The organism is Chroococcidiopsis sp. CCNUC1, from assembly GCF_023546805.1.
GTDB lineage: Bacteria > Cyanobacteriota > Cyanobacteriia > Cyanobacteriales > Chroococcidiopsidaceae > Chroococcidiopsis > Chroococcidiopsis thermalis.
The window spans coordinates 2,652,366-2,710,036 of sequence record NZ_CP097480.1 but is presented as its reverse complement, the minus strand read 5'-3'; the positions used below and the strand labels follow the sequence as shown (position 1 = coordinate 2,710,036).

The window sequence follows — 57,671 nt, the reverse complement described above, 5'->3', positions numbered from 1 at the left end:
AGATCTTCACCTAAGTATAGAGATTTTTGGTGAACTCGCCCCTACACTGTATTTTCGCTCTACACTTTAAACTTCTCGACAATCCGTTTCATCGCTTCTTCCACGTTCTCGCGACTGTTGAATGCAGAGATACGGAAGTAGCCTTCACCAGCCGCACCAAATCCCGAACCAGGCGTTCCCACCACATTGCAAACTTGCAGTAGCTTATCAAAGAAATCCCAACTGGATAAACCGTGCGGGGTTTTTACCCAGACATAAGGTGCATTCACGCCGCCATACACTTCTAAACCCGCAGCCATCAGTTGAGTACGGATGATTTTGGCGTTTTCTAGATAAAAATTGACAAGAGCGTTAATTTGTGACTTCCCTGCTTCCGAATAAACTGCCTCAGCACCACGCTGCACGATGTAAGATACACCATTAAATTTAGTGGACTGACGGCGATTCCACAATTTCCACAATTCTACATCGGAACCATCAGCAGCCTTTGCCTTGAGGGTTTTGGGTACGACAGTTAAAGCGCAGCGCGTACCTGTAAAGCCAGCATTTTTAGAAAAAGAACGAAATTCGATCGCGCAATCTCTAGCCCCCTCAATTTCATAAATAGAATGGGGTAGATCGGGATCTGTGATGTATGCTTCGTAGGCAGCATCGAAGAAAATTATGGAATTGTTAGCTTTGGCGTAGTTTACCCATACTTGGAGATGTTCCCGCGTTGCTGTCGCACCTGTAGGGTTGTTAGGGAAACAGAGATAGATTAAATCGACTTTTTGAGTCGGAATCTCGGCAGTAAAGTTGTTTTCTGCCGTCACGGGAAGATAGACTAACCCCCCATACTCGCCTTTCTCATTTGCCTCTCCCGTATGTCCAGCCATCACATTCGTATCGACATACACGGGATATACAGGATCGGTAACGGCAATCGTGTTATCTTTGCCAAAAATATCGAGAATATTGCCCGTATCGCACTTAGAACCATCAGAAATAAAAATTTCTGATGCGTCAATATCGCATCCTCGCGATTGAAAATCGTGGCTAGCAATCTTTTCCCGTAACCAAGCATAACCTTGTTCGGGACCGTAGCCTTTAAAAGTAGCGCGATCGCCCATTTCTTCGACAGCTTGAATCATCGCCGCGCGACAAGCTTCTGGTAATGGTTCGGTGACATCGCCAATTCCCAACCGGATAATTTTTGCCTCGGGATTCGCCTCAGCAAATGCATTCACCCGCCGCGCAATTTCAGGAAACAGGTAGCCTGCTTTGAGTTTCAGGTAGTTATCGTTAATCTTTGCCACGATCGATCTCCATGTGTGCCGTAAATAATTTTAAGGGCTGGTGAAAAGTCAAAAGTCAAAAGTTAAAAGTCAAAAGTCAAAATAACTGTTCCCCGTTGCCTGTCTCCTGTTCCCCAGTCACTAATAACTGAGACGACACAAGCGCAGGTTGTTGAGTATTTGCGCGCCTTGTTTTTGGTAAAATTCGATGCCGCGATCGTTGTTGACGTTCACTGTCCATTCTATGCGTCCGCAATCGTTCTCGCTGGCGAGGGTTGATAAGTAGTTGAGTAATGCGGTTCCGACTCTTTGTCCGCGCATATGTGGCTGTACAAATAAATCGTCGAGCCAGATACTCGGTTTACCGAGAAAACTGGAGTAGGTGTAGAAAAATAAGGCAAATGCGATCGCGCAGTTATCGACTTCTGCCAATAATACTCTCGCTAGGGGCGATCGCCCAAATAATGTTGTCTCTAACTGCTGGGGAGTTGCTTGCAGTTCGTCTAGATATCCATCAAATGCTGCTTTTTGACGGATAAACGAAAATACTTGCTCTAAATCCTCAACCGTTGCCAATCGAATTTGAATATTGATATTACTCATCTGATGTATCCATTGCGTACTTACCTGTACTGTAAAAAAGCTTTTTTCATATGTCCAATATATATTTAGTAAAATATTTATATTTTAAATATATAAATATGGGAGTTGGTAGGGGCACACATCTGTGCGCCTTTACGGAGTCGGGAGTCGGGACAAGGAAGACACGGAGGATAACTACAACCACCAACCACCAACTACCAACTACCAATTACCAATTACCATCATGGAACTTCGCCACCTGCGCTATTTCATCGCTGTCGCGGAGGAATTAAATTTCAGTCGCGCCGCCGAACGTCTCCATATGGCTCAACCGCCACTAAGTCAGCAAATTCGCGATTTAGAAGCTGAAATTGGAGTCAGGTTATTCGATCGCACTAAACGACGTGTAGAATTGACTGTTGCGGGTCGAGTATTTTTAGAAAAAGTACGACAGTTACTTAGGCAAATCGAGCAAGCTGTGGAAGCAGCACAACGAGCGAGTCGCGGCGAAATTGGACGTTTGAGCTTGGGGTTTAATAGTTCGGCGACATATAGCGTTTTACCCACCTTATTAAAAGCCTTTCGAGAACGATGTCCAGAGGTAGTATTGGATTTACATGAATTGACAACGCCGCAACAAATCTTGCAGTTACAACAACAGCAAATTGATGCGGGTATTCTTTACTTACCAATCGATGTAGAAGAAATAGAGTTAGAAATAGTTTCCGTGTTAAAAGAAGGCATGGCGATCGCAATCCCAGAAACTCATCCTCTCGCTACATCCACTCAAATATCAATTCGAGCCTTGAGTCAAGAATTATTCGTTTTGCCACCTGCCCGTTTAGGTAGTGGACTTTACAATCAAATTAGGCAATTTTTTCAACAGACGGAGTTTAGTCCAATAGCAGTGCAAGAAGCAATACAACTACAAACTAGCATTAGTTTAGTAGCAGGTGGTGTAGGAGTGGCGCTAGTACCGTCTTCTCTACAAAATTTACAGCGAGCCGGGGTGATATATCGATCGCTTATAGAACCAACTCCTGAAATTGAAATTGCTGTAGCATGGCGAAAGGACGAGCGATCGCCTATTTTGCAGAACTTTATTGAATCCATATACGAACATTTTTCTGTAGAGATGTTACATGTGTAGAGACGTTACATGTAACGTCTCTACAGAGAACTTTTGACTTTAAACTTTTGACTTAGCAAAGGTGAGCCGCAGTGAGACAACAAACGATCGCCGAACGCGCTCATGACATTCTCCGCTCCGAGCAGTCGAGCAACCCCCTCAACTCAATTTTTGCTCCCCAGAACGTTGCTGTAATTGGAGCTAGCGAAAAACAAGGTAGCGTCGGACGTACCCTGCTATGGAATCTCATCAGCAATCCCTTTGGGGGAACTGTATTTCCCGTCAATCCCAAACGTCCTAGCGTATTGGGAATTAAAGCTTATCCCACCATTCAAGATGTTCCCGCGCCAGTCGATCTCGCAGTCATAGCTATCCCCGCTCCTAGCGTACCAAGGGCGATCGCAGAATGTGTCGCCGCAGGAGTTAAAGGTGCGATTATTATTTCTGCTGGATTTAAAGAAGCTGGAGTAGCTGGGATCGAGTTAGAACGGCAAGTGCTGGAACAAGCACGTCGAGGCAATCTGCGAATTGTCGGTCCTAACTGCTTGGGGGTGATGAGTCCGCGTACAGGCTTAAATGCTACGTTTGCTAGCGCGATCGCCCGACCTGGTAATGTGGGTTTCATCAGCCAAAGTGGAGCGCTCTGCACGGCGATCCTCGACTGGAGCAAGCAAGAAAATGTTGGTTTTAGCGCCTTTGTCTCCATCGGTTCCATGCTCGATGTTAATTGGGGCGATTTAATTTACTATCTCGGTGACGATCCTCATACCAAAAGCATCGTCATTTACATGGAGTCTATTGGTAATGCGCGATCGTTCCTTTCGGCAGCTAGGGAAGTTGCACTGACCAAACCAATTATCGTCCTCAAAGCAGGTCGGACGGAGGCAGCAGCAAAAGCAGCGGCTTCCCATACAGGAGCGCTAGCTGGTAGCGATGTGGTATTAGATGCAGCTTTCCGGCGTTCCGGCGTGTTGCAAGTCAACCGGATCTCTGACTTATTTGATATGGCGGAGGTTTTAGCAAAACAACCCCGTCCCAAAGGTCGGCGCTTGACAATTCTGACCAATGCTGGTGGACCTGGGGTACTAACTACCGATGCCTTGATTGCTATGGGGGGAGAACTGTCAGAATTAAGCGAGGAGACTCGCACTGAATTGAATCGATTCCTGCCTACCCACTGGAGCCGCAGCAACCCAATTGACATTTTAGGAGATGCCGAACCCCAGCGTTACACTCAAGCCTTAGAGGTCGCAGCAAAAGACCCAAATAGTGATGGTTTGTTAGTAATCTTAACCCCGCAAGCCATGACTGACCCTACCAAGACGGCAGAAGCATTGAAATCTTATGTAGAGACGTTACCTGTAACGTCTCTACAAGATAAACCGATTCTGGCGAGTTGGATGGGCGGTGCAGATGTCATCGACGGGGAAAAGATTCTTAACGATGCTGGCATTCCTACTTATCAATATCCAGATACAGCCGCCCGCGTATTCAGTCTCATGTGGCGTTATAGCTACAATTTGCGGGGAATATATGAAACTCCTGCTCTACCAGTAAATTTAGCAGATAGCAACAGCTGTTCTCTGGTGACACAAATTATTGATACAGCACGACAGCAGGGACGCACGATTTTGACGGAGGTTGAATCTAAGCAAGTGCTAGCTGCTTATGGTATTCCCGTCGTTCCGACTTACATTGCCAGAAGTGAAGCAGAAGCAGTTGAATATAGCGATCGCATTGGATATCCCGTCGTCCTGAAACTCTTTTCCGAAACCATTACCCACAAAACCGATGTCGGCGGCGTGCAGTTAAATTTACCCGATGCCGATGCCGTGCGTTCTGCGTACCACAAAATTGAAAATTCTGTCAACCAATACGTCCAAAATAATCCTCCTCACTCCGGTATGGGCGCACAGCCGTGCGCCCCTACAAAACCCCACGCACCACGCACGACACACCACGCACCACTATTCTTAGGCGTTACCGTTCAACCGATGCTGAAATTGGATGGTTACGAATTGATTATTGGCAGCAGTCTCGATCCACAATTCGGTTCTACGCTGTTATTTGGCTTAGGGGGACAGTTAGTGGAGGTATTTAAAGATCGAGCGATCGCCCTACCTCCCTTAAATACCACTCTGGCACGCCGAATGATGGAACAAACCCAAATTTACAAAGCATTGCAAGGAGTCAGAGGTAGAAAAAGCATCGATCTAGAAGCACTAGAACAACTTTTAGTATTATTCAGTCAACTCGTAGTCGAACAGCGGTGGATTAAGGAGATTGATATCAATCCGTTGCTAGCTCGTCCTGATTCCCTCCTCGCTTTAGATGCGCGGATCGTTTTGCACTCACCGGAAACACCAGAAGATCGGTTGCCGAAACTGGCGATTCGTCCCTATCCCGAGCAGTACGTGAGTCAATGGACGATGAGAGATGGCACGATCGTTACTATTCGTCCGATTCGTCCCGAAGACGAACCTTTAATGGTGCAGTTTCATCAAACTCTATCGGAAGAAAGTGTCTATTTTCGTTATTTTCATTTGATTAAGTTAAGTCAGCGAATCGCACACGAAAGACTAACGCGGATATGCTTTATCGATTACGATCGCGAAATGGCATTAGTCGCGGAGTACCATCATCCACAAACCTCAACAAGAGAAATATTAGCAGTTGGTCGTCTGAGTAAATTACACGGCTTCAACGAAGCAGAATTTGCTATTTTGGTAGGCGATCGCCATCAGCGACAAGGGTTAGGTACGGAATTATTGAGTCGTCTATTACAAGTCGGACGTGACGAAAAACTCGCTCGCATTACTGGCGAAATTCTCGCCGAAAATCGAGCCATGCAAAAAGTCTGTGAAAAACTCGGTTTCCACCTGCATCGGGCTGCGGATGTCGTCAAAGTGGAATTTGAGCTGTAAATCAGTTATCAGAAGGAGTCGTAAGGGCGGGTTCACCAAAGATCTCTAACTCCGACGAAGATTTCGGGTGAACCCGCCCGTACAGGAGTCAGAAGAATTAAATGAAATTCTTGTCACGCACCACGCACCACTCAACTACCAATTACCAATTACCAATTACCAATTACCAACAACCAATTACCTATCAAGCTGCAAAACTTTATGTATTGCGTCCAATAATTCTTTCGTCGTATAGGGCTTGGGTAAAAATGCTTTGACACCGATTTCGGTTATTTCAGCCATCAGGCTATTCGATGCTAAACCACTCGTAACAATCGCCTTGATTTTAGGATTGAGTTTTTGTAGGGTGCGAGTTGCAGTTAACCCATCCATCAACGGCATCATCACATCCATCAGTACGAGATCGATCTCATACTTACGAGCGGCATAGAGAGCGATCGCCTCAATCCCATCTTTGGCAATCAGAGTCCTGTAATTGTACTCTTCCAAGGAGGTTTGAGTCACCTGTTGGATCGATAGTTCGTCTTCCACAATCAGAATTAACTCGTTGTTACCAGTCAAAAGCGCGAGTTCTGCTGCTGGCTGAGTTTCTGCATCTTCGATCGCAGGTAAGTAGACTTTAAATTGCGACCCTCTTCCCACCTCGCTGTACACCTTGACAAAACCACCGTGGTTTTTCACAATGCCTAACGCAGTGGATAAACCCAGTCCTGTCCCTTTGCCTACTTCTTTAGTCGTGAAAAAGGGGTCAAAAATTCGCTCTAACAGTTCAGATGGAATTCCCGTTCCTGTATCCGAAATCGCGATCGCCACGTAAGAACCCGGGCTAGCTTCTGGATTCATCCGAGTACAGGCTTCATCAACGAGTTTATTTTCAGCTGCAAGCCCGAGAGTTCCACCATTGGGCATGGCATCGCGGGCATTAACGCAGAGATTCATGAATACCTGATGCAGTTGGGTAGCATCGGCAGCAACCGTCCAAAGATTAGCAGTGGGAAAGTCTGTATAAATTTCAATGGTTTTGGGGAAGGTTTGGCGGGCAACGTGCATGACTTCTGACAATATATGTCTGAGTTGCAATGGCACTCGCTTGCCTTCCACCCCACGAGCAAAGACTAAAATTTGCTTAACCAAATCTGCCCCGCGTTTGGCACTGTCTTCGATCAGCTGGAGTAGGTGTCGATCCTGCTCGTCTAGGGGAGTTTTAGAGATAGCAGTTGAGCGGTTGCCAGAATCGGAGTGAGAATATTGTTGAAGTCGTGGGCAATGCCACTTGCCAGAGTCCCCAGACTTTCCAAACGTTGGGCGTGGCGCAGGGCTGCTTCTGTCAGCTTGCGAGTAGTAATATCTTCCGCAATGCCTACCACGCGGTAAGATGCACCAGAGTCATTTTGAATTGGAAAACCGCGATCGCGAATCCATCGGATCGAGCCATCGGGACGGATAATTCGATACTCTTCATCGTAATGACCTGCTAAAGCCTGCTCGAAGAATTTCGTTTGAATGCGTTGCCGATCTTCAGGATGAATTGCCTCTAACCATTCCATAAAGTTGGCATACAAACTCTCGCAGGATCGCCCCCAGATACGTTCGTAGGCAGGGCTGACGTAGAGTTGCTGACGCGCTTTGGGGTCTGACATCCAAAACACGCTCTCGGCAATGTTTTCTGCCAATTGACGAAACCGTTCTTCGCTTTCTCTTAATGCCTGTTCTGCGTTATGTCGTTTTTGTCGTTCCTTCGCCTCGCGCAGTTCTCGCTCCACCGCAGGCATTAACCGAGCTAAATTACCCTTGGTGATGTAGTCGTGCGCTCCCGCTTTCATCGCAGCAACAGCAGTTTCTTCGCCAATCGTACCGGAGACAATGATAAACGGTAAATTACGCTGCTGGCTTTGCAATAGTTTCAGGGCATCTGGAGCGCTAAACGCAGGTAGAGTGTAATCGGCAATGACAATATCCCACGACTGGCGATCGAGCGCCGCCTGCATCTGGGCAGCAGTCTCTACCCGCTCGTAATCCACGCTATAGCCGCTCCGCCGCAGTTCCCGCAGCATTAGCAGCATATCGTCTTCCGAATCCTCGACAACTAGAATGCGTAGGTGAAGGTTCATCGCGCTTTCCTAAAGCGGTGGTGGTTCGTTCATCAATAGCCAATACATCCCTAATTGCCGAATTGCCTCGGAAAACTGAAGAAAATCCACGGGTTTGCGAATATAACTGTTGCACCCCAAGCTGTAACTATTGAGCAAATCTCGCTCTTCGCTAGAAGTCGTCAAGACGACCACGGGCAATAGTTTAGTGCGTTCATCTTCCCGTAAACGGCGTAAAACTTCAAGCCCATCGACGCGAGGTAGCTTTAGATCCAACAAAACTACGGTCGGTTTACTGCTGACATCTCGTTGTGCATATATGCCCGTGCCAAACAGGTAGTCCAGGGCTTCGACTCCATCATGGGCGACGACAATATCATTCCCGATGTGATGGCGTTTAAGGGCGCGGATTGCCAATGCTTCGTCGTCAGGATTATCTTCTACGAGAAGAATGACTTTGCGATCGCCATTCCCATTCATGCCTCGACCTCCTCTGCGAAGAGCGTGAAATAAAACGTTGCTCCCCGTGTCAATGCCCCTTCTGCCCACACCCGTCCCCCATGCCGATGCACGATTCGCTGCACTGTAGCAAGTCCAATTCCATTACCGAAAAATTCGTTCATACCATGCAATCGCTGGAACGGTCTAAATAACTTGTCAGCATAAACCATGTCAAAGCCTACGCCATCATCCCGCACAAAGAAAGCGGGAATCCCATTTTCCTGTGCGATCGCCCCAAATTCAATTTTTGCCTGCAACTGCCTAGAGGTAAATTTCCAAGCATTATTCAATAAATTATCTAATAAAACTTCCAGCAGACGGGGATCTCCTTGGACAACTAAACCAGGTTGAACTGCAAACTCCACCTGCCGATCTGGATGAGCCATCTGTAAATCCGTGCAGATACGACTGGCTAATCGGCTCAGAGCGACTGATTCCCTGCTCATCTCGCTGCGAGTAACTCGCGATAGGGTGAGGAGATCGTCAATCAACTGCCCCATCCGCTGGGTAGCGGAGCGGATGCGGTGCAGATAGTCTTGTCCGGTACTATCTAATTGGTCAAGGCAGTCTTCCAGCAATGCCTGGCTAAAGCCGTCAATACTGCGTAAGGGCGCGCGCAAATCGTGGGAGACTGAATAGCTAAAGGCTTCCAATTCCTTATTCACCGCCTTCAGTTCGACGATCGCTTGCTGCAATTCCTGATTCAACTCTTGAGCGCGTTGTTCGGCTTGCTGTCGTTCGACAATCTCTGCCCGTAATTCTGCAAGTAGTTCGGCGTGCTGGAGAGCCACCCCTAGATGATTGGCAATCTGATGGACAAATTCGATCTCGGTTTCCTGCCACTGACGCGGGGCGCGACATTGATGAATGCAGAGCAATCCCCAGAGATTTTGTCCCTGTAGGAGTGGCACGACCAAGTTAGCCCGAACTTGAAATCGGGCGAGGATCTCAATGTGGCAGTCACTCAGCCCAGCGTCGTAGATGTCGGCAACTGCCTGCACCCGTCCCTGTTGGTAATGGATGGCATATCGATCGCCAAAGCAACGATCGTGGACTTTCTGCGCTATGGCTGAGCCAAAATCAGCGGCAACATCCTCAGACACAAATTCTCCGTCATTCCAATCAGAATCAGCATAGAAGCGAAACATTCCCACTCGGTCTGCTACCAAAAGTTGACGCACCTCGGTAGCCGTGGCTTGAAAAATCGCTTCAAGATCGAGGGGTTCTCGGAGTCGGGCGATCGCGTTAAACAGGGCTTTCTGCCTTTCTACCTGTAAATTCGCGCGCTCTATTTCTTGCTTTAAAGGTTGAATTTTGTCAATCAGAAGTTGTTGCATCTGCTCGAATGCCGCTTCATCCTTACAGCAAGCGCGCAATCTTGTCAACAATTCTGAGTTCATGAATCACAGTCTGGCGACGCTTCCTGACATTAAGTATATACTGCCGCATTGAACCAGTAACTAGTGAAAAGAATGGGGTGTGGGGTGTAAGAACAAGTCAACTGACAACTTTGTACAGACGTTACATGTAACGTCTGTACGCTGACTGATAACTGTTTGTTAAACTTTCTCTTTAGCTGGTGTGGCAACGCCATATCTGACTAAAAATGTTTCCAGTTGCCGCAAGAATCCAAAATCTGCTTCTGGTAGAGGCGCATTTTGGCTCGTGCGGGGATTTTGTTCTAGGCAAGCAAAAGCCTGTCGGAATTCATAAGGAGTTGTAGCGATCGGTGCGTCAAGGTGACAGCTAATAATCCGCCCGAAATCCCAAGTTGCTACCTTATCTGCCCAGTCTAAAACTTGTTGTGGTGCTTGGGGAAAAATTAGAGTTTGCAAGATTGGAGCGACAAACGGACGACCGTTGCTACGGAGCATATCGAACGATCGCTGCCATCCTGCTTGCCAACGGAACGGGTATAAGCCAAAGTAAGCTTGTCGCGATCGCTCTTTGGCTTTGGCAGCATCGCTTAACATCTGCACCAGTCCTGCTGTTTCCACCGTCCCAGGACGGAAGTAAGTTGCAAACAAGCAAATCCGCTGCCATCCCTTACGGCGATTGGCGGGAGTGTCTTCCATTGCCTCGTCCCCACTATCTCTCGCATGAAACAGCAAAGGATACGGATCTAACTGCAAAAGCGCGGGTGGTTCTTCTGGGATGGAGATGATGGAATCAGTTAATAGCAGAGTGCGCGATCGCTTGTGGAGAAGTGCGACTTCTGCAAAAGACCCCTTGCCTAAGTCCAGATCCAACACGGCATAGTCGAATTCTGCCCCAAAGGGAGCCTGTTTAGAGTTTTCCGGTAGTACTTGAGTGCGTTTTCGGGGAAATCCCAACCACGACAGCGGTAAATTAAGCGGAAAACTCCACTGATTCGGAGCCACGAAAACCTGGGATTGAGGAAAACATCGAGCGAAAGGACCAACAAAAATCTTGTGTTCCAATCCCGAACTGGTAGGCAAAATAATATACTTCACATCACCATACTTTGCCACCAACTCATTCACCATGCGAATGCACTCTTTTGTTGGGGCAACGGGTGCATAGATCAACAAACCACCAGCATTAAGCTTAACAACAGTCATCCGAATCGTGACAACCGCATAGAAAAAGCCCTGAAGCTGGTCGAACGTCCAGATCGTATCCCGCACAACTTCCGTGCAAAGCGTCCGCCGCTTGCCAAATGGATAGAGTGGTAAAGCCAGCCAGAACTGCCACGCCAAATCCTGCGGCTGGGTGCTTGAATGCATGAATCGCTCCTACAGATGTATCCTCAATTACTATTTTGCTGTTTTTTTGTCATTCGTCATTTGTCATTCGTCATTTGTCATTTGTCGCTGCTCCCTACTCGTGCGCTCCCTGCTCCCTGATAACTGCTCAGTGGTGCAAAAAGAAGGAGTAAAACAGATACAGAATTGTAGCTATAAACAAAACGTGGTTGATCCAGTCGTCAAGAGTCCAGTTGCGAAACATGGTTTGGTAATGGGTAATTGGTAATGGGTAAGTCAGTAGTTGTAGGGGCGGGTTTAGCAACAGGTTCATGGCTTGTGGCAAGAACGCTTCGTCCAAAACCCGCCCGTACAGGAGTCAGAAATCACAATTAATTAACCAACAATGACGAATGACAAATGACAAATCATCTAGCCAATGGTTGCGGCTGTCTGTCTTCTTTAGGCTGAATCTGTTTTGGTTTACTTGGTTTCAAGAAATTTTCTTCCATATTCTTAATGACAACGTACAGCACCGGGACTAAGAACAGACTCAATAGCGTCGAAAATAGGTAGCCGCCGAATAGTGCCGTTCCTAAAGACCAGCGACTCATGGCTCCTGCACCCGCCGCTATGACCAAAGGCCAAAAACCAACTAAACCAGAAATTGCTGTCATCAGAATCGGTCGCAAGCGTTCCTCTGCGGCTCGAATTGCTGCTTTGGTGTAGCTCATACCTAGTTCTGCTGACTGGTTGGCAAATTCTACGATCAGAATTGCGTTTTTACTGGCTAAGCCGATCAGCATCACGAGAGCGACTTGAGCGTAAATGTTATTGTTGACAACAGGCCAAACCGAACCTGCTTGGAGCAAATTGGCACGGAGTAGCAACGCCCCGATCGCGCCTAAAATTGCTAAGGGTACGGTAATCATGATGATGATGGGATCGACGTAGCTTTCGTACTGCGCCGCTAACACCAAGAACACCATCACAAAAGCTAAACCAAAAATAATTGGGGCAGCACCACCAGAAGCTTTTTCTTGAAAAGCAGTTCCCGTCCAGGCGTAACCGAATCCTGGTTGCAACACTTGCTCTGCTACCTCTTCCATCGCTGTCATCGCTTGTCCGGTACTGTAACCTGGAGCGGGTGCGCCTTGAATGTTAATCGATGGATAGACGTTGTAGTGAGTAATAATTGGTGGATAGGTCATTTGCTCGACTTTCACCACATTACTCAGTGGTACGGAATTCCCATCTACAGAACGGACGTACAAACGACCGATATCGTCGGGATTAGAGCGCGATGTCTCTTCAGCTTGCACTTGCACGCGATACAGTCGTCCGCCGAGGACATATTGGTTGACATATCTCGCCCCCAAATATGTCTGCATCGTATTGAAAATATCGCTTAATTGGACGTTCAAGGCTTTAGCTTGTTCGCGATCGATGGAGATTTCCATCATCGGCGCACCAAAGGTAAATTGAGTAAATACACCCGCTAACTCTGGACGCTTTCTTGCTGCTTCGACCACTTTTTGCGTGTTGTCAATCAAAGCTTCCATTGGTAAGGCTTGGCGGTTTTGGATGTACATCTCGAAACCACCCGTACTCCCTAAACCATCCACTGGTGGTGCATTGACAGCGATTAGTCTGGCTTCGGGAACGTTTGCTTGCAATTTTTGGTTAATTTGTTGCAGTAGTCCGAAAATTGACTTGTCTGCACCGGGGCGTTCTTCCCAATCTTTGAGCTTGACGAAAAACAGCGCTTTGTTGCTAGCATTACCTTGAAAACCAAAGCCCGCATTCCCAACTACGTGTTCGACTTCTGGTAGGGGTTTGATAATCTGAGTAACTTTTTGGACGAGATTGGTGGTGTAATTTAAGGAGACACCCGAAGGAGCTTCGGCGATCGCAAAGAAATAGCCTTGATCTTCTTCGGGAATAAATCCTTGGGGTGTAGTCTGATAAAGCCAACCCGTAGCAATTAAGCCTGCTAGAAAAATTGGGATGACTATCATCCGCAGGCGGATTAGAAATTCTACTGACTTGCCATACTGTTCTTTAAACCAGTCAAACCCGCGATTAAACCAGCCAAAAAACCAGCCCAAGGGTCCGTGTACCTCCTGCTGTCGCCGCATGATGATGGCTGACATGCTAGGGGAAAAGGTGAGGGCGTTGAAGGTAGAAATAGCGATCGCAAAGGCAATAATTAAGGCAAATTGTCTGTAGACAATTCCCGTCGTGCCTGGAAAGAAGGTCACGGGAATAAATACTGCCATCAGCACCACAGATGTAGCGATAATAGCTCCAGTCAGTTCTCCCATCGCATCAATCGCCGCTTGTACTGGTCGCATTCCCTGAGATAATTTAGCGGCGATCGCTTCTACAACCACAATCCCATCGTCTACAACTAGACCTGTGGCTAAAATTACCCCGAATAGCGTTAACTGATTCAGGCTAAACCCAAACATGAAAGCAAATGCCATCGCCCCAATTAAGGACACGGGAATTGCCAGGGCGGGAATAATTGTGGTACGCCAGTCTTGGAGGAAAATAAAGATTACCAAAAAGACTAAGGCGATCGCTTCCATTAAAGTTTTGAAGGCTTCATCTAGGGAAGCTGAGACAAACAACGTATTGTCTAAACCGACCGTTGCTTTCAATCCTGGCGGAAAACTTTGCTCTAACTCCGCCATCCTTGCCTTAATTAAGTTGGCTGTATTCCAAGCATTGCTTCCAGGCAATTGATAAGCTAACAAAATCACTGAAGGAGCGCCATCAAATAGAGTCGTGGCGCTATAGTCTTGCGCTCCAACTTCAGCGCGACCGACATCTTTGAGCCGCGTTAGCGTCCCGTTTTGACCCACTTGCACGACAATATCTTCAGCCTCTTCGGGAGTCGTAAAGCGACCGATCGCGCGTAAGGCGATTTCATAGTCGTGCTTGGCTTGGGTCGGTTGCTGACCGATTCTACCCGCCCCTACTTGAATGTTTTGCTCGGAAATGGCATTAATGACATCTTGGGCTGATAAATTTCTTGCAGCCAAGGCATCGGGATTGAGCCAGATCCGCATTGCATATCTTCGTTCACCAATTATTCTTAAGTTGCCTACGCCCTCGATCCGTTTGATTTCATCGAAAATCAGGCGATCGACATAATTACTAATAAATACGTTGTCGTAGATATAGTTACCTTGCTCGTTTTTTTCTGAATAAAAGGCATAAGCAATAGTAATTGTTGGAGATTGTTTTTGAGTAACGACACCCGTGCGATTCACTTCTTCTGGTAATTCTGCTTCAGCAACGGCGACGTTGTTTTGAACGAGGACTTGAGCGGTATTTCTGTCCATCTCCGTAGGAAAGGAGACGTTAATGGTCGTGTCACCATTATTCGTTGTTTGAGAGGACATATATACAGCCCGCTCAGTACCGTTGATCTGTCGTTCTAGTACGGTGGTAACGTTTTCTTCTGTGGTTTTGGCATCGCTACCGAGATAATTTGCCGTCACGGTAACTTGTTTTAATGCCATTTCTGGAAGTTTATCCAAGGGCAACAGCGGAATGCAAATTGCTCCCAGTAAAAGAATAACCACGGTACAGACTGTCGTTAAGACTGGTCGCCTAATGAATGTATTGGCAATGCTCAGTAACATAGATCCTGAGTTCGATTAGTGTTTTGGGCAAACGATACAGACAGGAACAATCGATCGAGAAAACAGCAGGTAAGCCTTTAAATCAGTTGTCAGTTATCAGTGTAGAGACGTTACATGTAACGTCTGTTATCAGTTATCAGTTATCAGGAAAGAGTGGTGCGTGGTCACTGGTCACCGATCGCTGGTCACTGTTAAAGATCGGTAGTTCCAGTCAGATTGCGATCGCGAACGATGGAAACGAATCTATGAGGATTTATTGTGAGAATTTAATTTATAGCTATAAGCGAACAGAGTACCATTTTCCTGCCGAAAAATACTACCCCTTGACGATTTTTGGCGGGTGCATTTAACTTAGTTTAAGTAAATTCATTAAAATTAATATTTAATTGCAAAAATGATAGAATGTTCTCGCGATCGCGGGTCGGGAGTGAATTTTATTTGCTTATATCGAGCAAAATTTCTGTCTTTTGTGCAACATTTATACGATAAATATAAAAATTTACAAAAATGATTTTGTGTCGCGCAAAGGCGCATACGCGCAGCGTTCTCGTAGAGTAGACGCAAAGAAGAAGGACACGAAGGGATTTTGCGTGTGTCACAAATTTAGCAATGCGACGATCCCAAATGCTACGATGACGATACCTGAGAGGCGATTAACCCATTTCAAATTCAGCTTTGTCTTTGCTAGCGTGACGGTAGTACTCAATAGCAGCCACCACAGTGCAGAACCACAAAAAACTCCAACTACTAGGAGGATTGCTGACAGGTAGTTTTGTTTGATGCTGGCTAAGCCTAATCCAGAAAAAATAGCTGCAAAAGCTAAGATTGTAGCGGGATTTGTCAGTGTTAGCATCCATGTTGACGTATAAACTTCAGTAAGAGTGTTGCCTCTGGTGGATGCCGCAGTTTCAGATGGAATGCTGATAAATGTTTTGACTCCCAAGTAGCAAAGGAAAGCACCGCCAACTAACCGCAGCCAAAACTGTTGTTCGATTAAGAAGTTAGTGACGAAGGTAAGTCCAAATGCAGCCACACAACCATACATTGCATCTGCTGTTGCTGCGCCTAAACCAGCTACAAATCCATGTAGCCAACCGAATGCAAGTGACTGGCGGATGCAGAGGATACCAATTGGTCCTACAGGTGCGGCGATCGCCAAACCAATTGATAGTCCCCGTAGTAGTAAGCTAATTTCCATAAGATTACTCAGTCGTAAATCGTAAATCGTAAGTTGTAAGAAAGAATTAACTAGTCGCCGATCGCTGATAATTGACCCATCTCGAAAGGCTAATCGAGCAACTTAGTCACTACGGACAAACAACAACCTCAATCGTGCTTTCTTCACCAATTAAAAGAGTAGGGAGCAGGGAGCAGGAACGAGCTGGGAGCAGAGGCGCAGAGGGGTAGAGGAGCAACTACCAACTACCAACTACCAATTACCAAATGACAAATTAATACCCATGTACTATGACAGTTGACTTTTACCGTAAAATAAAGCATGTAACGCGATCGCGCTTGTTACAAAAGTGTAGCTGCGTAACTCTTCTTGCATATAATTAGGTTATGGCAAAATATACTCTCCCCCAAGCTCCAGAAGTTGTCTTAAATGTCTCTGGTAAAGATTCAGCCAAAGCTCGCGATAAAGCGATGGATCGGCTGATGGAACTAATCGATGCTGGGGAACTACCCACCGATTTAGCGGAGGGATTTAGTTCGCAGCAATTGATTGAAGTCAAAGAACAGCCGATGGATTATCTCAGTAGCGATGAGGATGCAATTACCCAAGCCGTACAGATACTTAATAACTTAGCTACCTTAAAGCTGAAGGTACAAGAATCTCGCACGGAGGCGTTGGAAATTCGTAAAGCGGTTGACGTGCTATTTACCGATAAATCTGTTAGCGATGAAGAAATCGCCCGATTAAAGGAAGGATTTAAAGTCTTGAAAACTTTTGCTCAAGCAAATGTCCGCTATCAGGAAGCAAAAGCTAAAGCAGAAGAAGCGCGAAAAGTGCTAGACGAAGCTTTAAAATCTAGCTGAAGTTTTCAGATGTTGCGCGAATAGAGTTTGCAGAACTACACAGACGGAACCTGTTGAAACAGGTTAATACTTGTTTTCAATTGGCATAAGCAGACTGAGTTTGTGTAGTTGCAGATTTTAACCTGTTAGCAACTGTTTTTGCTAGCAATTTATGGGCAGCAGTAGAGGGATGGATATCATCCCAAAATAAATATTTATCTGGGTTGGGACAAACCATATATTGGTTAAGTTCACCATTTAAACAGGTATTCATAACATTGAGAAAGCCAAATTTAGTTGGCTCGTTCATAACTCGATTAAATAGATCGTTGACATCATAATAAATAATATTGGATTCAGATTTAAGCTGTTGCTGTAAGTTTTTCAAAGCATTAGCTAGTTGAGAGTTATGCTTGTGAGTTAGTTGGCTCAGTACTTCAGATTGTTGCGTGTTGCGCGTTCCTGGTAGTTTACCTAAATCTGGCAAATTAACCACTAAAATGTTTTTTGCGCCAATTTGAACCAGTGATTTGACAGCTTCAACTGAATTATTGACTGGTCGATCTGTGTCATTTCCACCTCCCAAATAATCATTTGCTCCAACCCAGATTATATATAAAGCATTATTAGAGGTAGAGGAATGACTAGCTCGATAGCGAGCGATTTGTGCTAGCAATCCTAGTGGAACTTGCTGTGAATTGCCTGTGGTAGCGCCACCGTAAGCGAAATTAGTATCGGGATTAGCGTTTAATTTCAATTGTTGAGCGAGATATTCCGTCCAAACTAAACCATCTGCATATCTGCCGCGAAAATAAGGTGGACTGGGTGGAAATTGTCCTTGGGAAGCTTTAAACACATTTCCAGGATCGGAAAGGCTATCGCCAAAAACATAAATTTGGGCGACATTTTGCGTTCGAGCCGCATTAGATAATTGAAATAGAGCGGCAGCGATCGCACTTATCGTAGCGATTAATACAATTTTTCGGAACATAGGAGTGAGGAGTGAGGGGTGAGGAGCAGGAGCGAGGAGTGAGGGGTTAGGGGTTAGGATAATGATAACGATCGGTAACTCCCAACAACTACCAATTACCAACTACCAATTACCAACTACCCGCTACTAACAATCATGTCCGATTCTCTATCTCATTCCAATTCTCCGACGCTGCGCGATCGCTACTTGGCGTTGATAGATCAGATCGTACAAATTACCCTGAAAGGGCAAATTCGTTCTAAAGAGCAAGTTTATCAAATGCTAGCGCAACAAGTCGTTCCCGGTACGGCAGAGATTTTCGAGCGCTGTTTGGACGAACGCACGATGGAGATCGAACATGAGATCGAGACGGTAAAGGATGAATTAAAGCAAGCGAAAGCGACTCGTTCCCAAAGAGCGATCAAAACGATCGCTAGCGAATGGGAACGCGCCGCCGCTCAAAATCGAGCCGCTAGCGCGATCGCTAAAGCAGCGGAACAGATCGCCGCTTCCGAACCAGCCTACTTACTTGCCGATTTATTACAAGTTATCGATCCAAATCAAAAGCAAGCACTGACGATCGCCCAACTCAAACAATTAGCTGCGGCTTTAAAACAACAAGCAACTGAAATCGAGTCAGAAATGGCGACGGAGGTGCAACAAGTTGCGATGGGAATCGATCGCGGCTTGCAGTCTTGGCAGCATTTAGAAGGATATTTAGTTAGCTGGGTATACGATGGGGGGCAAAGCGCGATCGGATTTGAGAACGTACCAGGACAACGCGGACCTTGGGCGCTGTGGGCAAAACAGGTTAATAGTCCGATTCCACAAGCATTATTTCAAACTCTGGCTCTAGAGCGATCGCTATTAGAATGGACGACTCAGCAATATTTCCATCTCGATGATTGGGTGGAAATGGCGCTGATTTTGCAGTTTTTGCAACGGGGACTCGTTGGGTGGACGGAACAGCGAATTTATGATGCCAAGCTGGGGTCAAGTCTAGCAATTTCTTGTTTTCTCACGTTTGCAGCAGTTTGGGGTGAGTTAGCGAATGGCTTCATGCAAGCAACTAGCCTCAATTCCAGCCATCGCGAACGGCTAGCGGATGGTTGTTTTCAGATTGCACTACAAATTTTACGCGCCTTTGCTCAAAAGCAATACTTTCCCCTCTACGGTGGTGTTTTTGCTTCGTTCAATGGCGGACACCTACAATCTGCCCTCGACTATTTAGATTTACCTTTACGACAAGTCGAAGGAACTCAGGAAAAAGCGCGAATTTTGACACTTTTAGGTTATTCGCAGCAGGCTGTGGGCAATTATCACCAAGCAACCCAGTTTTACGATCGCGCTTTGGAAATTGCCCGTGCTGCGGAGGATGTACCTTGTGAAATTGCCGATTTAAATCATCTCAGCCGAATTTGCGTGGCTAAGAAACAGTATGCAGAGGCAATTGATTACAGCCAGCGGGCGCTACTTCTCAGCCGCCAAGTGGGAGACAAATTAGGTGAGGCGAATGCTTTAGCAAATTTGGGTTACAGTGAGGTGTATTCGGCTCAGGCTATAGAAAGATCGGAACCAGAAGTTTATGAAATGGCGATCGGTTATTTACAACAAGGATTGAAGCTATCTCAACAGTTAAATGACAGACAAAGCTTGTCATTATGTTGCAGTAGCCTTGGTGCAGCGCATTTAGTTTTATCTCAACCCCAAGCGGCGATCGAGTATCTTCAATCTGGATTTCAAGCCGCTCAAGCTTCCGGCGATTTGTATCTTCAAGGACTCAACTTAGTTAACTTAGCAGAAGCATATTATGGCTTACAACAGACAGAAAAAGCGATTTATGTTGGTTGTATAGGTATGTATATGTTAGAGCGTATTGCTTCTCCTGAGTGGCGACAAGCAGCAGGTTTGTTGACTATACTACAAGGGCAAATGGGACAGGATGCTTTTCAAAAAGTATTGGCACAATATCGACCGCAATTTATGACGGCGATCGGTGTAGATGGGTACGATTACATTCCGCAATTATTAGCAAATTACCGTTAATCTTATCAAGAACAAATATTATGAAACATGAAAAAATTTATTCTTTTGTGTTTAATCACTGTGAGTTTGGTGTTGGCGATCGCCAGTTGCAATCCTAACACTTCTGAGGGTAACGGTGAGATTGTCGTTGCTTCCAAAAATTTTACTGAACAAAATATTTTAGGCGAACTATTAGCGCAACAAATTGAATCTGCAACTGGACTAAAAGTCGCTCGTCGTCTAGATTTAGGAGGAACGTTTGTTTGCCATCAAGCAATGCTCGCCGGACAAGTTGATGCTTATATCGAATATACGGGAACGGCATTTACAACTATTTTAAAACAAAAGCCAATTAGCGATCCAAATGCTGTTTATCAGCAGGTAAAATCTGGCTACGAGCAGTTTCAATTAGAAGTTACCCCAGCTTTAGGATTTGAAAATACTTTTGCCATGATTATTCGCGGCGAAGATGCACGCAAGTACAATCTTCGCACTCTCTCGCAAGCTACCCAATATGCACCCCAGTGGCAAGCTGGCTTCGGCTATGAATTTATCAGCCGCGAGGATGGATTTCCAGGATTAGCAAAGACCTACGATCTGAAGTTAAATAAACCACCTCGCGTGATGGATTTGGGGTTAATTTATCGGGCAATAATTGATAAACAAGTAGATCTAGTTGCAGGGAACTCTACCGATGCGCAAATCGCCCGTTTAGATTTAACGATTCTGCAAGATGATAAGGGTTACTTTCCCCCCTATGAAGCAACTCCCATCGTGCGACAGGCAACTTTGAAAAAGTATCCCAAACTACGTCCGGCGATCGCGCAACTAGGTGGAAAAATTAATGAAGAGGAAATGCGCAATTTAAATTATCAAGTTGAAGGGGAATTTCGCGATATTAAAGAAGTCGTGCGTGAATTTTTAACTGCGAAAGGTTTAGGCAAACTGTAATGGCTATCTTCTGACAAATGACAATTAAAATTAGGACAATTACGCCCTTAATCAAACTCGGCGCGATCGCATTGTTCGTGGCTGGCGATAGCGTATTGACGCAGACACTACCCTTACCTAATAATTTAATCTCCTTCAACTCCGAAACGGGAGAACAATTATTACTACAAAGTAAAGCGCGGGAAGATTTTTGGGATTTAAGTACGCAGTACGTTACCCAAAATACTCAATCATATTGTGGGGTTGCCAGTATAGTAATGGTATTAAATGCCCTCTCAATTCCCGCTCCCATTGCTCCTGAATATACACCTTATCGAGTATTTACCCAGGCAAACTTTTTTAATAACGCATCAACTAAAAAAGTTCTTGCACCTGAAGTTGTTGCCCGTCAAGGTATGACTTTAGAACAGTTAGGTCAACTACTCGCTAGCTATGGTGTAGAAGCTAAAGTTTATCATAGTACTAATACTAATCTAGAGCAGTTTCGTCAGCTCGTAATACAGAATTTACGCCAAGAAAATAACTTTGTTTTAGCTAATTACTTACGTCGCAAAATTGGACAAGAAAGAGGCGGACATATTTCTCCTCTCGCCGCCTATAACCAACAAACAGATCGATTTTTAATTCTCGATGTTTCTCGCTATAAATATCCTCCAGTATGGGTAAAAGCAACGGATTTGTGGCAAGCGATGGATACAGAAGATCGGGTTTCAGGTAAGACGCGGGGATTTGTGTTGGTGAGTCAGAAAGTTAAAAGTTAAAAGTCAAAAGTCAAAACGTTTGAAGCGATCGCAGGTAACTAAAGAAGTCGAAAGTCAAAAATGCAAAGTCAAAATATTTGAACTGATAACTGATATAGCGATTCCCATCTAAATGCAATATATCTGTAGGGGCGTACAGCTGTGCGCCCCTACAAATACGTATACCTCATTCAATTGAGTAATTGCCATAACTGATAATTGTTGGATGCAATCCTGCGATAGAGGGCGATCGCTATGTGCGAATATTACCGACTTCGTTTTATATTGACTGATTGTTCAGTCTAAAGTAAGCTAGTAGTATCGCAACAATAAGCAAAAACAGCGCTCTCATCTGCCAGCACGGAGGCATAGGAGGTCAAAATGGATTTGCATTACGAAATTCAAGGAAAGGGCGATCCGGTCGTCCTGCTGCATAGTGGCGGAGTCGATTCGCGTGACTGGCAGTTTATCGCCCCACAGTTGACTCAAACTCATCAAGTCATTACTTACGACCAACGCGGTACTGGCAAGTCATCGCCACGGCTCGAACCTGTAAATCATGTTGAGGATTTCAGACGGCTATTAGACTCTTTGGAAATCGACAAAGCAGTTTTAGTAGGTCATTCGATTGGCGGACAAATTGCCACCGATTTTACTCTAGACAATCCAGAACGAGTCACCAAACTCGTGCTTGTCGCTCCTGGTTTGACGGGTTTTCAATTCTCACCAGAATTCGATCGGTATGTCCAAGCAATTTGGGCAGCAGTTCCAGATGTAGAGAAAATGCTCGAAGTGACTTTGAACTCTCCAGTGTATGCCGTCCATGTTGTCATGAACAGCCCGCAGCGCGATCGCTTTTACCAAATAAAACATCACAATGTTTTAAGAGCGTTTGAATGGGAAAACTTCGACCAAGTTTGGACACAACCACCCGCGATCGAACGGCTAAATGAGCTAAAATCCAAAACGCTATTCATCATCGGTACTCAAGAGAGTGAAGACTGCTACCGCATCGCTGAATTTTTCAAACGAGTTCCCGACATTCGCTTTGCTCAAATTGAAGGCGCAGACCATATACCCACGCTGACACATCCGCAAGAGGTGTATCGTCTCATCACTCAATTCCTGAGCGAGTCACAATATTAATATTAATGCCACGCACTCCAACAGAAAACGAACGCATCCGTCGCGCCACCACAGAACAGATTCTTAAAACAGCCATGACTCTGTTCTGTGAGAAGGGCTACTATTCTACGTCAATTGATGATGTTGCCAAGCAAGCTCAGATCTCAAAAGGGCTGCTCTATCACTACTTCAAAGGCAAAGAAGATTTGCTAGCGGCGCTAGTCGATCTCCGAATCAACGATGTTTTAGTGGTGATGAATGCGGCTGTAGCCAAAACAACCCCTGCCGAACAAATTCAGCATATTGTTGAAGGTGCGCTCGAAGATGTCAGCCGTCAACCGGAAGTCTTCCGATTTTACCTAAATTTATTTACCCAACCGCGCCTCGATCCAGTGGTAGCAAAATATAGCCAGAAGTTAATGGACGAGCAAGCAAGGCAATTTGAAATTCAGACGGAAATGTTTGTCCAGCTTGGAGTCGCAGAACCACGACAGCGATCGCTTTATTTTTCTTCAACGCTCCAAGGTATTATGCTAATGTTTTCGACCTATCCCAATAGCTTTCCATTAGAAAAACTTAAGGCTGAAGCGATCGCGGAGTTTTGTAATCATGGATAAATAGTCATGGATAAAGTAGAGTTGAGGCGATCGCTACTTCAAAAACGTAAATCTTTATCTCAGCAAGAATGGCGCGAAAAAAGCGATCGAATTGTCTCCCATCTGCTCGCTTCACCCTTATTTACCCCAGGCAAAACCATTCTGGCTTATTTCAGTTGTCGTCAAGAACCCGATCTAAATTCCTTATTTCACCATAATCATTACAACTGGGGCTTACCGCGCTGTGTCGGCGAAAATTTAGCTTGGCACATCTGGAAACCTGGGGATGAAATTCAAGTTGGCGCGTATGGGATTTGCGAACCCCTCTCCACAGCCCCCACCATATCACCCTCAGCAGTCGATTTAATCCTCGTTCCAGCAGTTGCTTGTGACTATCGCGGCTATCGCTTAGGCTACGGTGGCGGTTACTACGATCGCCTCCTATCTTCTCCTGAGTGGCGATCGAAACCTACCATCGGGATCGTATTTGAATTTGCCTATCTACCCCAACTTCCCACAGATCCTTGGGATATTCCGTTACATGCTGTCTGTACTGAAAAAGGACTAGGATAAGAAGTCAAAAGTCAAAAGTCAAAAGTCAAAACTATACGTCTTGCTACTTGCCTCTCACCAATTACCAATTACCAATTACCAACTACCCATTACCACTCACTACGATATTTAGCCTTTAACAATCTGCCCCAATTCGCATTGTAAGGATGAACTCGAACGGTGGGGCGATCGCCTTGAAAGACTGGGTTGCCTTCATTTACCCATTGAAATATGCTGCCTTCGAGGTTGTAAACATTTGTAAATCCTGACAGTTCGAGTTGCTGGGCAATTCTGGCGCTGCGATAGCCTATAGAGCAATATACGACCACAGGTACATCTTTATCCACAGCAATATCCTCTAAGTTAGGATGATGCGGATCGATGCGCTGGGCTTGTGGAAGGTGGCTAACCTGATATTCTGCCTCAGTGCGGGCATCGAGTAAAAGCGGCTGCGGCTGAGTGCGATCGCGCAACCACCCTGCCAACTGTCGAGTCTTCAACCACTTCACAGTCGGAAACTTGCGTTGAATCCAGCGCTTAATAATGTCAAAAACGAGCGATCGCATTATCAGTTATCAGTATCCCCCTCAGCCCCCTTGTCTCCCTTGTCTCCCTTGTCTCCCTTGTCTCTCTTGTCTCCCTTGTCTCCCTCATATTGTTTCAAAAAGTTTAAAGTTACTAGAGTCTGGGGTGGTAACTGTTGTAATATTTGGCAACGCGATCGGGAGAACTAATGTTGGATTTACATGTCATGGCGGAGTTTTCGCGCACCCACTGCGTTAGTATCTGTGCCTTTTTGGTTCCAGCAACTTTAGTTGCGACTATGGCGACGATGATTTTCACGGCACTGCGCCACCCTCAAGCGCGGGTTTGGCAAGCAGCAGGAGTCGCTGGCTTTTTTGCCTTTATTATGATCCTGCACGTCGCAACTTGGCTATCAATTGGGGTGGTGATGGCTCCTACATACATCCTACTAGGACTTGCTAGCAGCTGTTTGCTTACCAATTTGGTGATGATTGTGTTACAAAGACGCTTGGCGTTAAATATGTAACCGAAGATGAAATCGTTCTCTGTCGCGTGGGGTTTGGTGCTGCAAGTTGTAGCTTTATGTATCGCTAGCCCTGCGTTGGCTGAGGTTGTAGAGATTACTTTGCTACATCTGAACGATGTTTATGAAATCGCCCCAGTGGAAGGGGGAAAACGAGGTGGATTAGCGCGAGTTGCAACTTTGCGACAAGAATTACTGAGCCGAAATCCTCGTACCTACATCGTACTAGCTGGAGACGCTTTTAGCCCCTCGGCTTTGGGGACTGCGAAGGTGAATGGTAAACCTTTGGCTGGTCAACAAATGGTAGCGGTGATGAATGCTGTTGGTTTCGACTACGCTACCTTTGGGAACCATGAATTCGATTTAGCCAAATCCGAGTTTTTACAACGCCTAAAAGAATCTCAATTTAAGTGGATATCTAGTAATGTCAGGGATAATCGAGGTAAATCTTTCCCTGGTGTAGCAGAATCGCAAATATTAAATGTAAAAAGCGAGCGCGGTACAATCATTAGAGTCGGTCTAATTGGATTGACGATAGATAGTAATAAACAAAAGTATGTCAGCTATGCCGAGCCAATTCAAGCAGCGCGGACTCAAGTTGCAGCACTTAAAGGTCAAGTCGATCTTATTATTGCTTTAACTCATTTAAACCTGGCTCAAGACCAAAAACTCGCCGCAGAAGTTCCAGAAATCGATTTGATTTTAGGGGGACACGAACATGAAAATATTCAACAATGGCGGGGAGAAGATTTTACACCTTTATTTAAAGCCGACGCAAATGCGCGTAGCGTTTATATTCATAATTTGCGTTATGATACCGAGACAAAAAAACTAGTTGTAGATTCTCAATTACAGTCAGTTACAGAGGCAATTCCTGAAGATCCTCGCGTGGCGAAAGTAGTCAACGCATGGATAGAAAAAGCCTATCAGGGATTTAGGGCAGAGGGCTTTGCTCCAGAAGAGGCGATCGCAACTACAAATATTGCTTTAGATGGTTTAGAATCTAGCGTCCGCAATCGCGCCACTAATCTGACGGCATTAATCGCTCAAGCTATGTTGCGAGAGGTTTATCAAGCAGATTTAGCTATATTTAATAGTGGGTCAATTCGGATTGACGATTTCATTCCCCCAGGAAGAATTACTCAATACGATATTATTCGAGTTCTCCCATTTGGAGGTAAAGTCTTAGCTGTAGAAATGAAGGGAAGTTTGTTAGAAAAAGTATTAGAACAAGGACAAGCTAACAGAGGAACGGGAGGCTTCTTACAAACAGCAAATGTGAGTAAAAAAGCTGATATTGGTACTTGGATGGTGAATGGCGAACCCCTTGAAAAAGACAAGAGCTACCGCGTAGCAATTAATGATTTTTTGATGAGCGGTCAAGAACAAGGGCTAGAATTTTTGAATTTTAAGCAAAAAGATGTCAAGTTAATTTATCAAATGCGCGATTTACGTTTCGTGGCGATCGATCGGCTCAAAGATACTTTCGCTGATTCCGTCTTAAAGCGATACAAAAGTCCTTCTTTTTAAAGAGTATCTCAAAGTCCTCCTTTTCAAAGGAGATTTATCAAATCATCTTTAGTACCAAAAATCACAAATTTCAACAATTACAAATTATGAGTCAGGATCGTCTTCCACAAAACAAGTTAACTCCACCCATTGCTGCAAAAAAGCCGCAGTCGCTGATTTTACATAACGACGAACGAGTAGATAACTATTATTGGCTCAGAGAAAAGGAAAATTCTGAAGTTATTGCTTATCTGGAAGCAGAAAATTTTTATACTCAAACAATGATGCAGCATACGGAAGTTCTGCAAGAAAAACTGTATAAAGAGATGTTGGATCGCATTCAGGAAACCGATCTATCTGTTCCTTATCGCAAAGATGAATATTATTATTATTCTCGTACCGAAGCAGGAAAGGCATATCCAATTTATTGTCGCAAAAAAGGTGGTCTGGATGCTGCTGAAGAAATTTTGCTAGATCAAAATCAACTTGCAGAAGGACACGAGTTTTTCAATATTGGTGTGTTGCAAGTCAGTCCCAATCATCAGCTATTAGCTTACTCAGTTGATACCAGTGGTGCTGAAAGATACACAATGTATTTTTTAGATTTAAACACATCACAACTTTACGAGCAAAGCATAGAAGATACTTACTATTCTTTTGCTTGGGGAAATGATAACCGTACAGTTTTTTACACTAAAGTCGATGATGCTAACCGTCCGTTTCAACTTTGGCGACATTCATTAGATGTACCGATCGCTGAAGATATTTTAGTTTATGAAGAAACTGACGAAGCCTTCCATTTATCTGTAGGGAAAACGCGCTCTCAAGCTTATATCCTACTAGAATTAGGCAGCATGATTACCTCGGAAGTGCATTATCTAGCAGCAAATAATCCTACAGGTGATTTTCAACTCATCCATCCGCGTACAGATGGGATGGAGTATGATATCGAGCATCACAGCGATAATTTTTATATTACAACTAATGACGAGGCAATCAATTTTAAATTGATGAAAGCTCCCGTTAGCTCCCCAACAAAAGAGAATTGGGAAACGGTAATTCCCCATCGAGAAGATGTATTTTTATTGGGTGTGAGTGCTTTTAGCAACCATTTAGTCATTTACGAACGCCAAAGAGGATTGCCAACGGTACGAGTCCAAAAATTCGCTACGGGGGAGGAATATGAAATGACTTTCCCCGAACCAACTTATGCCGTTTATGAAGGGAATAATCCAGAATTTAATACCAAGACTTTACGCTTCAATTACACTTCTTTAATTACTCCTAATTCCGTGTTCGATTTTGATATGGAAACTCAACAACGGGAGTTGAAAAAAGAAACCCCAGTGCTAGGAGGCTACGATCGCACTCTATATCAAAGTGAATGGCTGATGGCAACAGCGGAAGATGGCGTGCAAGTACCAATTTCAATTGTTTATAAAAAGGGAATCCAAAAAAATGGGGAAAATCCTTTGTTTTTAACTGGATATGGTTCTTACGGTTATTCCTATCCCGCTGCATTTTCTTCTAATCGCTTGTCGCTACTCGATCGCGGTGTAGTATTTGCGATCGCACACATTCGTGGTGGCAGCGAAATGGGTCGAAAATGGTATGAGAATGGTAAGTTTTTGCACAAGAAAAATACATTTACGGATTTTATTGCATGTGCGGAGTATTTGATTTCTCAAGGTTGGACGAATAGCGATCGCTTAGCTATTTCTGGTGGTAGTGCGGGTGGTTTATTAATGGGTGCAGTTGTAAATCTGCGTCCTGATTTATTTAAAGCAGTTATTGCTGACGTGCCGTTTGTCGATGTTGTGACAACTATCCTCGATACTTCTTTACCACTAACTACGATCGAGTGGGATGAATGGGGAAATCCCAACGACAAAGTTTATTACGATTACATCAAATCTTATTCTCCTTATGACAACGTGGAGGCGAAAGAGTATCCAGATTTACTAATTAATGCAGGTTTGAATGATTCTCGCGTGCAATATTGGGAACCAGCGAAATGGACGGCAAAGTTGAGAGAACTCAAAACAGATCGCAATGTTCTCTTACTCAAAACGAATATGGGTGCAGGACATGGAGGTGCGTCTGGGCGTTATGAAAGCTTGAAGGAAACGGCTTTTGATTATGCGTTTTTGTTAGATAGATTGGGGTTAGGCGATTAAATATCAAAAGAGTTTTGTTGTTGCGGATCGATGCCTTTCCTAGCTCCCCATCAACCGATTTGGTTAAGGGTAATAGAGGTTAGTTAATGGCGACGATAGAACCATTAACTAACGCTGAATTTAGGGAGAGACATTTATCCCAAAATAGCAGCAACAGCGGCTTCACCCGTCTCAATTGCTCCTTCCATATATCCCTGCCAATCAGCTATATGTTCCCCTGCAAAGTGAACGTGTTTAAACTTTCTTTGCAAAATAGGACGAATATTAAACCACTGATTTTTGCCGTAAAAAGCATAGCTTCCTCTTGCAAATTCATCATTTCCCCAATAATGATTGATCTGCTTTAAAGCATACTGTTCTGTATCGCCAAAAATTGGTTTTAACGCACTTTCAACTAACGCATTTCTCCCCGCATTGGATTGCCTAGCAAAAATATCAGCTTTATCACCAATCGTATAAGAGACTAATGCACCTTTGGTAGAAACTTGATTTTTAGTAGCGTGGTAGAAGTAATGAGCGGGTCCATCAGTGATCAGATCGAAGCTTTCATCCTGCCAAAATCTACGATTGTACAAAGTGGCATATTTATTGATCCGACTATATTGTAATGCGTCGATCGCCTCTAATTTATCTGCTGGTAAAACTGGATTCCAGCGAATATCTTTCATTACCGTTGTCGGCAAAGTACAAATAACTTTATCAGCAGCGAGTTTGTCTCCATTAGCACAAGTAATTATTACCGATCGCCCCGTTTGTTCAATTGCTACAACTTGACGATTGAGTAGAATCTTATCTCGTCCAATTTTCTCGGCTAAAGTTTTGGCTAGCTTACTATTACCTCCTTTAATTTTATAGTCCATATGATAGGTTTCTTGCGATTCAACATATTCATCTAAAGCAAGAAAAGCAGAAGCAAAACGAATACTTTCACCAAAATCTGTACTTTTAATTAATTCGATAAAGTCTAAGTCTTTATCTTTAATACCGTTGTCAACTAAATAACGCCACAAGTCAATCTTATCCAATTTCATCTTATTGGCTTCACTTAGATTTGAGTAAGCCTGTAGCAAATTATCTAATTTATTATTGCAAGCATCGGAAAAATCCCATTCATTTTGACGAAAATATTTACCTTGATATAACAAATGGGTATTGAACTGATTATTGTGCAATTCCAATCCTAATTCTTGACAAAGAGAAATGACTCGCTGATGAGAAGCACCAATCCACTCTGCACCCAGTTCCACTGCTAAATTTTCATTTTCATCAATCGTCTGAGAATAAACGCGCCCGCCCAGGCGAGAACGTGCTTCTAAAACAGTTAAATCGATACCTTTGTGAGATAAAAGATATCCTGCTGCGAGTCCTGATAACCCAGCACCAATAATGATAACTTTTGGTTTGTAATTAATTGGAAATAAACTAAAAACTTTGGCGGCTGCTACAGCTTGAATTGGAGTAATAATTGCTTGTTCGATGAAGTTTCTGCGGGTCAGCATAACTTTTCATCTTATGGTAAATGGTAATTGGTCAATCATTTATCAGTAGCTTGTAGGGCATCGCCAACTACAAACTAAAACTGATTGAGACACCAGAACTAGTCGTGTGGGCAGCGCCCACTACGAACTAAAACTGATTCAAACACCCGATATTTTCAGGCTTAACTCAAGTCCGAAAAAATAGGCGCAATAAATATTTATGTCTGTGCAGATTTCACCATATAGCAATCCTATTTGATTCATGAGCGGAGCAGGCTTCTAGCCTGCCGCAGGCTGGAAGCCTACTTTACCAATCATTTAGAACTGCTATATAAGAATATGGCACTACTAAACCCTTATAACTGCGTTCCAAAAGAAAACTAGCAGTTACCAGAAGAGAAGCTGAAATCGACGAGAAAAGATTTAAAACCTACGTTCAGTGCCAGCTATAACTTTAGACAGAAATACTCTAAATTTGTTCGCTGCGATCGCGGCAACTGAAGCAACAGCTACTATCGTCACTAGTTATCAGTCACTCATGACTAATGACCAATTATAGCCATCAGAGTAAATCCTATAAAGCGTTTCAGAAAAAATAGCTATATATCAGGTATTCCTGCTTGATAATACATAAAACTTGCCTTGTTTTTGTGCTTTGCAGCTAAAGGCTAGGAAATTCGCGCAATTTTTAGATAACCTGCCAATAATGACTCAGTTTACCTTTAGCTTGTTTTGTCGCTTTCAGTTCTTAAGTCATAATATTTTCTTGCGATTAGCAATAATAACAGTATAGCATTTAGGTTGTTTAGTCAACACTAAACAACTCGTAAAAATAGAAAATTGCTACGAGAGCTAGCGCTCAAACTAAGTTACAGCAGTACTTTCAACTGAATAAACTACTTTTTTTTCCTAGTAAAAATATCAGTAAACATCATCAAATAACCGCCAATTAGGATCGCGATCGCAATGCCACCAGTAATCAGATCTAATGTTTGAGTGTTTTCCATGAATTTTTATGGGTATTTTGTAGAGGCTTAGCACTTAACGTCTCTACAATTAAAAATCAACGCCGCTTTTGAGTTCTACTCCACTATTAGCATAGTGCTTGTGACAGTATACCTCGGAGTGAACTTCAGCCAAGTCGAAATAAGCGGGGGGATTGTGACAGCGCCCAGTGATGATAATCTCCGTGTCGCGGGGCTTGCGCAGTAGCGCTTGCATAATTGGCTCAATTGGCAACAATTCTAAATCTACAGTCGGGTTCAGCTCGTCGAGGATAATAGTTTTGTACAAACCAGAAGCGATCGCCACTCTAGCAATTTCCCAACCCCGTTCGGCTTCTACATAGTCGAGTTCTTGCTGTTGTCCGCGCCAGACGATCGCATCGCGTCCGCAGCGCTGATGGTCAACCAAATTCGGATAAGTTTGTTGTAAAGCCGCGATCGCGGCATCCTCAGTGTAACCGCTACCACCTTTGAGCCACTGCATAATCAGAACGCGGTGGGAATTATCCTGACTAATTCCTCTGCCAATCGCTTGCAGTGCCTTACCAAGGGCGCTGGTAGACTTACCTTTACCCGCCCCCGTATAGATTTCAATTCCAGCAATTCCCTGCATCTCAGCTGTAGGGTGATGGTGCGGGCGCATTTCTGAATGTAAATCGGCAATATCTAGTAGTTTCTGGGGCGCACCGCGTCCGGTGGCGATAATTTCGATTTCTTCTAGCTTGGAGGAGAGAACGCTGACCACTTCGTCCACAGGTAGCAAACCTAAATCTAACACCGGATTGAGTTCGTCTAAAACAATCACGGAATATAAACCAGAAGCGATCGCCCCTTTCGCAATATCCCAACCCCGCTGCGCCTCTAGGCGATCGAAACGAGTAATTTCATCAGGACCAAAAAATTCGGCTCGTCCCGTCCGTACTTGGTCGATTAAATGAGGAAAACCTTGTTGTAGAGCCTTAATTGCCCCATCTTCATCGTAAGCTCGTCCTGGTCCCTTAAGAAACCGCAGCAGCAAGACGCGGGTATCATTGCGGCTGTGAATTCCCAAGCCAATCGAGCGCAAAACCACGCCTAAAGCCGCTTGAGACTTACCTTTGCCCGCGCCATCGTAAACGTGAATCTGACCGACAACCCGCTGCGATCGCACCTGCGCCGTTTTTATTCCGATACCGTTCCTACTCACAGTCGTCCCCTCTTGGCGTGCCGTCTTAGATTGTAATTGTAACTGAAGCTTCTATCCTCTGGGCATTAGCAATTACAACAGTTAAAACAGTAAAGGAGTGGCTAGTGACTGGTGACTAGTGACTAGTAATTAAATCTTTTCTAGCCACCAACCACAATCAAGGAGTGGCTAGTGACTGGTGACTAATCTTTTCTAGCCACTAGCCACCAACCACAATCAAGGAGTGGCTAGTGACTGGTGACTAATCTTTTCTAGCCACTAGCCACCAACCACAATCAAGGAGTGGCTAGTGACTGGTGACTAATCTTTTCTAGCCACTAGCCACTAGCCACTAGCCACTAAATAACTAACATTATGAATCCAACTAGGGTGTTTACAATTGGCTCGAATGTGTTTCGGGAAGTGGTGCGCGATCGCATTCTTTATATCATCGCTCTATATGCTTTGCTCTTGAGCGGGGCGGTAATGCTGATTCCTCAGATTGCAGGGGGGGCTGAGGATAAAATTATTCTGGATTTCGGTTTGGCGGCGATGAATGTTTTGGGTTTAATTGTCGCGGTGTTTGTCGGTACGGGATTGGTGAATAAAGAGATTGAAAAACGTACCGTGTTAGTTTTAATTGCTAAACCTATCAGTCATAGCGAGTTTATTACAGGTAAGCATTTAGGACTGGCAGCTGTTTTAGGTGCTTTGCTAATAGCCATGACAGCTATTTTTCTCGCTTTGCTACAATTAAATCAACTAGCTTATCCGTTAGGTAGCGTACTTTTAGCAGTAGTTTATTTATTTTTGCAGTTATCTTTAATAACTGCGATCGCGTTAGTTTTAGGAGTATTTACCAGTACAGTACTGGCTACCTTACTCTGTTTTGGTATTTATTTGATGGGAAATTTGAGTCAAGATTTATTAGAGTTTGGACGCTTGAGCAAAAATCCCGCGATCGAACAATTAGTGAGAAATTTATATCTTGTGTTACCCGATCTATCGCGACTAGATTTAAAAAATCAAGCTGTTTATGGTTTTTCTGCCTTACCCGATGCGATGACGCTAATAACTAATGCTATCTATGGTGTGGTTTATACAGTATTAATGTTGGCGATCGCGATTATTGTGTTCTCTCGTCGTGAGTTTTAGATGGAAAAGGCTTGCCACTCATTGCTAGCCACTAACACTAATTCTGTTTGTTATGGCAAAGATGCGATCTCCCCTATAGTAGTTCTAAATGATTTGTAAAGCAGGCTTCTAGCCTGCCGCAGGCTAGAAGCCTGCTCCACGTTCATGAATCAAATAGGATTGCTATAGCCCCCCTTAATGAGAGGGAAATAATGCTTTCCTTAGTGAGGGGAAAACAATAATTCTGTTTGTTATGGCAGAGATGCGATCCCCCTAGCCCCCTTATTAAGGGGGGAAAATAATGCTTTCCTTAATGAGATAAAAAACAATGCTTTCCTTAATAACCAGGGAAACAAAGCCCCCTTTTTAAGGGGGTTTGGGGGATCTTCTGCGGCGTAGACATCAAGAATTAGTAAAACAACTCTCACTTTTAAACTTGTGTTTGAAGTCTTCTCCATGCAAGCCAAAGTTTAGAAGATTTACGACGTTGTTTAAGCTGCTCGAAAGCAAGAGCAATGCCATTCCAAGCTAACTTACGATTCATTTCAGCATCATACGGTAGCGAGCGTACTGGCGTGCCATCTTCTCTAGGTGCATAATTAGAAAGCCAGGTATACTTATCGCTCAATCCCCAAGTAATTGCGCCCAAAACCGCTGGTTCCTCCAAGACTACCGAGAGAAACTGTTTGTAAACTTCGGCAACCATGCGATCGCGTACCTTAATATCTGTCGGCATTCCTGCATCTCCAACATCCATTTCAGTGATAACGATCTTTAAACCCAGACTAGCAACATCACGCAAAAAAGTTTTCAGTTTTTTGGGGCTAAAATTATCTAGTTTGCCTATATGAGATTGTAAACCTAAACCGTGTATAGGAGTATCTTTAGATTTCAATCTTTCTAACCATTTTAATACTGCCGCTCGTCTTTCGTCGTGATAGGGAATATCGTATTCCAAAGCGTTGTCATTGTATAGCAACAAAGCTTGCGGATCTGCGGCAGCAGCAGCACGAAACGCCATCTCAATATAATCGGGTCCTAAAAATTCTAACCACGGCGTTTTTCTTAATCCATCCGGTCGTTTATCGGAAGTTAAAATTGCTTCGTTCACTACAGACCAAAAATGAATTTTTTTAGCATAGCGTGTCACGACTTTATTAATATGTTGAAGTAGTATCTGTTCGGCATTTTGCTTATTCAGCTTTGCTTCCAACCACTGAGGCATATATTCATGCCATACTAAATGAGTAGCACCAACTAACATTTTGTGTTGGCGAGCGTAATCAATTAGCCAATCACCTTTAGTAAAGGCAAAAGTGTCTGCATCTGGACGAAGCGCACCCCATAACAAATCTTCTTCTGCCATTAAAATGGCACAATCTTGGCTAAATTTCGCATTCAGCGCTGCATCGTTGGTTAGTTTATAGTATCCCGTTGCTGCTCCAAAAAGAAATCTTTTGGCTGCTGCTCGCTCGCGTAAACTTGCATTGCCGACAACCGTGAAATCTTGCGTTCCACTTTCTACTGCTTCAGCCTGTTGGCTTAAATTTTCAAGTTTCAGCAGTGGTGATACGCTTACACCTGCAAAGGTACTTAACCCTAGAGCAATTGCTAGCCGTCTTGTGATTTGCCGATGATTCATTGGTTTTACCGAAAAAAACTAGGTTGGAAACAGCGAGGTTATAAACCTACTTTTCGGACAGACACAGTTATTTAATTTTTTCTTTAAAATTGGTTGATAAGTTTTCTTATACCAATTATTGCTGCTACCTACTTTCTGGTATGTAAGCTGTTACACTTTTAACTGACATTCTCAGTGCGATCGCACTGCTTGCTACTATAACAATCCTGGATGAATCGTGAAATTGATTGCTCGTGTAGAGACGTTACATGTAACGTCTCTACACGGGAACCGTTCACAAATCAATTTGGATTGCTATATTAACTCTATACATTTTAACTTTTGACTTTTAACTTCTGACTACTTTTTTTCCTGAAAATCTAATATTAAATCGTAGATTTGCAACAGGAAATTAAAATAAGTTTTGACATCCAAAGGTGTGACGCTTTCCCGTGCCGCACTACCCAAGGAAAGTCTCAAATTTTCGTTCTGAATGAGTGATTCAATGGCAGTGGAAAGTTGTTGAATATCTCCAGGTTGGACTAATAAACCATTTTTCCCCGAGACAATCAAATCGGGAATTCCCCCTACTGGCGTTGTGATGACGGGTAATCCCCACCCCATTGCTTCGAGCAAAGCTAAGGGTAATCCTTCATTGTAAGTAGGCAAGATAAACACATGCGCTTGAGTTAATAAAGCATCTCGTTGCTGTGGATTGAGCCAATCATATATAGTAATGCGATCGCCAATATTACTAATCTTTAAACTATAACTCGCAACTAAATCGCGGGCTTTGTCAACCTCTCCATCTCCTGCCAAGATTAAATTTGCTTGGTTTCTTATCGGTTCAGGTAATATGGCAAAAGCGCGAATCAGATCGAAAGTGCCTTTACGCTGTCCGATGCGTCCTAAGAAAACAAGATTAGTTTGGTTCGATCGCTCTCGGTGAGGGACTTGAGTTGGCAATTCAATCGGATTAGCCAGTACCAAGACTTGTTCTGGTTGTAAACCAAATTTATCCACGTAGAAATTACGCCAACTTTCGGAAACAGCAATGAAGCGATCGCACTGACTAAATGCCCACAGCAATCCTTGTCTGACATTCAACGATAACCCCTGATAAAATTCATGAAACTCAGGACTATTAGAATGTAAAATTACGGGTTTGCGAAACAAGAATTTCGCAATTAAAGTCACGATTGATTTGCGATAAGCACTGCCTCTTTCGGCTACATGCGCGTGAACGATGTCCACTTTTTTCGTCAATAGCACCAAGATAACCCGAACCAGGGCGATCGCGAACCCAAAAGCTTTTTGGATTGCCGAACCATCAACTGCCGTGCCAATATGTTGAATTTGCACGTGAGCAGGAGCGTGTTTCAACATATGCTTTTCTAAAGTTACAATTCCTCCCTGCTTAGATAAGCTATCTCCCACCATCAGAACATTAATTTTTTTTTCAGCAATATTTTCCATATGCCAAGTAATTTTTGACTTTTAACTTTTAACTTTTGACTTTTCTACTCGGTAATTTGTAAAATCTGGCGATACTCTGCTAAAACTTTTGCTGTGGAAAATCGCTCGGCTCGACGCTGTAATTCAGTAGGCGCTGGCGGATAATCTAGCGTCTGGGCGATCGCCTCAGCCATCCCGGTAACATCTCCTACGGCGACTAATTTGCCATACTTGCCATTTTCTAAAATTTCTGCCGGACCACTCTTGCAATCAGTAGAAACTACCGGAGTTCCAACTGCGATCGCTTCTACTAGCACGTTACCAAAACCCTCCCAAATCGATGAGAGGACAAAAACACTTGCTCTTGCCATATAAGCGTATGGATTACTCACGAATCCCGGCATGGCAACGCTGTCTGTTAAACCGAGTTCTCCGATTAAAGCCTCTAATTCAGGTCGTTTTGTCCCTTCGCCCAAAATCATCAACCGCACGGGACGCTGTTGCTGTAACTTAGCAACAGCACGGATCAAAGTCGAAAAATCCTTCTGATTCTCTAACCTTCCCGCACCCATAATCACTGGAGGTTGGTCTGGCGCAAACCAAGGATGAGATATCTTTTCTCTTGCCCGAACGTGCAGTTCTGGAGTTACGACAGGGTTGTAAATTGCCTTAATTTTATCTTTCGGCAAACCAATATCTACGAGATCCTCAGCCACTCCCTGAGACACGGCGACAATTTTATCCGCCCAAGGATAGAACCAACGCACCAGATGAGGTGTCAATTGTCTTTTGAGTAGAGTAGAAGTTTGAGCATCGCGCGAGAGATGATTGTGGACGATCGCGACCATTTGAGTCGATACCTTCATCAGTTGCTTTGCCCAGAGTGCGACTATATTAGCATCCTCTTGTCCGCATAACATTGCGACAGGTTGCTCCCGCCGCAGATAATTTATCAAATCGGGAAAGCTGAGCAGTAACTTCTGCCGACTTCCTAAAGTGACTAATTCCACCTTTGAAGATACTTGCGACAGATATGGTCCCTCTGCCTTCACTAAAACTAAACTAACGTTTACACCTTGAGCGGCAAAACCATCAGCGAGGTTGAGCATAACTCTTTCAGCTCCGCCACCATCGAGACTCGGGATAAAAACTGCTAGGCTAGAGGTCATTCATTTTTGCTCCAAGTAGTTAATAGCTGAAAATTAGGCAAAAGATTGAAGCTAAGCTAAGCATCTATTGAGCTTTGTGAGAGTGAAAAGTATGTCGCCGTATACAACACCCAGAAAATATCATTTGACTTCAAAATTGTGCTTTCAGAAAAATTAGTTAAAAATATGAATGTCAACAAGATTAAGTGCCATAACCCATAAGATGTTTTAGACCAGCGCATCCACGTTATTGCTTGCGTATAAGCTTTAAAAAAACCGATTAAGTAAACTGAAACTCCAATCAATCCTAGATCGAGCCATAGATCTAATAAGCCGTTATGAGAGAAGGCTACTTTCCATCCACTGGCTAGCCGAACATAAGCAGATGCTCCTTCATTACCTCGCCAAAAAGCGCTATATCCATAACCTAACCAAGGACGTTCGCCAATTTTGTCGATGACAGCCGACCAAACTTTAGTTCGACCAGTTAAAGTTAAATCTTTACCCAAACTATTTAATACAAGATCCAAATTGCTTGTAATTAAAACAGCTAAGCCACCGCAGAATAGTGCCACGGCAATATATAGTAGCAGCATCCAAGAAAAGTTCCATCGCAAAGCCCGATATAAGGGAAATAGTGCTATAACAATTGCTAGGATAATCCAAGAGCTAGTAGAAAATGAAAGTAACACTTGACTGACTGCAAGGCTCAAGGTAATCCAGGCTAAATATCGAGATTTTGAATCACTAAAAGCCACGATCGCTAAGACAATCGTGCTTAAAGTCATCATCCGACCGAAAACATTTTTGTGGATATATACCCCTTGCAAAACCGATCCTAAAGCTGTGCTATTTGGGTCAGGAACAATTGCGTAAGCTGGTAACGCTATGGTAAATAATATACTGGATAAAACTGCTATTCCAAAAGTCCAAGCTAAGAGATGCAATTGCTCTTTGTGGCTATATCGTGTAGCGAAATAGATCCCGAATGAAGTTGCACCTGAAACGGCTAAACTTCGTCGCAGCGTGATTGCAGGTGCATCTGACCATAAAATTGAGACGATCGCGATCGCGACTAACAATAATAAAAGCTTGCCTTTTACCAGCGCTTGTATAATTTTTCTCCATCGAAGCAATATGAGCGCAAATGTCGTGATATAAATCGAGTAGAAAGGAATTTGTAGTGCTACAACTCCCTCAGATGTGAGTACGATCAGTGATTCTCCACTGATGATTTCATACAGGCGGGGAAACCAAGCTCCCGTAAGAGTCAGCAACGATATAACTGTAAATATCTTTTCCGCACCAAGTAAAAGTTTCATTCTGAAAGATTTAACTTTTTAAGTTATTTTTTTTAAATCAGATAGCGATCGCATAGTTAGTAAAACTGTTACTAAAGACTCGCTCTATATGCGATTTAAACTGATTTTTTTTGATTGGCGAGATAGAGCAACCCACAGCGGAGCCGCTCGCTGTGTTAAGTTTCTGATGATATGTAAAACCGATAGGACAATGATTTGAGGATTGGTAATAATTTTGGCGATTGCGGCGAACAGTTTTTCGCTTTTAAACACGGCTTTTAATTGGTTGTAAGCTAAACTAATACTTAAATGAGTTCCAACGATTTTATATCTTCTTGTTAAAGAACGTGTGAGGGCAAAGTTTTTGTGAACTGCATCGGCTTGAAGAAAGCGATCGACATCCGCGTACATTTGCTGCTGACATGTTAGATAATCGGTAATCAGAGAGCCAGGACGAGAGCAATAAAAATAATATGGCTGAGAGTCGATGATAAACTTTGCCCCACAAATGAGAGCTTTCAAATAAAATTGAAAGTCTTCTCCATAGCGTAGATTGTCATCGAAACTTAAATTATGATGAACGAGAAAACTACGTTTAAATATGGGTTTGACTACACCCAAATCCATTTCAATAAAATCTATTGCATCGATTTGCGTAACTCCTTGAAACTTAGGTCGTCGCCAACCAAATCCTAGCGGAGCAGAAAATCTCGTTCCCCACGGCTGCTTGGCTCGATTGGCAATGAGATATAAGTCATCGGCTACTACATCTGCATCTTCTGCTAGAGCGACTTGTAGCAACTTTTCAATTCTTTCAGGGGCAAACCAATCATCAGAATCTAACAAAGCTATCCATTCTCCCCTAGCTGCGGCAATACCGCGATTGCGGCTGTAGCTAGGTCCCTGATTGCAGTCATTTACCAGTAATTGAAGGCGATCGCATTTATACTGTTGTACCACTTGTACAGTAGCATCAACAGAAGCATCGTCTACAACAATAATTTCTACTTGAGATTCTGTCTGTTGCAATACAGATTTTATTGCCCTGGCAATATAATCCTCACTATTATATGTGGGTACAATTATTGATACTTTGGGACGCATAAATTTGCCTTATGACGACTGACTTATGACTGATTTTTGTCAAGTGATGTTAACGCTCCGATTGAGCTTGCCGCAGGCTGTCGATGTAGTATTTCAACTGTCGATAGGTAGCAGGCATACAAAACAGCGCGACCAAACCTAAAGCAGACCACCAACCCAATTGGTAAATAAATAAAGCTCCTACCAAAGCTAGCCACCAAATTGTGGGTAAGCGATAGGCAGGACTTTTAATATGTTGCACGACAAAAACATGGAGAACGGCATAGCTAGCTAAAGCCGCTACCTCGCCCCAGCCGTAGCCGACGAAACCATTAAAATGAGAGGTTGCAACCAACGCCGTGCCAGCAAACAAGATAATGTGTGTTAAGTGGAAAGCGGTCACTTCCCAGTTGCGCTGCAAGACGTAAAGCACGGAACAATGGAGATTGAACACGGCGTTGCTGAGGTAACTGAGGGCAATAAAAGGATAGATTTGAATGACTGGCAACCAGTGCTGACCGAACAACAACGGTATCAGCCAAGGATTGAGCCAACTAACGAATACTAACAGGGGACCCAGCGCTAAGATCTGAAGGCTCATACCTTCGCTCACTGCTTTACCGAGTCGCACGCGATCGCCTTGGAGACGAGCCAAAGCTGCGATCGACAATCGCCAAGTTGCGGTTTTGACAAAACTCAGGACTTCCACAATCCGAATCGCTAAGGCGACAAATCCCACTGCTTCCGCACCTGCATACCTACCAACCACTAAGGGGTTGACCAGGTTACGCAGTTGCCAAACCCAAGAGGAAGCAGAGTAGCCAACACTGTAGCTCAGCATCTGCTTAATAACATCTGGTTGCCAATGCAAACGAGGGCGATAATCTGCCCGCCAGTAAAGTAGTCCTAGAGTCATAACTTGTTGCGTCCACCATCCAATCGCAGGCGACCAGACACCAGCTCCCTGAAACGCCAGAGGAAGGGCGACTAAGTAGTAAACGAACTGACCGTTCAGTTCGATCAAAGCGACGTGTTTGTAATCTAAGTGCCGCTCTAGTCGTGCTAAAGGAACTTGACTCAGCAACACAACTGGCAGTCCCAGAAACATGACGCGAGCCACATCGCTAAATCCTTCTAAGCGCACCCACTCTTGTAGTAAGGGTATTCCTATCAGAGATATGCCAGTACCTCCTAGCGCCAGTAAGAGCAGCAAGGTAAAGGCTTGATGGTAAAGTTTGATGTCTTCTTCATCTTTCTGCCGCACCAGATAAATCTCAATTCCTAACTGACTGAGGCTTTGAACGTAGACAAAAATATTTAGCGTGGCAGAGTACAGCCCGTATGTTTTCGGACCTAAAATGCGGGTAAGTAGTAAAACACCTCCCAAAGAGAGAATCATACCTAATGCTTGGCGCAGAACTAAGAACGTCCCGCCTCGCATGACTTGAGTACGTAGGCTCATGCCGTTCTGCTCAGCAAACTATACAAGTTAACCTCTGTTAAACCATACATTTTGTCTTTCCTCGCTAACCGCTTGGTATGGACAAAATTCAATTCAGGGGCGATCGCAAGCTCGATGTCGGTCGAACTCGATGCTGATAAATTTGTAGTGTCGTGCGTGCAAAGCTATCCCAGCTCCACTGCTCCACTACTCGGCGGTTGCGATCGCCTATTTGTTGCAACTGAGACTTATGTTGAATTGCATCTTTCATAGCATACAACAAACTGTCCGTTTCTTCTGGATTGTAGAGAAACCCTCCTAAGTCACCGACTACTTCGCTAATACAGCCTTTACGGGGAGCAACACACGCACGACCGAAGGACATAGCTAAAATTACCGAACCCGAGGTTAAGATATCTCGGTATGGTAGTACGATCGCATCGCAAGCATTCATATAGATTTGTAATTGCTCGTCAGCGACAAAACCCGGAATGAATTTAATTTCATGACAATCTTGCACTTGTTGCTGAATCTGTTGAGTTAATTCCTGAGAAGCTTTACCAGCAATCACTAAATAAACTTTATCTTGTTTTAGCTGCTTGAAAGCATCGATGAGTTCGGGAACGCCTTTGTAAGCCCGAATCAATCCCAGAAATAGAAAAATTAGATTGGCATCTGTTATACCTAATTTTTTTCGCGCTGTATCGCGGTCTATATTATTTTCATAGTAGTTGATGTAATGGGGATGTGAAACAACAAAAACCTTACTTTTGTTGAAGATATGAAATGATTTAATGACCGTTTGTTTTGCTTGTACGCAATGGGTAATAATAGCATCGGCAAATATAGCGAGAAAAATACTATAAATTCGCTCTGCACGCACTTGCATGTTTTCGTGATTTTTTAAATCGTGAACTGTCCAGACGATTCTAACTCCTGCAAGCTTTAAAAATATAATTTGACTGAAAAATGCTAAGAGCTTGATTGCGAAAGCTAACGGATTTGATGATAAATAGAATGGGTATAGTGAGTGAAAGTGAACGATATCTGGTCGCCAGCGAATAACCTCTGGAGTTAGAAATAATTTCCCATTATTACTGAAAGTTTTTACGTCTATACCTAATAGCTGGAGATGCGTTACTAAAAGCTGCTGATAAGGATTTCTCGACCACCAAGGCAGAAAAATCACCTTTAAATGGTGCATATTATTCTCACTTTATCAAACGCAAAAGTTTGTAAATAATTAAAATAATTCATGGTTTCTCTTGAGATATTTGGTTATTTGCCATGCTGCTTAGAACAAAAAATTTTATCTCAGGCAACGTTTTGATTCCCATTTTTTACTATTATCTTTTGCACTAAATCCAAAGTTTCAAAACTCATTTTAGTAGCAGAGAATTCACGAACTCGCAGTTTGGCATTTTCTGCCATACCTCGCATTAAAAGGGGATTTTGCAAAGCCCATCGCAGCTTAGCTAAAAGATCGTGGCGATCGCCCTTACGAAATAATAAACCTTCCAACCGATCCGTAATTATTTCTGGCATAGGATTAGCATTTGAAGCAACAATTGGTAGACCGTAAGCCATTGCTTCTAATAAAGCAAAGGGGTATCCTTCATAATGACTGGGAAATAAAAAGAGATCGGCGGCTTTGAGTAACTGCGGTATGTCATTTCGATAGCCGAGAAACAGCACAGATGCTTCTATTTTTGTCGCTTTGACTTCTGCTTGTAACTGCGATCGCAGTTCTCCATCTCCTGCCCAAATAAACTTGACTTCAGGAAATTCTTTAGCGATCGCGGGAATAATGGGGATTGGGTCGCTGTATCCTTTCTGTTGGTTCAGCCGACCGACAGTTAAAACTAAACGGCTAGTTAACGGTAATTCTAATTCTTGCCGGAGGCGATCGCGCAGCGCTACAATCTCTTGAAGGCTTTGCTTGTCCATCTCTAATTTCGTCCCATTATAAATACATTTCACTTCACTAACTGGCATCTGGAATATCTTACCAACTAACTTTTGACTATATTGGGAAACAGCTACCCATTGTTGATTTCTAACTCTCGACCAATTATAAAGTGTTAATTGCCACTGGCTTAAGGTAATTTGGCAAGGAACTAGCTGAAACACCACCACTGTAGGAACATTTAAATAAGCGCAAGCAAAAATAGTACCTAAACTGCGGTCTACCCAAGGAAGAACGATGATAACCGCATCGGGTTGAATTTGTAAAAACAAGGAAAGCGTCCGCAAGCAATCTGGTAAATATTGCCGTAAAGTTCTGAGTTTTCGAGTATAAGTTTCAGCTATTTCTAAACAGTGATAGTTAATTTTATGCTGCTGAAAATCTTGAGCCAGAGAAGTTGTTTGTGGTGTTTTAGGAAAAGCTGCATGAACTTGCCAGCCTTGCTGCTGAGCATCACGGGCAATAGTTAGAGCGTATTCCTCTGCCCCACCCCTTTCTACAGATGGAAAAATAATTAATAGTTTATTCATTAGTTATTTTGAATTTTTCCCATATTTTCTGTCCGCGCCACACAATGCCAAACCGCCACTTCAACCAGAGTCGATGTAGGTGGGGATGACGGTAAGGAAAGAGTTGCTGTTGGACAACTCGCCAAACTTCCGATTGCTGCAATCCTGACTTAGATAGATAGTCTTCTAGCCACGTCAGAAACATTTGTCGCGCTGCTAGAGTTTTGCCACTAACGTGAGAGTCAGTAGTACAGGCTTGGGAGTGCTGGCGATAGAGATACCAACATTGGCTCGATACAAAAGTTGGGTATTTCAAACAGAGTTTGGCATGAAAGGCTTGGTCTTCATACATACCGCGAAAAGATGTTTCATATCCATTTACAGTTTCAACAGCTTGGCGACGTACCATAACATCGCAAAGTGAAGCCCATTCATCTTTTAGAAATAGAATCAGAATGGTAGGTGGAGAGATCGCAGTATTCAAAGGTAATGCATACTTTTGAAGAAAATCTCGCGAGCGATCGCTCTCGTTTCCCGTCCAGCTGTACCACCATTTCGTTCTGCCACAAACCAAGCCAACTTCAGGATGAGACTCTAAAATTGCGACTTGTTGGGCAATTTTATCGGGTAAATAAACGTCATCCGCATCTAAAAAGGCAATATAATCTCCTCTTGCGTGTTGAATTCCCAGATTGCGCGAGGCACTCATGCCGCAATTTTTATGACCTGGATGTTCTAAATAGCGAATTTTTTCGGGATATCGATCGCTATAGTCGCGAGCAATTTTGCTACTGCTATCCGTAGAACCATCATCAACGAGTAACAGTTCCCAAACATCGTATGACTGAGCGATCGCACTGGCGATCGCCTCTTCAATATAATCCTCAGCGTTTAAAAATATAGTAATAATTGAAACAAGTGGCTGCATGAGTTGGGAGTCGGGAGTCGGGGAAAGAAAGCTGAGGGAGACAAGGCAGAGGGGGAGACAAGGCAGAGGGGGAGACAAGGCAGAGGGGGAGACAAGGCAGAGGGGGGAGACAAGGCAGAGGGGGAGACAAGGCAGAGGGGGGAGACAAGGCAGAGGGGGGAGACAAGGAAGAAACTCTAGCCACTAGCCACTAGCCACTAGCCACTCTTCACTGTTCAAACATCGAACCAACGCGATAGCCTCCTAGCAAACTCTTCTCCATTCCAGTTTTGAATTTCGACGCGGGGTAGCTCAAACAGATTGCTATGGCGTTGGACGCTAGCGTGAATCGTGGCACAAGCACAGTTAAAGCCAGCATCGCGGACGATAGCTACCGAGTCTGAGGTGTAGTTGCCGAAGGGATAGGAAAAGCTTGTCACCTCGTGTCCGAGCAGTTCTTCAAGTTGAGCTTTGCTGTGGTAAATTTCTTCTTGCTGCGAAGATAAGGGCAGAGAGCAGAGAAATGGATGCGCGATCGTGTGAGCGCCGATTTCAACGAGCGATCCCCGCTCTAGAGTTGCTACTTCTGCGCGGGTGAGAGAACGATGGGTCGAACGGCTCCCTGCTGTCATTCCCGCCCAGGTTAGCAGTCGATCTAAAATGCGATCGCGATCGCCTGCTGGTAAAACGCGAAGTAGTTTCCAGACCTCGTAATAGACCAACTGACGTGGAGTGGGGGATCTTCCTGTTCTGCTTTCCAATGGCGATGCTGCTGGTATGTTGACTCGGTGTAATTGGCAAATTCTCCCAAATCCCACTGATATTGACAGCCATTGATATTTAGCTCTAGTTGCTGGGGTAATGCCCCAGGTTGCAAAAATAGCCGCTCTAACTCATCCCACCAAAATTCTCGTTCGCGATCGACATAGCCGCTAGCAATAAAGATAGTGGCAGGTACGTCATAGCGTTCGAGTATTGGCTTGGCATTGTGGAGGTTATCAGCGTAGCCATCGTCAAAAGTAATGACAACGTGACGGCGATGATGTTTGCCCTCTGCTACGTCTTGGCTCAATCGCCGCAGTTGTGTTAGCTGGGTATATTGGCGCAAGACTTGCAATTGCTCGGCAAAGTGCTGGGGTGTCACGCACAATCCCCAAGGGTCACAACTCACGTCAGTAACGCGATGATAGAGCAGAATCAGCGACCCTGGCTGAAGCCGGTTGCGACAGCGACGGGCAAACCGTCGTATCCGATTGGCTCCAGGTATTTTCCCAGGTATTTTCATGATTTACCTCTGGTTTAGTTACCCTCACGCTAATTAACAATTCATAATCAGGATCGAAGTAGTCTAGTTCTTCTTGGCGCAGTTCCTCGACGGCTAATCCTTGTAGAAATGACATTGCAGCTAATACATTGCCATACGCTTCTACTTTTATCTGGGCTGCTGGAAAAGCTTCAGAAAATAACTTCCGAGTTGAAAGGGTTGTAAATCGCCAGTATTCTCCCCAAGTTTCCATATCGCTACGGCTGACTTGGCTAATGCCAGCGAAAGTTGCTAATATAACTCCCCCTGGCTTCAATATCCTGTGTAGAGTTGCGATCGCCGCCCGCACGTCGTAAATAAACGGTAGGGTTTGCGTAATAATAATGCAATCGAAAGTATTTGAGGGTACGCTGTTTTCATCGCAACAGGTCAAGTCAGCGACTATTGTTGCTGCGAGGTTATCCTGAGTTACGTGCAGGATATCGCTTTTGCTGACGCGATCGCCGCCAAACTTGAGCGTGTATTTGTTTTCGCTCACTTCCAATACGTGTCCGCGTATGGCATCGGCATGGCTGGCAAGAAATTTCTCAATGTAATAGCGATCGATCGGCAAACCGCGATTGAAACCGAAGTTTTGGCTGACGGGTTTGAGACGGCGGAGATTACCAAAGCGCACTCCGCCTAAGTGTGACGTACCTCTAAATCTTTTTTGAAATTTCAGCCAGTACAGCAAGTCTCTGGGTAAAACCCGCCGCCCAGCTGACTTTAATACCGTTTTCGCCTGCTGTCGCCACAGTCTCAGCATTCGCCCTACTGGATACAACAATGGATACCGATAAGGCAGTAATTCTGTTTGGAGAACGCTCCACACCTGCGTTCTCTCAGCACCGCGATCGCGTAAGTAAGCCTCTACCCAACGCAAAAAAGTGCCACGAGCGGGACTGGGGTGAAAAGAGTTATACTCTCCCTCCTCAATTGCTATGCGACAACTACTTTGGGGGTGCTGTCGATATCGATCCCAGCATTTCCCTGAGACAAACACGGGTGCTTGAAGAAATATTTTGGTGTAAAAGACCATATCTTCGTACATGGTGCGAAATTCTGGCTCAAATTCACCAATCCTCTGAAATACATCGCGGCGGATCAGGACGCTACAAGTAGATGCGACGGTAGATTCATTTTGTAAAAAGAGTTCTAGCAGCGTGGGTGGCTGGACTAGAGTGTCGGGTTCAACGCCCAATTCTGTGAAATAGTTGTATTGGCGATCGCTCTGGTTTCCCGTCCAACTAAACCAAAAGTGAGTGCGTCCGTAAAGCATGGCGGCTTCGGGCTGCGATTCTAGAATAGCAACTTGCTGTACCAATTTCTGTGGCAACCAAATGTCGTCAGCATCGAGAAAAGCAATGTACTCGCCTTGAGCGTGACGAACGCCTAAATTCCGCGCCGCACTCATGCCGCAATTTTGATGATTTTCGTGTTCGAGATAACGGACTTTGTGAGGGTATTGTTCGGCATAGCGACGGGCGATCGCCGTACTCCCGTCCGTAGAGCCGTCATCAACTAATAGCAGTTCCCAGTTGTTGTAAGTCTGGGCAAAGACACTGGCGATCGCTTCCTCAATAAATTGTTCTTCATTGAGGAAGATAACAATCCCAGAAACGAGAGGTTTGTCCACGATCGTTTCAATTTTGCTGACTGTCTTCATTGCGATCGTTACTAGTAGGTTTTTGACAAACGTAGTGCAACCACTCGCTATCTCTATCTAAAGAATTAATATCAACGAACTGGGCTTGGCGATTGAGAATAGCAATGTTTTTAAAACCGATATTTACAAGCTGCTTTACCTGCTCTTGCTTTCTAATGTAATATGTCAAATGTCCGAATCCGGCTAAAGGATCGCTAAGAATTTCATATTTATCAGTGTGTATCTGATATTTTCTTACTTTCAAATAACTCATAACGTTAAAAAGATTTCTTGCGATCGCTTGCGGACGTTTCATGTCGTACTTATTAAAGGCAGTGACAATTTTGCGATCGTCTAAATTATGGCTGGAAAATGCAAATATTCCGCCACTTTTTAAAACTCTATAAATTTCTTTCAATGTTTTTATTCTCTTTTCATGCGACATGCAATCTATGCCATTAAATGAAAAAATGATAAAATCAAAGCTTTCCCCATCAAACATATGCATATCGCTAGCATCACCATGTATGAAATTTAGAGAGCTATGCCATTTTTGACACGCTTTCACCATTTCCATCGAATAATCAATCCCCGTATAATTTGAGGTTAGTTCGCTTAATGCGATCGCTGTTCTCCCACCACCACAACCAACATCAAGAATCGCCTTATCTTTGATATGCTGCTCGTACTTTTCAAAAATAGTTTTTTCTTCTATCCATAAGTCTTTTTGCGTGCATATATACTCTTTAACAGTACTTGGCTTTTCATATAAGGTTTGATTAAACAGATCGATTGACATAATTCATGTCCTTTGTTAAATGTTGTATTTGTCAACTTCATTAAAGTCGAAAATTTTCTTTTAACTCAGATTGTTGTAATTGTTTGTTTTTTACGGGCGCGATTACCCATAACTAGAGTTTTTTTATTCTCCTGACTCCTGACTCCTGACTTCTGGCTCCTTTTTCTGTAAAACAGCAGGTAAATTTTCCCAGTTTTGACCGTACTCGCGAATGCAAGCAGATAACCAGCGTTCTAAACCAAAAGCCACACAACCTGTATAGGCTGGTTCTCCGGTGCAGTCTTGAATGTTAAAGCGATCGCCAAAAAATTTACGGTGAAAGTTGAGCGAAGTAATTGCCAAGCGATCGCGATAAAGAAATTCATATTTTAGCGGTTCTAATTTTTGTAAAATCAGTGCGGGATCGCGTTTGTCAAAGAAAGGATCGGTGGCTTCGCGAAGTTGAAAAGGTAATTTAGCCTGGTTGAGTATTTCTGTAATCAACTGACGGTAGGTATTGAGAAAATTTCGGACTGTCTCTTGACGACCGATACAGACGATTTCTCTCATATGAAAAGTCCACTGTCGTTCGCCTGCTTTATAGATTGACTCTTGGCGGAAACAGGGGGAACAAACGGTAATGAAAAGGTCATTTTGCAGTTTTTTGTTGCTCAGGTGGTTGTAAACTGCGTAGCAAGCTGCTGACGGTAATACGTAGCGTGCTGGCGTAAGGTAATTTTGGTCTACTTCGGTCAGCCTTTCGTTTCTGGTAGAATCGACAAACCGCTTCATTCCCTCATTGTTACTGTCGATTTGCGTTGTTAGGGTAGCTAAGTGTGGAAAAGAGCTGAAGTAGTCAGCCAAATCAAGGGAATAAACCGATAGTACTGGCGGAAAGGAATACTCAATTGCTCCTACTACTTCTGCCCAGCTACAAAACAAGGCATCAAGTCGCCGTCGCAGTTCTACCTGAGAACCCTGTAGGGTTAGTAGCCCTGCGTCAGAATTAAAGCAACTGTAGATATTTTCTGACTCTAGTGAAGCAAAAGTTTCCGATGACATTACTAGCTTAAACCTCCGAGCGTCAAATATTATTTTTGGGCGAGTTTAGTTTTCACAAACTCGCTTAAACTCGCGATTGATTGAAAATTTTCGGGTTGAAGGTCTTCGTCTTCTACAGTTATGTCAAATTCAGTTTCTACAAAAGTCATTAATTTGACAATACCTAAAGAGTCAACAATATCGCTGCCTAAGAAAGTTTCATTCTCGCCGAGCGATCGCTCGTTTGCCTGTGGGAATTCCTTCAAGATAAATTGGCGAATCTGCTGTCTTATATTTTGATTTTTTTTGACAATCATTTTTACTCACTTATTCCATAAGTATTTTTTTTAAATGTATTCTTTATTTCGTACCAATATTTGGTTTCATGCCATAAACCACGCAATTCTTTTAAGTTACTCGGAATTAAACTAAAATTTAATAAAATAAGTTCTGAGTATAAATTATCAATTTGAGCTAGTTTTAAGCTAGAAGACCTGTAAAGTTTGGGAAAACTAAACGGTAAATCGTAACTGAATGGTAATTTGAACGGCGCGATGAGCCGCGAATCTACCACAACTAAAGGAATACGACTGTGCCTGATTATTTCAGAACGGATTGCGCCGCTGTACTGCGAAAATATTTGAATATTGCTGATGTATTGAATGTAGCAGTGTGAAAGAAATGCTTGTTTCACTATAGTATATATGACGTAGCAATAATTTTTGCCATTGTCAATTAATAAATGATAGCAGTTAGAATAACTGCTATGGTCTTGAAATAATTTTAAATCTTGTTTTGAGAACTGCTCTGCTATTTGAGGTTTTTCTTGAGATAGGTGAACTATCTCGATCGCACTCCTATTTCTGCCGCTAACTGGTAGTAATACACGTAGCTTTGAATCTAATCTTTTAAATCCTAGCTTTTGCAGGATTTCGATCGCTCTAGGGGCTGGACTGAGATCTGTCAGCGTACAATCTTTTAACCTCAAAACGGGTAGAAGTAACGATAGACTGCGATCCCTATATTGCGGTTTGACTATCCAACTATGAATGTTACAAAAATTCTCAACGCGATCGGCGATCGCTCTACGACTAAAAATTAATCCTAAAAAACCAACAACTTCTTTGCCATCAAACAATCCATAACCGCAATAATCTTCCGCCTGCCAATTATAATCAAAAACGTTTCTCCAATTAACTTGAGCATTTAAATCTAAAAGTAAAGGAAAAACCTCTTCATACATCGAACGATCTATTTTTTGGAGTGAAACCATATTGTTTCTCAACTGAAATTAGCCTACATTAGTAGACCATTGGTATCGCAGCAGGCAAGTCGCCCAACTGCGAGGAGGTGACTTACCCGAGCCATAAATATCGTAAGCTTCTACATCAAAACATGTGGCATATTCAATACAGTCAAGCAGAATTTCACCTCTGAGTAACTCCAGTTCAACGCGACATCGCCCTGGTGTCAGATACATTGGTTCTGTAATGCAAGTCACCGTACCTTCAGCAGGAAGAAGCTCGGGAACTCCTCCTACAACATTACTATCTAGGGCAAAAATGGCATATTCATTGTTGTAATCGTAGATAGTGACTAAAAGTCGTGGTGAGTAAATTGGTTTTTCACTACGGTAGCCGATGGTGAGTTTTAGGCGGCTAATCGAACAAATAACTTTACTTCCATCGCCATCTTCAATATTAATAAAAGTTAATTTTGCGCTGCCATCTCCAGAGCGATCCTGTCGCTGTTCCAATATAGTTGAATTGAGTTGTGTTAGCGATCGCAAGGATAATAGATATTGCTCGATGACATCACCTGAATTTCCTTGAGCCGCTATACTTCCGGCTTTGAGTAAGCAAGCTTTAGCACACAAAGCTTGAACCATTTGCATATTATGACTGACAAATAAAACCGTCCGACCTTCTTGAGTCGCTACATTTTCCATTTTACCCAAACACTTCTTTTGAAATGCTATATCTCCTACTGCTAAGACTTCATCGATAATTAAAATCTCTGGTTCTAGATGAGCGGCAACAGCAAATGCTAGTCTGACGTACATGCCGGAAGAATAGCGCTTTACGGGCGTATCTAAAAATTTTTCGACTTCCGCAAAAGCAACAATTTCATCAAATTTACTTTTAATTTCAACTTTACTCATTCCCAGAATTGCGCCGTTGAGATAAATGTTTTCTCTTCCTGTCAGTTCTGGGTGAAAACCCGTTCCTACTTCTAAAAGACTAGCAACTCGACCTTTAATTCGGATTTTACCTTTGGTTGGTTCGGTAATGCGGCTTAAAATTTTTAGTAATGTTGATTTTCCGGCTCCGTTTCCACCGATAATACCAACGCACTCGCCCTGCTTAACTTCAAATGAAACATCCTTGAGCGCCCAAAATTCTTCGCGAGTTGGTTTAAATTTGTGCGTGCGTTTGGGAGTTAATAGTCTTTGAGTTAAAGACTTGGTTTTCTCAGTAATTTTTTCTCGCAAATTAGTATATCCACCTGCTTGCTGCGCTAGCAGATATTTTTTTCCCAACTGCTCGACACGAATAACGGTTTGTGACACGATCTATTCCTACAATTTAAATCACGTCTGCGAAGGTGCGCTCCGTGCGTCGAAAATACCAAATACTGCTAGTCAGTAAGAGTAAAACTAAGCCTACGCTCAGAATTAATCCTGGTAGGTAAAGTTGAGCTTCTCCCCCTAAAATTGCCCAACGGAACCCATCAATCACCCCTACCATCGGATTTAGAGAATATAGCAATCGCCACTGTTCGGGAACGATATTGCTACTAAAACCTACAGGCGAGATGTATTGACCGACTTGAACGAGAAACGGTACGACATGGCGAAAATCTCGATATTCGACTGTTAAGGCTGCTAACCATAGACCAGCACCTATTGCCGCAGCAAAGGCGATCGCAGTAAATAAAGGTAGTGTGAGAATTCGCCAATCAGGTACGAAATTGTACCATGCCATTAAAGCTAGTAATATCATACCAGAAATTAAAAAATCTATAAAGCAGACCACAACTGCACTTACGGGAACGATTAAGCGAGGAAAATAAATCTTAGAAATAATTTGAGAGTTCGTAATTAAGCTATTGCTACACTCGGTCAGGGCATTCGCAAAAAATTGCCAGGGTAGCATTGCGGCGAACACCATAATCGGGTAAGGCACGTTTCCTTCTGAGGGCAATTTAGCCAAAACGCTAAAAACTACTGTCAGCACGATCGTAGTGAGAAACGGTCGAATCAGCGCCCAGAGAATACCGATCGCGGTTTGTTTGTACCGAACCAAAATATCTCGCCAAGCGAGGAAATATAATAATTCGCGATAGTCCCAAACATCTCGCCAATACTGACTTTCAGTTTTGCCTGCTTCTAATACGATCTCGCGCGTTTTCATGTTGATGAAGGGTGGAAGTCGGAAATCGAAGGTTACAGAGCGCTAACTATCCTTTGTAGAGACGTTACATGTAACGTCTCTACATTGACAACCGATCCATTACCCATTACCTATTACCATTTCACCTACTAGAGACTACTGTGGTATCGAGATTGTCTTGACTTTGAGAATGGAAGGAACTGTAAGGTCGATTTTCGGACGGAACGCTATTGGCAACAACTCCCAGCACTGTCTGACAGGAACATTTGAGAGCCTCTCTTGCCGCAGCTGCATTAGTATAATCGACCACCCCTAGCCTAGCGACCAACAAAATTCCATCGGTAATTTTTCCTAGAGTTAAAGCATCTGCCGCTACTACCAAAGGCGGAGCGTCGATGATGACGAAATCGTAGCGATCGCTTAAAGAACTAACCAATGCAGCCATTCGCTGTGAGTCGATTAAAGCCATTGGGTTAGGTGGCACGACTCCAGCCGTAAGAACGTGTAAGTTGGGCATAACTTGTTCTACTGCTGCCTGAAAGTCGGTTCCGCCAACGAGGACGTGGCTCAAACCCTCTACATTCGTTTGCTGCCAAATATGGTGTTGGATCGGAGAGCGGAGGTCGGCATCAATTAATAGTACTCTGCGTCCTAGCTGGGCGATCGCGACGGCTAAATTAGCACAAACGGTCGATTTGCCTTCTTTGGGTACTGAACTCGTCACGACGACAGCTTTGAGCGGACGATCTAAATTCAAAAACCGCAAGTTAGCTTGTAACATGCGATAAGCTTCCGCTGTCAACGAGCGAGGGCTATTTCTCACCGCTAGTTCGGGAACTGGACAATCTTGCTGTCGTTCAGGTTTCAATTTGATGAATTTACCAAGTTGAGGAATGCTACCAATTAAGGTATAACCAAACAACTGCTTAATTTCTCTAAGTGTTTTGATTGATGCGTCGCTCAGTTCGAGTAAAGTAATCGTGGCGATCGCCAGTAGTATTGCGGCGATTCCTCCTAAACCGAGAGTCATCACTCTTTTACCCAATAAGGGAGTTTCTGGCACTAATGCTGTTTCAATAATGCTGGCGTTACCAATATTTCTGTTTTGCTCTACCCGTAGTTCTTGCAGTTTTTTCAGCATTAATTCGTAGGTAGCTTGGGCGGCTCTGACTTGTCGCTCTAACTCCCGTTGTTGCTGCTCTAATTGCGGTAAAACTGTCGCTCTTTGCCTGTAGTTCGTTCTAGCTTGAGCTAAAAATTTTAATCTATTAGACAAACTGAGGCGTTCGACTTCCGCTCTTACCAAGTCTTCAGCCAATTTTTGTTGCAACTCGCCTGCTTCTAAATTGCGATTCGATACCTGCTTCGAGTTGCCCAACATTTGTCCTATGCGTCCTTCTAACAACTGTTTGAGGGCATTCCGTTTTTGTTGTAATTTTTGGACTTCGGGGTATGTGTCTTCAAAACGAGTTTGGAGGACAACCAAATCGCCTTCTACCCGTTGTAATTCTGCCAGGGTCTTTTGTATTCCGGGGGACTCTTTGAGAGAATTAATCGGTACGACATCTTGGGAAGTGAGGGCAATTTCTTTTTGCAGTTTTGTCGCTCGACCTTGAGTTTGTACGAGTGCTGCTTCTGCAAGTGTGATTTGGTCTTGTAGTTCCTTCAGCACTTCTACAGCTGAGATAGCTTCATGTTCTAAGCTAACGATTTGGTGTCGTTCCTTGAAACGGCGCAAACTAGCTTCAGCTGCCCGCACTGTGCTTTCTGTCTGCGGCAGTTGCTTGACGATAAAATCTTCTGCGGCTGAGGCTTCGGCACGGTTACTCTGAATGTTGTAATCTACATAGGCGCTCATCAATTTATTGACGACTGCTGCTGCTTCTTGAGGATCTTTACTTTCGTATGCGACTTGCAACACGTCAGTAGCGGGAATATTTTTCAGTGTCAACTGGCTAATCAGTGCTGTCGGTTTGAGCGGCTTACCTTCCTCATCTTTAAGGGTGAGAGCAGCGATCGTTTTCTGTGCCAACGGGATCGAACTGACGATTTCCGACTCGGTACTCACCGGATTGCTCTCAGCGCTGAGCGGTTCCAAGCGCGGCTCGTACTTTTCAGGGTTGAGACTAGAAGTCTCGCTGGGCTTTTTGAGCAAGAGCTTGCCTTCTGCTTGGTATAGCGGCGCTTGCAAAAGGGTTACGATTGTTGAGAGTCCTAAGACAAAGCCAAATACCCCTGCTGCTGCCAACCATCGTCGTTTGATGGCTAACTGCAAGTTTTGCAAGTTGATGTCTACGGCTTCTCTAGATTCCACTCTAGATTCCATAAGCTAATGGTAAGTTGCTGCTGATTGAGAGCGAACGTTTCGCGACCGGAGATATTTCTGGCGCAAGTGCTACTGGGAATAGGGCGGGTGGCTAGTTGAACTGTGCCGCGATCGCCACTCGAATGAGGGACTTAATTGTTAACGAGAACGATACTTTCTTGGCAGTATATCACTATAAGCATAAATGAGATCGGCTTTCAGGGTAACAAATACAACTAGGGTAATTCAACCTTTTGCGCTTTTAATCCCGAATCAGCGATCGCCTGTTGGCACTGTTGTCGATTTCGATAGCCTGCAAATAATTTCCGTTTGAGCCTACCGATCGTAGCGATCGCCTCTCCACTGGGCGCGCAGGGTAATATTATTGCATCTTCCCGTTCCGAAAACATCAATAGTAGCTGCCTAATCCGCTCTCCATCAATTCTTTCCCGGGGATGGAGGATCAACGCCGAGCGAGCTTTATACATTAACCAGTCATGCTGCCACTTACCACCTACCGCAATATCCAAAGCAAAAGCTGCTTCCGGTAGGCGATCGAAAAATGCTGGTGAGTTAGTATCGCCGCAAAATAATAGGTGATCCATGCCCAGCGTGTACCAATGCGACTGCTGGAAACGTGGGGTGACAATTGTTGGATTAGCTTTATAAGCAGCAGCTTTATAGGGAGGTTGTTGTATTTCTGGGACGACTGATTTAACTTCTTTATCTATATTTAGGGACGGGTCTTCTTCTGGTTGAGCTGCTGCCGATTTGAGAGAATGTTCGATGGGAGAATTGGGAATTTGCTTCAGCTTTTCTTCAGTAACGGCTTTCAAAACTTCTTTATGCGTGACTTTACTACCCGCATTAGCCTGTTGAATAAATTTGTCGCGGATTGCATCGGGAGTCGAAGGCGAAGCTAAGCGATAGAGCGCGGATGGCTCGATGATCATCTGTGCAAATTTTGCATAAGGAAATGCTTCGTATACATAAATAAAGTTGTATGCCGTGCGCCGACTCCACCCGAATTCAGCTCTCAGCCAAGCATCGAAGTAGCCATGTCCTTTTAGTTCTGCTCTCACCTCAACTAATTTCTTCCCAATGTCCCATATATCTTGAGCTGTACGCTGCAAGCGCTCCTTCAGCTCTTTAGTTCTTTGCTGAACGAGCGAACGGTTTTTCTCACTTAAAACTCTGTAATCGAAACCTGGCTCTAGCTCCATTTGTTTAGATTGTTTAGATTTGCTTGGCTTGCATTTGTCGATCCGAGTTTATGACCTTCGATTAATTTGTTGACGCTTATTTGTGATATTTTTTAGAGATTCTGTTGTAGAAAATGATACAAACCTGATTTGAGTCAAAAGGAAGTTTTAAACACATAAGTTAAAAATTCAATCGCAAAAATAGACATTAAATTTATTTTAGAATTTTCAGCCGACGATGGATAGAGATCGCTAGCATAAACCGATACTAAGAATTTAACGACGACCATTTTATGCCTTAACTATGGGGGTTTAGGTTTATCAAGTCGAAAACGTTACGATAAGTTAAGAATCTTTTTTAATTTATTGCTTGCGAAATTTTACGGAAAATTGAACCAAGGTTGGGGTAAGTTATCACGAATTATCCGTGAAATTACGGTTGACAATATCCAAACGACGTTCGGGTCGAAGATCTGTCCTGCACCAATTCCATCGCCGTTCCCCCTTACCCGTTGTCCGTTCCCTCGAACAGATAGTTAGGCATGACATTTAGGGATAGATTACATTCAGGGCTAAATACTGGTTGCAGGTTGAGTGCGATCGCGCCTCGCGCTCAACAACAACTACATAGCACAAGTCACACCAACAGCTACAAATACGGTTTCATGAAGCGATCGCAAGATGGATAGAAAAATGGGTTGCGTAATTCCACCTAGTTAGAGTATATTAACTCTGGCTGCATTAAAATCGCCTTTCGTATCGTAGCTGCGGCAGATTCCAATTGTCTGTTGGTCTATTAACGATTACGGACTCAGGTACGGCAATCTAGACCGAGAGACGAAGAAAAAAAGCAGTTCTAACAATTCCTAGAGCAGCTGAAATCTTGAGGAGTTTCCATCTACGGTAGCTAGCAGGCTCCTGTGTGGTAGAACACCAAATTTAAATCCAGAGTATTGCAAAATTGTCAGCGAGAGATTGCAGATTTTCAGTCTGAAGCTTCTCGCGGCAGAGGTGCAGGCATTCGAGCGAATGTCAGACAAATTTTTGACCCGCGATCGCCTGAGCATTAGCACATGCGCCGGCTCTAGGCTGGTCAAGTATAGATCGTGATGTTCGCATGTATTGTCAAAAGTACCGGCAGTCATTGCAGCTCTGGAATGCATACTAAACAATGCAGAGAAAAAATTACCAAAAGCTTGAGAATAAGCCATGAGTGTTGCGAT

General features: G+C 43.8%; 51 protein-coding genes (1 of these 51 only partly in view). 18 read left to right on the top strand and 33 right to left on the bottom strand.

All coding sequences use genetic code 11. From position 1 onward, the window contains the following. Nucleotides 1–59: 59 nt before the first annotated feature. Together M5J74_RS12660 and M5J74_RS12655 are read right to left on the bottom strand one after the other, a co-directional pair. Nucleotides 60–1,295, bottom strand: a complete 1,236-nt coding sequence (locus M5J74_RS12660) for an LL-diaminopimelate aminotransferase (protein WP_250016871.1) — start codon at nt 1,293–1,295, stop codon at nt 60–62. 120 nt (nt 1,296–1,415) lie between these two features. Then, nucleotides 1,416–1,877, bottom strand: coding sequence for a GNAT family N-acetyltransferase (locus M5J74_RS12655; RefSeq protein WP_106166388.1), 462 nt, complete (start codon nt 1,875–1,877; stop codon nt 1,416–1,418). Between the two features lie 124 nt (nt 1,878–2,001). Between M5J74_RS12655 and M5J74_RS12650 the strand changes: the two genes are divergently transcribed. Both M5J74_RS12650 and M5J74_RS12645 read left to right on the top strand, forming a co-directional pair. Next, the gene (locus M5J74_RS12650) at nt 2,002–3,006 is read left to right on the top strand and encodes a LysR substrate-binding domain-containing protein (RefSeq protein WP_250016869.1); all 1,005 of its coding nucleotides are present in this window, start codon (nt 2,002–2,004) and stop codon (nt 3,004–3,006) included. Nucleotides 3,007–3,077: 71 nt separating this feature from the next. Then, on the top strand, nt 3,078–5,909 hold the full coding sequence (locus M5J74_RS12645) for a bifunctional acetate--CoA ligase family protein/GNAT family N-acetyltransferase (protein ID WP_250016868.1): 2,832 nt from the start codon (nt 3,078–3,080) through the stop codon (nt 5,907–5,909). Between the two features lie 177 nt (nt 5,910–6,086). Here the strand turns inward: M5J74_RS12645 and M5J74_RS12640 are convergent, their stop codons facing one another. The 6 genes from M5J74_RS12640 to M5J74_RS12615 form a co-directional block, all read right to left on the bottom strand. Next, the gene (locus tag M5J74_RS12640; protein ID WP_250016867.1) at nt 6,087–7,043 is read right to left on the bottom strand and encodes an ATP-binding protein; all 957 of its coding nucleotides are present in this window, start codon (nt 7,041–7,043) and stop codon (nt 6,087–6,089) included. Nucleotides 7,044–7,102: 59 nt separating this feature from the next. Then, nucleotides 7,103–8,020 (bottom strand): PAS domain-containing protein, encoded by a 918-nt coding sequence (locus tag M5J74_RS12635; RefSeq protein WP_250016866.1) that lies wholly within the window; start codon nt 8,018–8,020, stop codon nt 7,103–7,105. 9 nt (nt 8,021–8,029) lie between these two features. After that, on the bottom strand, nt 8,030–8,479 hold the full coding sequence (locus M5J74_RS12630) for a response regulator (protein WP_015154449.1): 450 nt from the start codon (nt 8,477–8,479) through the stop codon (nt 8,030–8,032). After that, nucleotides 8,476–9,900 (bottom strand): GAF domain-containing protein, encoded by a 1,425-nt coding sequence (locus tag M5J74_RS12625; protein WP_250016865.1) that lies wholly within the window; start codon nt 9,898–9,900, stop codon nt 8,476–8,478. Before M5J74_RS12625 ends, M5J74_RS12630 begins: the two co-directional genes overlap by 4 nt. A 159-nt stretch (nt 9,901–10,059) precedes the next feature. Beyond that, nucleotides 10,060–11,247 carry a DUF4336 domain-containing protein gene (locus M5J74_RS12620; RefSeq protein WP_015154447.1) on the bottom strand — a complete coding sequence of 396 codons (1,188 nt, stop codon included), beginning with the start codon at nt 11,245–11,247 and terminating at the stop codon, nt 10,060–10,062. Nucleotides 11,248–11,633: 386 nt separating this feature from the next. Further along, entirely contained in the window at nt 11,634–14,858 is a 3,225-nt protein-coding gene (locus M5J74_RS12615; RefSeq protein ID WP_106217699.1) for an efflux RND transporter permease subunit, read from the bottom strand. A gap of 23 nt (nt 14,859–14,881) precedes the next feature. Here M5J74_RS12615 and M5J74_RS12610 point away from each other — a divergent pair, with 23 nt between their 5' ends. Then, complete coding sequence (locus tag M5J74_RS12610) at nt 14,882–15,208, top strand: hypothetical protein (protein WP_250016864.1); 327 nt, start codon at nt 14,882–14,884, stop codon at nt 15,206–15,208. 245 nt (nt 15,209–15,453) lie between these two features. Here M5J74_RS12610 and M5J74_RS12605 read toward each other — a convergent pair whose 3' ends face one another. Beyond that, nucleotides 15,454–16,056 (bottom strand): LysE family translocator, encoded by a 603-nt coding sequence (locus tag M5J74_RS12605; protein ID WP_250016863.1) that lies wholly within the window; start codon nt 16,054–16,056, stop codon nt 15,454–15,456. Nucleotides 16,057–16,127: 71 nt separating this feature from the next. Between M5J74_RS12605 and M5J74_RS12600 the strand changes: the two genes are divergently transcribed. Further along, a complete protein-coding gene (locus M5J74_RS12600; RefSeq protein ID WP_250016861.1) occupies nt 16,128–16,265 on the top strand; it encodes a hypothetical protein in 138 nt (45 codons plus the stop codon). A gap of 156 nt (nt 16,266–16,421) precedes the next feature. Next, on the top strand, nt 16,422–16,898 hold the full coding sequence (locus tag M5J74_RS12595; protein WP_106169110.1) for a hypothetical protein: 477 nt from the start codon (nt 16,422–16,424) through the stop codon (nt 16,896–16,898). A 76-nt stretch (nt 16,899–16,974) separates the two neighbouring features. Here M5J74_RS12595 and M5J74_RS12590 read toward each other — a convergent pair whose 3' ends face one another. Continuing rightward, a complete protein-coding gene (locus M5J74_RS12590; protein ID WP_250016860.1) occupies nt 16,975–17,868 on the bottom strand; it encodes an SGNH/GDSL hydrolase family protein in 894 nt (297 codons plus the stop codon). 135 nt (nt 17,869–18,003) lie between these two features. Here M5J74_RS12590 and M5J74_RS12585 point away from each other — a divergent pair, with 135 nt between their 5' ends. The 6 genes from M5J74_RS12585 to M5J74_RS12560 all read left to right on the top strand — a co-directional run bounded on the left by M5J74_RS12585 (nt 18,004) and on the right by M5J74_RS12560 (nt 23,857). After that, a complete protein-coding gene (locus tag M5J74_RS12585; protein WP_250016859.1) occupies nt 18,004–19,893 on the top strand; it encodes a tetratricopeptide repeat protein in 1,890 nt (629 codons plus the stop codon). Nucleotides 19,894–19,920: 27 nt separating this feature from the next. After that, complete coding sequence (locus M5J74_RS12580; protein ID WP_250016858.1) at nt 19,921–20,823, top strand: glycine betaine ABC transporter substrate-binding protein; 903 nt, start codon at nt 19,921–19,923, stop codon at nt 20,821–20,823. 17 nt (nt 20,824–20,840) lie between these two features. Continuing rightward, nucleotides 20,841–21,584, top strand: a complete 744-nt coding sequence (locus tag M5J74_RS12575; RefSeq protein WP_106217695.1) for a phytochelatin synthase family protein — start codon at nt 20,841–20,843, stop codon at nt 21,582–21,584. A gap of 360 nt (nt 21,585–21,944) precedes the next feature. Then, nucleotides 21,945–22,709 carry an alpha/beta fold hydrolase gene (locus M5J74_RS12570; protein ID WP_250016857.1) on the top strand — a complete coding sequence of 255 codons (765 nt, stop codon included), beginning with the start codon at nt 21,945–21,947 and terminating at the stop codon, nt 22,707–22,709. A gap of 5 nt (nt 22,710–22,714) precedes the next feature. Then, entirely contained in the window at nt 22,715–23,305 is a 591-nt protein-coding gene (locus M5J74_RS12565; protein ID WP_250016856.1) for a TetR/AcrR family transcriptional regulator, read from the top strand. A gap of 6 nt (nt 23,306–23,311) precedes the next feature. Continuing rightward, entirely contained in the window at nt 23,312–23,857 is a 546-nt protein-coding gene (locus M5J74_RS12560) for a 5-formyltetrahydrofolate cyclo-ligase (protein WP_106217693.1), read from the top strand. A gap of 89 nt (nt 23,858–23,946) precedes the next feature. Here M5J74_RS12560 and M5J74_RS12555 read toward each other — a convergent pair whose 3' ends face one another. Next, nucleotides 23,947–24,402, bottom strand: a complete 456-nt coding sequence (locus tag M5J74_RS12555) for a rhodanese-like domain-containing protein (protein ID WP_106217692.1) — start codon at nt 24,400–24,402, stop codon at nt 23,947–23,949. 167 nt (nt 24,403–24,569) lie between these two features. On the opposite strand from M5J74_RS12555, the gene M5J74_RS12550 reads away from it, so the two are divergent. The 3 genes from M5J74_RS12550 to M5J74_RS12540 all read left to right on the top strand — a co-directional run bounded on the left by M5J74_RS12550 (nt 24,570) and on the right by M5J74_RS12540 (nt 28,570). Then, complete coding sequence (locus M5J74_RS12550; RefSeq protein ID WP_106217691.1) at nt 24,570–24,887, top strand: hypothetical protein; 318 nt, start codon at nt 24,570–24,572, stop codon at nt 24,885–24,887. Nucleotides 24,888–24,893: 6 nt separating this feature from the next. Continuing rightward, a complete protein-coding gene (locus M5J74_RS12545; protein ID WP_250016855.1) occupies nt 24,894–26,414 on the top strand; it encodes a bifunctional UDP-sugar hydrolase/5'-nucleotidase in 1,521 nt (506 codons plus the stop codon). 86 nt (nt 26,415–26,500) lie between these two features. Beyond that, nucleotides 26,501–28,570 carry a S9 family peptidase gene (locus tag M5J74_RS12540; RefSeq protein WP_250016854.1) on the top strand — a complete coding sequence of 690 codons (2,070 nt, stop codon included), beginning with the start codon at nt 26,501–26,503 and terminating at the stop codon, nt 28,568–28,570. Nucleotides 28,571–28,704: 134 nt separating this feature from the next. Here M5J74_RS12540 and M5J74_RS12535 read toward each other — a convergent pair whose 3' ends face one another. Both M5J74_RS12535 and M5J74_RS12530 read right to left on the bottom strand, forming a co-directional pair. After that, entirely contained in the window at nt 28,705–30,069 is a 1,365-nt protein-coding gene (locus tag M5J74_RS12535) for an NAD(P)/FAD-dependent oxidoreductase (RefSeq protein ID WP_250016852.1), read from the bottom strand. Between the two features lie 1,035 nt (nt 30,070–31,104). Continuing rightward, the gene (locus M5J74_RS12530) at nt 31,105–32,238 is read right to left on the bottom strand and encodes a cob(I)yrinic acid a,c-diamide adenosyltransferase (RefSeq protein WP_015154426.1); all 1,134 of its coding nucleotides are present in this window, start codon (nt 32,236–32,238) and stop codon (nt 31,105–31,107) included. Between the two features lie 354 nt (nt 32,239–32,592). On the opposite strand from M5J74_RS12530, the gene M5J74_RS12525 reads away from it, so the two are divergent. Then, nucleotides 32,593–33,372, top strand: coding sequence for an ABC transporter permease (locus tag M5J74_RS12525; protein ID WP_250016851.1), 780 nt, complete (start codon nt 32,593–32,595; stop codon nt 33,370–33,372). Nucleotides 33,373–33,781: 409 nt separating this feature from the next. Here M5J74_RS12525 and M5J74_RS12520 read toward each other — a convergent pair whose 3' ends face one another. The 9 genes from M5J74_RS12520 to M5J74_RS12480 all read right to left on the bottom strand — a co-directional run bounded on the left by M5J74_RS12520 (nt 33,782) and on the right by M5J74_RS12480 (nt 44,803). Then, nucleotides 33,782–34,993, bottom strand: a complete 1,212-nt coding sequence (locus M5J74_RS12520; RefSeq protein ID WP_106217686.1) for an endo-1,4-beta-xylanase — start codon at nt 34,991–34,993, stop codon at nt 33,782–33,784. Between the two features lie 339 nt (nt 34,994–35,332). Continuing rightward, entirely contained in the window at nt 35,333–36,448 is a 1,116-nt protein-coding gene (locus M5J74_RS12515) for a glycosyltransferase family 4 protein (RefSeq protein WP_250016850.1), read from the bottom strand. 44 nt (nt 36,449–36,492) lie between these two features. Then, nucleotides 36,493–37,596: a glycosyltransferase gene (locus M5J74_RS12510; RefSeq protein WP_106167615.1), complete on the bottom strand. Its 1,104-nt coding sequence runs from the start codon at nt 37,594–37,596 to the stop codon at nt 36,493–36,495. Between the two features lie 56 nt (nt 37,597–37,652). Continuing rightward, entirely contained in the window at nt 37,653–38,897 is a 1,245-nt protein-coding gene (locus tag M5J74_RS12505) for an O-antigen ligase (RefSeq protein ID WP_106547713.1), read from the bottom strand. 84 nt (nt 38,898–38,981) lie between these two features. Then, the gene (locus M5J74_RS12500) at nt 38,982–39,980 is read right to left on the bottom strand and encodes a glycosyltransferase family 2 protein (RefSeq protein WP_106218967.1); all 999 of its coding nucleotides are present in this window, start codon (nt 39,978–39,980) and stop codon (nt 38,982–38,984) included. 49 nt (nt 39,981–40,029) lie between these two features. Then, on the bottom strand, nt 40,030–41,421 hold the full coding sequence (locus M5J74_RS12495) for an oligosaccharide flippase family protein (RefSeq protein ID WP_250016849.1): 1,392 nt from the start codon (nt 41,419–41,421) through the stop codon (nt 40,030–40,032). Nucleotides 41,422–41,509: 88 nt separating this feature from the next. Beyond that, entirely contained in the window at nt 41,510–42,604 is a 1,095-nt protein-coding gene (locus M5J74_RS12490) for a glycosyltransferase family 4 protein (RefSeq protein WP_250016848.1), read from the bottom strand. A 110-nt stretch (nt 42,605–42,714) separates the two neighbouring features. Beyond that, on the bottom strand, nt 42,715–43,896 hold the full coding sequence (locus M5J74_RS12485) for a glycosyltransferase family 4 protein (RefSeq protein WP_250016847.1): 1,182 nt from the start codon (nt 43,894–43,896) through the stop codon (nt 42,715–42,717). After that, on the bottom strand, nt 43,889–44,803 hold the full coding sequence (locus M5J74_RS12480; protein WP_015154416.1) for a glycosyltransferase family 2 protein: 915 nt from the start codon (nt 44,801–44,803) through the stop codon (nt 43,889–43,891). The genes M5J74_RS12485 and M5J74_RS12480 overlap by 8 nt, the downstream gene beginning before the upstream one ends. On the opposite strand from M5J74_RS12480, the gene M5J74_RS12475 reads away from it, so the two are divergent. After that, nucleotides 44,802–44,990, top strand: a complete 189-nt coding sequence (locus M5J74_RS12475; RefSeq protein ID WP_250016845.1) for a hypothetical protein — start codon at nt 44,802–44,804, stop codon at nt 44,988–44,990. The two genes, M5J74_RS12480 and M5J74_RS12475, sit on opposite strands and share 2 nt — an antisense overlap. A 28-nt stretch (nt 44,991–45,018) precedes the next feature. Here the strand turns inward: M5J74_RS12475 and M5J74_RS12470 are convergent, their stop codons facing one another. From M5J74_RS12470 to M5J74_RS12420, 11 genes are all read right to left on the bottom strand, one after another. After that, nucleotides 45,019–45,543 (bottom strand): polysaccharide deacetylase family protein, encoded by a 525-nt coding sequence (locus tag M5J74_RS12470; RefSeq protein ID WP_250016844.1) that lies wholly within the window; start codon nt 45,541–45,543, stop codon nt 45,019–45,021. Next, nucleotides 45,438–45,953 (bottom strand): polysaccharide deacetylase family protein, encoded by a 516-nt coding sequence (locus M5J74_RS12465; RefSeq protein ID WP_250016843.1) that lies wholly within the window; start codon nt 45,951–45,953, stop codon nt 45,438–45,440. The genes M5J74_RS12470 and M5J74_RS12465 overlap by 106 nt, the downstream gene beginning before the upstream one ends. A 1-nt stretch (nt 45,954) precedes the next feature. Further along, a complete protein-coding gene (locus M5J74_RS12460; protein WP_250016842.1) occupies nt 45,955–47,751 on the bottom strand; it encodes a glycosyltransferase in 1,797 nt (598 codons plus the stop codon). After that, nucleotides 47,729–48,529 (bottom strand): class I SAM-dependent methyltransferase, encoded by an 801-nt coding sequence (locus tag M5J74_RS12455; protein WP_250016841.1) that lies wholly within the window; start codon nt 48,527–48,529, stop codon nt 47,729–47,731. The genes M5J74_RS12460 and M5J74_RS12455 overlap by 23 nt, the downstream gene beginning before the upstream one ends. A 123-nt stretch (nt 48,530–48,652) precedes the next feature. After that, entirely contained in the window at nt 48,653–49,570 is a 918-nt protein-coding gene (locus M5J74_RS12450) for an aminoacyl--tRNA ligase-related protein (protein WP_250016840.1), read from the bottom strand. Between the two features lie 29 nt (nt 49,571–49,599). Next, nucleotides 49,600–49,866: an acyl carrier protein gene (locus M5J74_RS12445; protein ID WP_250016838.1), complete on the bottom strand. Its 267-nt coding sequence runs from the start codon at nt 49,864–49,866 to the stop codon at nt 49,600–49,602. Between the two features lie 2 nt (nt 49,867–49,868). Further along, nucleotides 49,869–50,822 carry a hypothetical protein gene (locus M5J74_RS12440; protein WP_250016837.1) on the bottom strand — a complete coding sequence of 318 codons (954 nt, stop codon included), beginning with the start codon at nt 50,820–50,822 and terminating at the stop codon, nt 49,869–49,871. Nucleotides 50,823–50,840: 18 nt separating this feature from the next. After that, the gene (locus M5J74_RS12435; RefSeq protein ID WP_015154408.1) at nt 50,841–52,118 is read right to left on the bottom strand and encodes an ABC transporter ATP-binding protein; all 1,278 of its coding nucleotides are present in this window, start codon (nt 52,116–52,118) and stop codon (nt 50,841–50,843) included. Nucleotides 52,119–52,134: 16 nt separating this feature from the next. After that, nucleotides 52,135–52,962: an ABC transporter permease gene (locus M5J74_RS12430; protein WP_106170528.1), complete on the bottom strand. Its 828-nt coding sequence runs from the start codon at nt 52,960–52,962 to the stop codon at nt 52,135–52,137. 121 nt (nt 52,963–53,083) lie between these two features. After that, nucleotides 53,084–55,267, bottom strand: a complete 2,184-nt coding sequence (locus M5J74_RS12425) for a polysaccharide biosynthesis tyrosine autokinase (protein WP_106218332.1) — start codon at nt 55,265–55,267, stop codon at nt 53,084–53,086. A 215-nt stretch (nt 55,268–55,482) separates the two neighbouring features. Then, nucleotides 55,483–56,469 carry a DUF3102 domain-containing protein gene (locus M5J74_RS12420; RefSeq protein ID WP_015154405.1) on the bottom strand — a complete coding sequence of 329 codons (987 nt, stop codon included), beginning with the start codon at nt 56,467–56,469 and terminating at the stop codon, nt 55,483–55,485. 521 nt (nt 56,470–56,990) lie between these two features. Here M5J74_RS12420 and M5J74_RS12415 point away from each other — a divergent pair. Continuing rightward, nucleotides 56,991–57,137 (top strand): hypothetical protein, encoded by a 147-nt coding sequence (locus tag M5J74_RS12415; RefSeq protein ID WP_158631977.1) that lies wholly within the window; start codon nt 56,991–56,993, stop codon nt 57,135–57,137. Nucleotides 57,138–57,657: 520 nt separating this feature from the next. Next, on the top strand, nt 57,658–57,671 hold the 5' end (the start) of the coding sequence (locus M5J74_RS12410; RefSeq protein ID WP_250016836.1) for an NAD-dependent epimerase/dehydratase family protein. It continues 1,060 nt past the right edge of the window; 14 of the gene's 1,074 nt are visible here — the first part of the coding sequence; its start codon is at nt 57,658–57,660; its stop codon lies beyond the right edge, outside the window.

Bases quoted from the DNA above. Each gene is read 5' to 3' on its own strand.
- M5J74_RS12655 (WP_106166388.1), bottom strand. From the start codon at position 1,877: ATGAGTAATATCAATATTCAAATTCGATTGGCAACGGTTGAGGATTTA.
- M5J74_RS12635 (WP_250016866.1), bottom strand. From the start codon at position 8,020: ATGAACCTTCACCTACGCATTCTAGTTGTCGAGGATTCGGAAGACGAT.
- M5J74_RS12630 (WP_015154449.1), bottom strand. From the start codon at position 8,479: ATGAATGGGAATGGCGATCGCAAAGTCATTCTTCTCGTAGAAGATAAT.
- M5J74_RS12625 (WP_250016865.1), bottom strand. From the start codon at position 9,900: ATGAACTCAGAATTGTTGACAAGATTGCGCGCTTGCTGTAAGGATGAA.
- M5J74_RS12620 (WP_015154447.1), bottom strand. From the start codon at position 11,247: ATGCATTCAAGCACCCAGCCGCAGGATTTGGCGTGGCAGTTCTGGCTG.
- M5J74_RS12615 (WP_106217699.1), bottom strand. From the start codon at position 14,858: ATGTTACTGAGCATTGCCAATACATTCATTAGGCGACCAGTCTTAACG.
- M5J74_RS12605 (WP_250016863.1), bottom strand. From the start codon at position 16,056: ATGGAAATTAGCTTACTACTACGGGGACTATCAATTGGTTTGGCGATC.
- M5J74_RS12595 (WP_106169110.1), top strand. From the start codon at position 16,422: ATGGCAAAATATACTCTCCCCCAAGCTCCAGAAGTTGTCTTAAATGTC.
- M5J74_RS12590 (WP_250016860.1), bottom strand. From the start codon at position 17,868: ATGTTCCGAAAAATTGTATTAATCGCTACGATAAGTGCGATCGCTGCC.
- M5J74_RS12585 (WP_250016859.1), top strand. From the start codon at position 18,004: ATGTCCGATTCTCTATCTCATTCCAATTCTCCGACGCTGCGCGATCGC.
- M5J74_RS12580 (WP_250016858.1), top strand. From the start codon at position 19,921: ATGAAAAAATTTATTCTTTTGTGTTTAATCACTGTGAGTTTGGTGTTG.
- M5J74_RS12575 (WP_106217695.1), top strand. From the start codon at position 20,841: ATGACAATTAAAATTAGGACAATTACGCCCTTAATCAAACTCGGCGCG.
- M5J74_RS12570 (WP_250016857.1), top strand. From the start codon at position 21,945: ATGGATTTGCATTACGAAATTCAAGGAAAGGGCGATCCGGTCGTCCTG.
- M5J74_RS12565 (WP_250016856.1), top strand. From the start codon at position 22,715: ATGCCACGCACTCCAACAGAAAACGAACGCATCCGTCGCGCCACCACA.
- M5J74_RS12560 (WP_106217693.1), top strand. From the start codon at position 23,312: ATGGATAAAGTAGAGTTGAGGCGATCGCTACTTCAAAAACGTAAATCT.
- M5J74_RS12555 (WP_106217692.1), bottom strand. From the start codon at position 24,402: ATGCGATCGCTCGTTTTTGACATTATTAAGCGCTGGATTCAACGCAAG.
- M5J74_RS12550 (WP_106217691.1), top strand. From the start codon at position 24,570: ATGTTGGATTTACATGTCATGGCGGAGTTTTCGCGCACCCACTGCGTT.
- M5J74_RS12545 (WP_250016855.1), top strand. From the start codon at position 24,894: ATGAAATCGTTCTCTGTCGCGTGGGGTTTGGTGCTGCAAGTTGTAGCT.
- M5J74_RS12540 (WP_250016854.1), top strand. From the start codon at position 26,501: ATGAGTCAGGATCGTCTTCCACAAAACAAGTTAACTCCACCCATTGCT.
- M5J74_RS12535 (WP_250016852.1), bottom strand. From the start codon at position 30,069: ATGCTGACCCGCAGAAACTTCATCGAACAAGCAATTATTACTCCAATT.
- M5J74_RS12525 (WP_250016851.1), top strand. From the start codon at position 32,593: ATGAATCCAACTAGGGTGTTTACAATTGGCTCGAATGTGTTTCGGGAA.
- M5J74_RS12520 (WP_106217686.1), bottom strand. From the start codon at position 34,993: ATGAATCATCGGCAAATCACAAGACGGCTAGCAATTGCTCTAGGGTTA.
- M5J74_RS12515 (WP_250016850.1), bottom strand. From the start codon at position 36,448: ATGGAAAATATTGCTGAAAAAAAAATTAATGTTCTGATGGTGGGAGAT.
- M5J74_RS12510 (WP_106167615.1), bottom strand. From the start codon at position 37,596: ATGACCTCTAGCCTAGCAGTTTTTATCCCGAGTCTCGATGGTGGCGGA.
- M5J74_RS12505 (WP_106547713.1), bottom strand. From the start codon at position 38,897: ATGAAACTTTTACTTGGTGCGGAAAAGATATTTACAGTTATATCGTTG.
- M5J74_RS12500 (WP_106218967.1), bottom strand. From the start codon at position 39,980: ATGCGTCCCAAAGTATCAATAATTGTACCCACATATAATAGTGAGGAT.
- M5J74_RS12495 (WP_250016849.1), bottom strand. From the start codon at position 41,421: ATGAGCCTACGTACTCAAGTCATGCGAGGCGGGACGTTCTTAGTTCTG.
- M5J74_RS12490 (WP_250016848.1), bottom strand. From the start codon at position 42,604: ATGCACCATTTAAAGGTGATTTTTCTGCCTTGGTGGTCGAGAAATCCT.
- M5J74_RS12485 (WP_250016847.1), bottom strand. From the start codon at position 43,896: ATGAATAAACTATTAATTATTTTTCCATCTGTAGAAAGGGGTGGGGCA.
- M5J74_RS12475 (WP_250016845.1), top strand. From the start codon at position 44,802: ATGAGTTGGGAGTCGGGAGTCGGGGAAAGAAAGCTGAGGGAGACAAGG.
- M5J74_RS12480 (WP_015154416.1), bottom strand. From the start codon at position 44,803: ATGCAGCCACTTGTTTCAATTATTACTATATTTTTAAACGCTGAGGAT.
- M5J74_RS12460 (WP_250016842.1), bottom strand. From the start codon at position 47,751: ATGAAGACAGTCAGCAAAATTGAAACGATCGTGGACAAACCTCTCGTT.
- M5J74_RS12455 (WP_250016841.1), bottom strand. From the start codon at position 48,529: ATGTCAATCGATCTGTTTAATCAAACCTTATATGAAAAGCCAAGTACT.
- M5J74_RS12450 (WP_250016840.1), bottom strand. From the start codon at position 49,570: ATGTCATCGGAAACTTTTGCTTCACTAGAGTCAGAAAATATCTACAGT.
- M5J74_RS12445 (WP_250016838.1), bottom strand. From the start codon at position 49,866: ATGATTGTCAAAAAAAATCAAAATATAAGACAGCAGATTCGCCAATTT.
- M5J74_RS12440 (WP_250016837.1), bottom strand. From the start codon at position 50,822: ATGGTTTCACTCCAAAAAATAGATCGTTCGATGTATGAAGAGGTTTTT.
- M5J74_RS12430 (WP_106170528.1), bottom strand. From the start codon at position 52,962: ATGAAAACGCGCGAGATCGTATTAGAAGCAGGCAAAACTGAAAGTCAG.
- M5J74_RS12425 (WP_106218332.1), bottom strand. From the start codon at position 55,267: ATGGAATCTAGAGTGGAATCTAGAGAAGCCGTAGACATCAACTTGCAA.
- M5J74_RS12420 (WP_015154405.1), bottom strand. From the start codon at position 56,469: ATGGAGCTAGAGCCAGGTTTCGATTACAGAGTTTTAAGTGAGAAAAAC.
- M5J74_RS12415 (WP_158631977.1), top strand. From the start codon at position 56,991: ATGACATTTAGGGATAGATTACATTCAGGGCTAAATACTGGTTGCAGG.